General features: G+C 72.9%; 58 protein-coding genes, 1 tRNA gene, 1 pseudogene and 1 riboswitch (2 of these 61 cut by a window edge). Of the genes and pseudogenes, 25 read left to right on the top strand and 35 right to left on the bottom strand.

Annotated elements, in window-relative coordinates; genetic code table 11:
• Positions 1–89: the final stretch of a YqjF family protein gene (locus ASD18_RS04280; RefSeq protein WP_235522253.1), read on the top strand. Its footprint begins 628 nt before the window's first position; only the last 89 of its 717 coding nucleotides appear in the window; its start codon lies beyond the left edge, outside the window; the stop codon is at positions 87–89.
• On the opposite strand, the gene ASD18_RS21280 is transcribed toward ASD18_RS04280, so the two are convergent.
• Positions 86–259 (bottom strand): DNA-binding protein, encoded by a 174-nt coding sequence (locus tag ASD18_RS21280; protein ID WP_200938472.1) that lies wholly within the window; start codon positions 257–259, stop codon positions 86–88. The genes ASD18_RS04280 and ASD18_RS21280 overlap by 4 nt on opposite strands.
• A gap of 68 nt (positions 260–327) precedes the next feature.
• The gene (locus ASD18_RS04275; RefSeq protein ID WP_056087113.1) at positions 328–1083 is read right to left on the bottom strand and encodes a PadR family transcriptional regulator; all 756 of its coding nucleotides are present in this window, start codon (positions 1081–1083) and stop codon (positions 328–330) included.
• 214 nt (positions 1084–1297) lie between these two features.
• Between ASD18_RS04275 and ASD18_RS04270 the strand changes: the two genes are divergently transcribed.
• Positions 1298–1663, top strand: a complete 366-nt coding sequence (locus ASD18_RS04270) for a YciI family protein (protein WP_162251723.1) — start codon at positions 1298–1300, stop codon at positions 1661–1663.
• A 1-nt stretch (position 1664) separates the two neighbouring features.
• Here the strand turns inward: ASD18_RS04270 and ASD18_RS04265 are convergent, their stop codons facing one another.
• Together ASD18_RS04265 and ASD18_RS04260 are read right to left on the bottom strand one after the other, a co-directional pair.
• Entirely contained in the window at positions 1665–2063 is a 399-nt protein-coding gene (locus ASD18_RS04265; protein WP_369817247.1) for a VOC family protein, read from the bottom strand.
• On the bottom strand, positions 2060–2350 hold the full coding sequence (locus ASD18_RS04260) for a helix-turn-helix transcriptional regulator (RefSeq protein ID WP_056087105.1): 291 nt from the start codon (positions 2348–2350) through the stop codon (positions 2060–2062). Before ASD18_RS04260 ends, ASD18_RS04265 begins: the two co-directional genes overlap by 4 nt.
• Before the next feature lie 110 nt (positions 2351–2460).
• Here ASD18_RS04260 and ASD18_RS04255 point away from each other — a divergent pair, with 110 nt between their 5' ends.
• The 6 genes from ASD18_RS04255 to ASD18_RS04230 all read left to right on the top strand — a co-directional run bounded on the left by ASD18_RS04255 (position 2461) and on the right by ASD18_RS04230 (position 6348).
• The gene (locus ASD18_RS04255) at positions 2461–2823 is read left to right on the top strand and encodes a YciI family protein (protein WP_056087103.1); all 363 of its coding nucleotides are present in this window, start codon (positions 2461–2463) and stop codon (positions 2821–2823) included.
• Positions 2820–3170: a YciI family protein gene (locus ASD18_RS04250; RefSeq protein WP_056087099.1), complete on the top strand. Its 351-nt coding sequence runs from the start codon at positions 2820–2822 to the stop codon at positions 3168–3170. Before ASD18_RS04255 ends, ASD18_RS04250 begins: the two co-directional genes overlap by 4 nt.
• Before the next feature lie 80 nt (positions 3171–3250).
• Entirely contained in the window at positions 3251–3649 is a 399-nt protein-coding gene (locus ASD18_RS04245; protein WP_056087096.1) for a YciI family protein, read from the top strand.
• Positions 3646–3873 (top strand): hypothetical protein, encoded by a 228-nt coding sequence (locus ASD18_RS04240; RefSeq protein WP_056087093.1) that lies wholly within the window; start codon positions 3646–3648, stop codon positions 3871–3873. Before ASD18_RS04245 ends, ASD18_RS04240 begins: the two co-directional genes overlap by 4 nt.
• A complete protein-coding gene (locus ASD18_RS04235; RefSeq protein ID WP_369817246.1) occupies positions 3870–5237 on the top strand; it encodes an RNA polymerase sigma factor in 1368 nt (455 codons plus the stop codon). The genes ASD18_RS04240 and ASD18_RS04235 overlap by 4 nt, the downstream gene beginning before the upstream one ends.
• A gap of 166 nt (positions 5238–5403) precedes the next feature.
• Positions 5404–6348: a hypothetical protein gene (locus ASD18_RS04230; protein ID WP_056087085.1), complete on the top strand. Its 945-nt coding sequence runs from the start codon at positions 5404–5406 to the stop codon at positions 6346–6348.
• 113 nt (positions 6349–6461) lie between these two features.
• Here ASD18_RS04230 and ASD18_RS04225 read toward each other — a convergent pair whose 3' ends face one another.
• Positions 6462–7709 carry an Nramp family divalent metal transporter gene (locus ASD18_RS04225; RefSeq protein WP_056087082.1) on the bottom strand — a complete coding sequence of 416 codons (1248 nt, stop codon included), beginning with the start codon at positions 7707–7709 and terminating at the stop codon, positions 6462–6464.
• 84 nt (positions 7710–7793) lie between these two features.
• Positions 7794–8426 carry a YgjV family protein gene (locus ASD18_RS04220; RefSeq protein ID WP_056087078.1) on the bottom strand — a complete coding sequence of 211 codons (633 nt, stop codon included), beginning with the start codon at positions 8424–8426 and terminating at the stop codon, positions 7794–7796.
• A gap of 68 nt (positions 8427–8494) precedes the next feature.
• On the opposite strand from ASD18_RS04220, the gene ASD18_RS04215 reads away from it, so the two are divergent.
• A complete protein-coding gene (locus tag ASD18_RS04215) occupies positions 8495–9604 on the top strand; it encodes a GNAT family N-acetyltransferase (protein ID WP_056091533.1) in 1110 nt (369 codons plus the stop codon).
• On the opposite strand, the gene ASD18_RS04210 is transcribed toward ASD18_RS04215, so the two are convergent.
• The 4 genes from ASD18_RS04210 to ASD18_RS04195 form a co-directional block, all read right to left on the bottom strand.
• Positions 9591–10373, bottom strand: coding sequence for a hypothetical protein (locus ASD18_RS04210; RefSeq protein ID WP_056091530.1), 783 nt, complete (start codon positions 10371–10373; stop codon positions 9591–9593). The genes ASD18_RS04215 and ASD18_RS04210 overlap by 14 nt on opposite strands.
• 69 nt (positions 10374–10442) lie before the next feature.
• On the bottom strand, positions 10443–11420 hold the full coding sequence (locus tag ASD18_RS04205) for an ABC transporter ATP-binding protein (protein WP_082573893.1): 978 nt from the start codon (positions 11418–11420) through the stop codon (positions 10443–10445).
• Complete coding sequence (locus tag ASD18_RS04200) at positions 11417–13159, bottom strand: iron ABC transporter permease (protein WP_082573891.1); 1743 nt, start codon at positions 13157–13159, stop codon at positions 11417–11419. Before ASD18_RS04200 ends, ASD18_RS04205 begins: the two co-directional genes overlap by 4 nt.
• A gap of 5 nt (positions 13160–13164) precedes the next feature.
• Positions 13165–14202: a thiamine ABC transporter substrate binding subunit gene (locus ASD18_RS04195; protein WP_056087072.1), complete on the bottom strand. Its 1038-nt coding sequence runs from the start codon at positions 14200–14202 to the stop codon at positions 13165–13167.
• Positions 14203–14267: 65 nt separating this feature from the next.
• Positions 14268–14383: riboswitch (TPP riboswitch) on the bottom strand.
• 89 nt (positions 14384–14472) lie between these two features.
• Between ASD18_RS04195 and ASD18_RS04190 the strand changes: the two genes are divergently transcribed.
• Positions 14473–14760, top strand: a complete 288-nt coding sequence (locus tag ASD18_RS04190; protein WP_056087069.1) for a DUF4235 domain-containing protein — start codon at positions 14473–14475, stop codon at positions 14758–14760.
• Here ASD18_RS04190 and ASD18_RS04185 read toward each other — a convergent pair.
• Genes ASD18_RS04185 through ASD18_RS04155 form a run of 7 tightly spaced genes read right to left on the bottom strand, consistent with a single transcriptional unit; the run spans position 14714 to position 22695 of the window.
• Positions 14714–16213, bottom strand: a complete 1500-nt coding sequence (locus ASD18_RS04185) for an NAD(P)/FAD-dependent oxidoreductase (protein ID WP_056087065.1) — start codon at positions 16211–16213, stop codon at positions 14714–14716. The two genes, ASD18_RS04190 and ASD18_RS04185, sit on opposite strands and share 47 nt — an antisense overlap.
• Positions 16214–16229: 16 nt before the next feature.
• Positions 16230–16631: a monovalent cation/H(+) antiporter subunit G gene (mnhG, locus tag ASD18_RS04180; protein WP_056087063.1), complete on the bottom strand. Its 402-nt coding sequence runs from the start codon at positions 16629–16631 to the stop codon at positions 16230–16232.
• Positions 16628–17038, bottom strand: a complete 411-nt coding sequence (locus tag ASD18_RS04175) for a monovalent cation/H+ antiporter complex subunit F (RefSeq protein WP_056087058.1) — start codon at positions 17036–17038, stop codon at positions 16628–16630. The genes mnhG and ASD18_RS04175 overlap by 4 nt, the downstream gene beginning before the upstream one ends.
• The gene (locus ASD18_RS04170) at positions 17035–17586 is read right to left on the bottom strand and encodes a Na+/H+ antiporter subunit E (protein ID WP_056087054.1); all 552 of its coding nucleotides are present in this window, start codon (positions 17584–17586) and stop codon (positions 17035–17037) included. Before ASD18_RS04170 ends, ASD18_RS04175 begins: the two co-directional genes overlap by 4 nt.
• Complete coding sequence (locus ASD18_RS04165) at positions 17583–19127, bottom strand: Na+/H+ antiporter subunit D (RefSeq protein ID WP_056087051.1); 1545 nt, start codon at positions 19125–19127, stop codon at positions 17583–17585. The genes ASD18_RS04170 and ASD18_RS04165 overlap by 4 nt, the downstream gene beginning before the upstream one ends.
• Positions 19124–19603, bottom strand: a complete 480-nt coding sequence (locus ASD18_RS04160) for a Na(+)/H(+) antiporter subunit C (protein ID WP_056091525.1) — start codon at positions 19601–19603, stop codon at positions 19124–19126. Before ASD18_RS04160 ends, ASD18_RS04165 begins: the two co-directional genes overlap by 4 nt.
• A 5-nt stretch (positions 19604–19608) precedes the next feature.
• On the bottom strand, positions 19609–22695 hold the full coding sequence (locus ASD18_RS04155; RefSeq protein ID WP_056087047.1) for a Na+/H+ antiporter subunit A: 3087 nt from the start codon (positions 22693–22695) through the stop codon (positions 19609–19611).
• Between the two features lie 211 nt (positions 22696–22906).
• Here ASD18_RS04155 and ASD18_RS04150 point away from each other — a divergent pair, with 211 nt between their 5' ends.
• A complete protein-coding gene (locus tag ASD18_RS04150) occupies positions 22907–24970 on the top strand; it encodes a (Fe-S)-binding protein (protein ID WP_056087044.1) in 2064 nt (687 codons plus the stop codon).
• On the top strand, positions 24967–25413 hold the full coding sequence (locus tag ASD18_RS04145) for a pyridoxamine 5'-phosphate oxidase family protein (protein WP_056087041.1): 447 nt from the start codon (positions 24967–24969) through the stop codon (positions 25411–25413). Before ASD18_RS04150 ends, ASD18_RS04145 begins: the two co-directional genes overlap by 4 nt.
• 25 nt (positions 25414–25438) lie before the next feature.
• On the opposite strand, the gene ASD18_RS04140 is transcribed toward ASD18_RS04145, so the two are convergent.
• The 7 genes from ASD18_RS04140 to ASD18_RS04115 are packed head-to-tail and all read right to left on the bottom strand — an operon-like array spanning position 25439 to position 33694.
• Positions 25439–26215, bottom strand: a complete 777-nt coding sequence (locus tag ASD18_RS04140; protein ID WP_056087038.1) for a siderophore-interacting protein — start codon at positions 26213–26215, stop codon at positions 25439–25441.
• Positions 26212–26757: a GNAT family N-acetyltransferase gene (locus ASD18_RS04135; RefSeq protein WP_056087035.1), complete on the bottom strand. Its 546-nt coding sequence runs from the start codon at positions 26755–26757 to the stop codon at positions 26212–26214. The genes ASD18_RS04140 and ASD18_RS04135 overlap by 4 nt, the downstream gene beginning before the upstream one ends.
• A complete protein-coding gene (locus tag ASD18_RS04130) occupies positions 26754–28775 on the bottom strand; it encodes a penicillin acylase family protein (protein ID WP_056087032.1) in 2022 nt (673 codons plus the stop codon). The genes ASD18_RS04135 and ASD18_RS04130 overlap by 4 nt, the downstream gene beginning before the upstream one ends.
• Complete coding sequence (locus ASD18_RS04125; RefSeq protein ID WP_082573519.1) at positions 28772–30526, bottom strand: IucA/IucC family siderophore biosynthesis protein; 1755 nt, start codon at positions 30524–30526, stop codon at positions 28772–28774. Before ASD18_RS04125 ends, ASD18_RS04130 begins: the two co-directional genes overlap by 4 nt.
• Positions 30523–31053 (bottom strand): GNAT family N-acetyltransferase, encoded by a 531-nt coding sequence (locus tag ASD18_RS20670; RefSeq protein WP_082573517.1) that lies wholly within the window; start codon positions 31051–31053, stop codon positions 30523–30525. The genes ASD18_RS04125 and ASD18_RS20670 overlap by 4 nt, the downstream gene beginning before the upstream one ends.
• Positions 31050–32306: a lysine N(6)-hydroxylase/L-ornithine N(5)-oxygenase family protein gene (locus ASD18_RS04120; protein WP_056087029.1), complete on the bottom strand. Its 1257-nt coding sequence runs from the start codon at positions 32304–32306 to the stop codon at positions 31050–31052. The genes ASD18_RS20670 and ASD18_RS04120 overlap by 4 nt, the downstream gene beginning before the upstream one ends.
• Positions 32303–33694 (bottom strand): aminotransferase class V-fold PLP-dependent enzyme, encoded by a 1392-nt coding sequence (locus tag ASD18_RS04115; RefSeq protein WP_235522363.1) that lies wholly within the window; start codon positions 33692–33694, stop codon positions 32303–32305. Before ASD18_RS04115 ends, ASD18_RS04120 begins: the two co-directional genes overlap by 4 nt.
• A 223-nt stretch (positions 33695–33917) precedes the next feature.
• Here ASD18_RS04115 and ASD18_RS04110 point away from each other — a divergent pair, with 223 nt between their 5' ends.
• Positions 33918–35690 (top strand): ABC transporter ATP-binding protein, encoded by a 1773-nt coding sequence (locus ASD18_RS04110; protein ID WP_235522252.1) that lies wholly within the window; start codon positions 33918–33920, stop codon positions 35688–35690.
• Positions 35691–35708: 18 nt separating this feature from the next.
• Here ASD18_RS04110 and ASD18_RS04105 read toward each other — a convergent pair whose 3' ends face one another.
• From ASD18_RS04105 to ASD18_RS04090, 5 genes and pseudogenes are all read right to left on the bottom strand, one after another.
• Positions 35709–35900: a hypothetical protein gene (locus ASD18_RS04105; protein WP_056087018.1), complete on the bottom strand. Its 192-nt coding sequence runs from the start codon at positions 35898–35900 to the stop codon at positions 35709–35711.
• 125 nt (positions 35901–36025) lie between these two features.
• Positions 36026–37291, bottom strand: a complete 1266-nt coding sequence (locus tag ASD18_RS04100; protein ID WP_056087015.1) for a threonine/serine exporter ThrE family protein — start codon at positions 37289–37291, stop codon at positions 36026–36028.
• 85 nt (positions 37292–37376) lie between these two features.
• The gene (locus tag ASD18_RS21825) at positions 37377–37640 is read right to left on the bottom strand and encodes a hypothetical protein (RefSeq protein WP_162251722.1); all 264 of its coding nucleotides are present in this window, start codon (positions 37638–37640) and stop codon (positions 37377–37379) included.
• Between the two features lie 493 nt (positions 37641–38133).
• A pseudogene (locus ASD18_RS21820) lies at positions 38134–38898 on the bottom strand (DUF222 domain-containing protein); the annotation flags it as partial.
• 122 nt (positions 38899–39020) lie between these two features.
• Positions 39021–39434: a MarR family winged helix-turn-helix transcriptional regulator gene (locus ASD18_RS04090; protein WP_235522251.1), complete on the bottom strand. Its 414-nt coding sequence runs from the start codon at positions 39432–39434 to the stop codon at positions 39021–39023.
• Between the two features lie 153 nt (positions 39435–39587).
• On the opposite strand from ASD18_RS04090, the gene ASD18_RS04085 reads away from it, so the two are divergent.
• The 5 genes from ASD18_RS04085 to ASD18_RS04065 are packed head-to-tail and all read left to right on the top strand — an operon-like array spanning position 39588 to position 43788.
• Positions 39588–41486: an ABC transporter ATP-binding protein gene (locus ASD18_RS04085; RefSeq protein WP_056087007.1), complete on the top strand. Its 1899-nt coding sequence runs from the start codon at positions 39588–39590 to the stop codon at positions 41484–41486.
• Positions 41483–41830 carry a VOC family protein gene (locus tag ASD18_RS04080; protein WP_056087004.1) on the top strand — a complete coding sequence of 116 codons (348 nt, stop codon included), beginning with the start codon at positions 41483–41485 and terminating at the stop codon, positions 41828–41830. Before ASD18_RS04085 ends, ASD18_RS04080 begins: the two co-directional genes overlap by 4 nt.
• Positions 41827–42309, top strand: a complete 483-nt coding sequence (locus ASD18_RS04075) for a hypothetical protein (RefSeq protein WP_056087002.1) — start codon at positions 41827–41829, stop codon at positions 42307–42309. Before ASD18_RS04080 ends, ASD18_RS04075 begins: the two co-directional genes overlap by 4 nt.
• A gap of 41 nt (positions 42310–42350) precedes the next feature.
• Entirely contained in the window at positions 42351–42968 is a 618-nt protein-coding gene (locus ASD18_RS04070; RefSeq protein WP_056086999.1) for a DinB family protein, read from the top strand.
• A gap of 4 nt (positions 42969–42972) precedes the next feature.
• A complete protein-coding gene (locus ASD18_RS04065) occupies positions 42973–43788 on the top strand; it encodes an MBL fold metallo-hydrolase (protein ID WP_056086997.1) in 816 nt (271 codons plus the stop codon).
• Here ASD18_RS04065 and ASD18_RS04060 read toward each other — a convergent pair.
• Genes ASD18_RS04060 through ASD18_RS04035 form a run of 6 tightly spaced genes read right to left on the bottom strand, consistent with a single transcriptional unit; the run spans position 43781 to position 48283 of the window.
• Positions 43781–44242, bottom strand: coding sequence for an NUDIX domain-containing protein (locus ASD18_RS04060; RefSeq protein WP_056086993.1), 462 nt, complete (start codon positions 44240–44242; stop codon positions 43781–43783). The two genes, ASD18_RS04065 and ASD18_RS04060, sit on opposite strands and share 8 nt — an antisense overlap.
• The gene (locus ASD18_RS04055; protein WP_056086990.1) at positions 44239–44754 is read right to left on the bottom strand and encodes an AAA family ATPase; all 516 of its coding nucleotides are present in this window, start codon (positions 44752–44754) and stop codon (positions 44239–44241) included. The genes ASD18_RS04060 and ASD18_RS04055 overlap by 4 nt, the downstream gene beginning before the upstream one ends.
• Before the next feature lie 13 nt (positions 44755–44767).
• Positions 44768–45907, bottom strand: coding sequence for a hypothetical protein (locus tag ASD18_RS04050; protein ID WP_056086987.1), 1140 nt, complete (start codon positions 45905–45907; stop codon positions 44768–44770).
• A gap of 3 nt (positions 45908–45910) precedes the next feature.
• Positions 45911–46486, bottom strand: a complete 576-nt coding sequence (gene dcd, locus ASD18_RS04045; protein ID WP_056086984.1) for a dCTP deaminase — start codon at positions 46484–46486, stop codon at positions 45911–45913.
• Between the two features lie 43 nt (positions 46487–46529).
• The gene (locus tag ASD18_RS04040) at positions 46530–47177 is read right to left on the bottom strand and encodes a response regulator transcription factor (protein ID WP_255355435.1); all 648 of its coding nucleotides are present in this window, start codon (positions 47175–47177) and stop codon (positions 46530–46532) included.
• Complete coding sequence (locus ASD18_RS04035; RefSeq protein WP_235522250.1) at positions 47174–48283, bottom strand: sensor histidine kinase; 1110 nt, start codon at positions 48281–48283, stop codon at positions 47174–47176. The genes ASD18_RS04040 and ASD18_RS04035 overlap by 4 nt, the downstream gene beginning before the upstream one ends.
• 133 nt (positions 48284–48416) lie before the next feature.
• Between ASD18_RS04035 and ASD18_RS04030 the strand changes: the two genes are divergently transcribed.
• The 7 genes from ASD18_RS04030 to ASD18_RS04000 form a co-directional block, all read left to right on the top strand.
• Positions 48417–48806 (top strand): DUF6069 family protein, encoded by a 390-nt coding sequence (locus ASD18_RS04030; RefSeq protein WP_056086977.1) that lies wholly within the window; start codon positions 48417–48419, stop codon positions 48804–48806.
• 211 nt (positions 48807–49017) lie between these two features.
• On the top strand, positions 49018–51480 hold the full coding sequence (locus tag ASD18_RS04025) for a GH36-type glycosyl hydrolase domain-containing protein (RefSeq protein WP_056086974.1): 2463 nt from the start codon (positions 49018–49020) through the stop codon (positions 51478–51480).
• Positions 51481–51508: 28 nt separating this feature from the next.
• Positions 51509–52489 (top strand): aldose epimerase, encoded by a 981-nt coding sequence (locus ASD18_RS04020; RefSeq protein ID WP_056091519.1) that lies wholly within the window; start codon positions 51509–51511, stop codon positions 52487–52489.
• A gap of 58 nt (positions 52490–52547) precedes the next feature.
• A tRNA-Gly gene (locus tag ASD18_RS04015) sits at positions 52548–52621 on the top strand.
• An 82-nt stretch (positions 52622–52703) separates the two neighbouring features.
• Complete coding sequence (locus ASD18_RS04010; RefSeq protein WP_056091516.1) at positions 52704–53282, top strand: helix-turn-helix domain-containing protein; 579 nt, start codon at positions 52704–52706, stop codon at positions 53280–53282.
• Positions 53279–54070, top strand: a complete 792-nt coding sequence (locus ASD18_RS04005; RefSeq protein ID WP_056086970.1) for an SRPBCC domain-containing protein — start codon at positions 53279–53281, stop codon at positions 54068–54070. Before ASD18_RS04010 ends, ASD18_RS04005 begins: the two co-directional genes overlap by 4 nt.
• 330 nt (positions 54071–54400) lie before the next feature.
• Positions 54401–54799, top strand: partial view of a S8 family serine peptidase gene (locus tag ASD18_RS04000; protein ID WP_056086967.1) — the 5' portion only. It continues 3735 nt past the right edge of the window; only the first 399 of its 4134 coding nucleotides appear in the window; the start codon lies at positions 54401–54403; the stop codon falls past the right edge of the window.

Here is a 54799-nt window from a genome sequence, read left to right as displayed (position 1 = left end):
CCGGTGGGCTGCCGGGCGTCACCGACCGCGCACCGGACTCGGTGCTGTACTCGCCGGGCGTGCACGCCCGGTTCGCGATGCCGCTCTAGCTGCTCGCCGCGAGCGCCTCGCGCAGGATCCGGATCGCCTTCGGGCCGACGCCGTGCAGCTGCAGGAGGTCGTCGAGGTCCCTGTCGCGGACGTCGTCGAGCGTGGCGATCCTCGCTAGAGCGAGCGCGCGGGTCGCGGGCTTGCCGAGGCCCGGGGGCAGTGGGTCCATGGCCCGAGGCTCGCACAGACGAGGGCACCCCGCAGCAGTGCCGCGGGGTGCCCTCGGTGGGTGGTGGGTCAGTCCTGGGTCGTCGTCGGCGCCGCCTCGCCCGCCAGGATCAGGTACAGGTCCCGGCGCGCGCGGTCGATGACCTCGAGCGCCTTCGTCGCCTGCTCGTCCGTGCCGGTGCGGGCGACCTGGTGGGCCGCCGCGCCGAGCGCCTCGAGGGCACCGCGCAGCGCGCGACCCGGGGAGGCTGGCCGGTTCGCGGCGTCCTCCCAGGGGCTGCCGAGCTGCTCGGCGTTCTCGGTGACGTAGGTGCCGCCCGCCTCGGTGAGCGTGGCCATCTTGCGGCCGGACTCGGCGGTGATCGCCACCAGGCCCTCGTCCTCGAGCAGGTTGAGCGCCGGGTAGATGGCGCCCGGGCTGGGCCGCCACGTGCCTCCCGACCGCTCGCCGATCTGCTGGATCAGCTGGTAGCCGTGCATGGGCTCCTCGGCGAGGAGGAGCAGGATCGCGGCGCGGATGTCACCGCGACCGGCGCGACGGCCGGGGCCGCGGCCACCAGGACCGCCGAAGCCGCGCGGTCCGCCGGGGCCGAAGCCGGGACCGCCGAAGCCCGGGCCGCCGAAGCCGCGACCGCGGTGCTCGTGGTGCTCGTGCGGGAAGGCGCCGCGGGGTCCGCCGCGCCGGGGGTCGAAGCCCTCCTCGTAGGGGGCCTCGGGGAAGTCGCCGCGGCGGCGACGGTTGCGGCCGCGCTGGGCGGTCAGGTCGGAGGTGTCGAACGAGGGGCCGGCGAAGCGGCCGTCGGTGTGGGAGTGAGGGTGTCGCATGGGGATGTCTCCTTGAGGATGTGGTCCGCCGGGCCGGTGCGGCCCTGTCGCGGATCCGGGAGGTCTCTCGATCTCGACCGGATGACTCAAAGATATATCGTCGATAGATCTTTGACAACCCCTAGCGATACATCGGTCCCGAGCCTCCGTGGGACTCTGTCGATCGCACCCGCCGGCGCGCGTCATGCGTGCGACCGACGACGAGAGGACGACCATGACCACCGAGTACATCGTGGCGCTGTACGGCGACCAGACGGTCTGGCACGGCGACGACGCACCCGACCGCGTGCCGGGGTACCGGGTGCACGAGACCTTCGGGAAGGCCTGCGCGGAGGCCGGGCACGAGATCCGCGACAGCGCCGAGCTCCATCACTCCGTGTCGCGCGTCGTCCGACTCAGGGACGGCAGGGTGTCCGTGACCGACGGGCCGTTCGCCGAGCCGACCGAGGTTCTCGCGGGCCTCTACCGGATCGCGACGGACGACGTCGAGGGCCTGGCCGCGCTCGTCGGCGAGCTCGTCAGGGGGACGGGCGAGGTCGCCGAGATCCGCGAGTCGCTCGCTCCCCCGGACGGGTTCTGACTCAGCCGGCCGTCGTCTGCGCGAGCTGGACCAGGTTCCCGCAGGTGTCGTCGAGCGTCGCGACGATCACCGGGCCCATGTCCGTCGGCGGCTGCACGAACCGCACGCCGAGCGCAGTGAGCCGCTCGTACTCGGCGGCGAGGTCGTCGACCCCGAACGACGCGGCCGGGATCCCGTCCTCGACCAGCGCCGCCTTGTACGGGCCGACCGCGGGGTGGCTGCTGGGCTCGAGGAGGAGCTCCACACCGTCCGGGGCCGCCGGCGACACGACCGTCAGCCAGCGGTCGTCGCCGCCGAGCGGGATGTCGTTCTTCGGCACGAAGCCGAGCACGCCGGTGTAGAAGTCCAGTGCCTTGCTCTGGTCGTCGACGAACACGCTGGTCACGGTGAGGCGGATCATGAGGACTCTCCTGGGTCGGGGGCGGGCCAGCGCGCGGTGATCTCGCGCAGGGGTCGGGTGTCGAGGTGGTGGAACTTGTAGCGGCCCTCGCGGCGGACCGTGACGAGCCCGGCCTCCTGCAGCACGTCGAGGTGCTGCGAGACGGCCTGCCGCGTGGACCCGAGCCCGTGCCGCATGGTCAGCCGGGTGCACAGCTCGAACAGCGACTGCCCGTCACGGTCCTGGAGCTCGTCGAGGATCGCGCGGCGCGTGGCGTCGGCAAGGGCCTTGTAGATGTCGGCTGCCACCCCTCTTGTATAGGCAAGCATCAACTTGCCTGTCAAGACCTGTCGATTTCCGGAACCCTCGCGCGTCATCACCGCGACCGGCACAGTGGACGCATGAGGGAGATGACGACATGACCAACCGGTGGATCGTGCTGCTCTGGGGCGACGAGGACTTCTGGGAAGGCGCGTCGCCCGAGACCCAAGAGCGCATCATGAACGAGCACCAGGCGTACTCCGACGCGTGCGACGAGCGCGGCTACAAGATCCTCGGCGGCGAGGAGCTGGGCTTCTCCAAGAACGCTGTCACGGTGCGCGCCGACGGCGACACCCTGGCCATCACCGACGGCCCGTACGTGGAGCTGGCCGAGCACCTCGGCGGCTACTACGTCATCGAGACCGACGACGTGCAGGGCCTCGCCCGGCTGACCGGCGAGCTGCTTCTCACCGACGGCGGCGGAGCCGAGCTGCGTCCCGTCGTGGTGCACGACGCATGAGCGCGAAGACGTTCGTCCTCCTCATGTACGCCACCGAGGGCGACTGGGACGCGGCCGACGAGGCGACCAAGGCCGAGTACTACCGGCAGCACGGCGACTACGACGACCGTGCCGCCGACTTCGGTGTGACGTTCCTGGCCAGCGAGGCGCTCCAGTCGGTGACCACGGCCGTCACCCTGCGGCGGTCCGGCGACGACGCGGAGATCACCGAGGGCCCCTTCGCCGAGACCGTCGAACAGCTCGGCGGCTTCTACCTGGTCACCGCGCCCGACCGGGACGCCGTGCTGCGGCACGCGATGCTGCTGCCCGAGTACACGATCGAGGTCCGCCAGATCGCCCAGATGTGAGTGTGTCGATCCCGCTGCGGCCCGCGCGTCATCGGGGCAGCGGGACGCACCGGGCGTCCTCCCCCCTCCTAGGAGACGACATGGCCGAGTTCACCGTGGTGCTCCACCGCGACGACGCGCACGACGCGCAGCTGACCGACGAGGAGCGCGAGCGCGCGTGGGCGGCCCACCTCGGGTTCCAGCAGCACTGCGCCGAGCAGGGCTGGGAGATCGTGACGACGCGCGCCCTCGGCGCGGCCGCCCGGGGTCGGTCGCTGCGGTCCGACGGCCGCGCCGGGGTGGTCGTCACCGACGGCCCCTACGCCGAGACGGCCGAGCAGGTGGCGGGGTTCTACCTCGTGGCCCGCACCTCGCTCGACGCGCTCACCGAGGCGGTCAGCGCGCTGGTGCTCAACGGCGAGTCCGTCGAGATCAGGCCGACCGTGCGGTTCGTCGACGGCGTCCCCGTGGACGGCGTCGACGCGGTCTCGGCCTCGTGAGGTTCGTCGTCCTCGCGTTCGGCTCCGCCGAGCTGCCCGCCGGCATCACACTGGGGTCCGTGGACACGGCGACCTCGGTGCAGGACCGCGGCGTGCGGGACGGCACGTTCGAGGGACCGGCGTGGGCGCTCACCGGCATCCAGGTGGTCGAGGCGTCGGACCTCGACGCGGTGCTGGAGACCCTGCCCCCGACCGGCACGTTCGAGGTGCGACCCGCTTGGTGACCCCTTCCGACACCGCCCTCGCCGACGCCTGGCGCGACCACTGGTCCCGGCTGATCGGCCTGCTCATCGGCCAGTTCGCGCGCCCCGACCTGGCCGAGGACGCCGTCTCCGACGCGTTCGAGTCCGCCGCGCGGCACTGGCCGGAGGACGGGGTCCCGACGAACACCGGCGCGTGGCTGCTCACGGCCGCGCGCCGCCGAGTCCTCGACCGCCTGCGCTCGGAGGCGGTGCAGCGCCGGAAGGAGCCGTTGATGGTGGTCGACGACGAGATGCGTGCCGCCGCCGCGGCCGCCGTCGACCCCGGCGCCCACGTGGCCGACGAGCAGCTCCGGCTGATCTTCGCCTGCTGCCACCCCGCGATCGCGCCCGACGACCGCGTCGCCCTGACCCTGCGGTTCGTCGTCGGCCTCACCACCGCCGAGATCGGCCGGCTCCTGCTCGTCCAGGAGTCCACCATGGCCGCCCGGATGACCCGGGCGAAGAAGCGGCTGGCATCCTCCGGTATCCCCTTCGCGACGCCCGCTGCCGCCCGGCTGGACGAGCGCCTGGACGTCGTCGCGACCGTCGTCTACCTGGCCTTCACGTCCGGGTACCACCCGGGTGAGGGCGCGGTCCCGCTGCGCGTCGATCTGGGCGACGAGGCGATCCGGCTGCTCCGCGTGCTCGACGACCTGCTGCCGGACCGTGCCGTGATCCGCTCGCTGCTCGCCCTGCTGCTCCTGCAGCACTCCCGTCGCGACACCCGCCTCGACCCCGCAGGCGCCCTGGTCCTCCTGCCCGACCAGGACCGCTCCCGCTGGCACCGCGACGAGATTGCCGAGGGGGTCGCGCTGCTGGAGTCGCTGGCCGCTTCCGGTAGTGGCTCGACCGGGGCCACCGGCTCTGATGCCCGCTCGGCGCCTGACGGTCGTGGTGCGGCTAGCAGGCCCGCGTCGCCCCTCGCCGACGCACCGCGCGCGACCCCTACCTCCGGGCACCAGACCCGCCTCGCGACCGAGTACCGCCTCCAGGCCCTCATCGCCGCCGAGCACGCGACCGCCCCGACGTCCGCGGACACCCGCTGGTCCGTCATCGCCGACCTCTACGCCCAGCTCGAGGCGCTCACCGGCTCCCCGGTCGTCCGGCTGGCCCGCGCGGTGGCGGTGTCGGAGGCGTCGGGCCCGGAGGCAGGTCTGCAGCTGCTGGAGGGCCTCGACGACGCGCTCCCCCGTCACCACCGGGTCCCCGCCGTCCGCGCCGAGCTCCTCACCCGCGCCGGCCACCGCACAGCAGCCGCCGACGCCTACCGAGCAGCCCTGTCGCTGGTGACCAACCCGACGGAACGCACCCACCTGCAGGCCCGCCTGGCAGCCCTGGACGACTGACCCCGCCGAACTCGGTGACTGCGGCCGAGCTCGGTGTCTACATCGACCGAGTTCGGCTCGAGCCACCGAGTTCGAGGTCGCGGTGCACGGCGACGGGCGGGCGCGGTTGTCCACAGGCGCACCCGTGGCGCCCTGGCGTTCGCCGTGGACCGGCATCCTGCGTGTCATGCCCAGACGGCCGCACGACCGCTCCGGCGGAGAGCACGTCGGCCTGCCGCCGATCCAGCTGGCGCGGGACCACCCGCGGAACGTGCCGAGATCCCGATCACGCACCGGCGAGTGGGAGCGGATCTCCCGCGGTACCTACCTGCCCGCCGACGTCGCGCCGGCCCTCGACAGGCCCCGCCGAGTCGCCGTCGGCCGGATCCTCGGTGTGCACGACCGGCTACGTGCGCCGCACTGGTTCAGCCACGAGTCCGCGGCACTGCTGTGGGGGTTGCCCCTGTGGCGGACGCCGAGCCTGACGCATGTCGTCGCGGGGTACACCGCGGGCTCCGGACGTGACACGGACGTCGCGCACCACCCGGTCTCGCTCCCCGCCGACCAACGTGCGTCCGCACGGGGGCTGCCCGTCACCTCCCTGGAGCGCACCGCCGTCGACTGCGCGTCGACCATGCCCGCGATGGAAGGGTTGATCATCGCTGACGCAGCCCTGCGCGCCGGCGCCGACCGGGCGGTTCTCAGCGAGATCGTGGCCGGCCGCGCGCGCCGCCGAGGCATCGCCCGAGCACGGGCCGTCATCGAGCTCGCCGACGACGGCGCCGAGTCACCCGGGGAGTCGGCGGCTCGGTACGTGGTGCTGCGTGACGGACTCCCGCGACCGACGACACAGCTCGCCGTTGCCACGCGTCTCGGGACGTTCTGGGCGGACATGGGATGGGAGGAGTGGCGCCTGCTGCTCGAGTACGACGGTCGGCCCAAGTACGACGGTCGATCGACCGAGGCGTTCATCCAGGAGAAGCGCCGCCACGACGCCATCCTCGAAGCAGGTTGGCGCGCAGTACGAGCGACCAAGGAGGATCTGGCGGGCCGGACCCTGGCAACCCGTCTGGCGAGGCTCATCCCCCCGGGCCATCCGCCACTCCACCAGCGTCGCGACCTGGTCAGCTGACACCCGTCGCCGGAGCGCGAACTCGGTGGCTCCGGCCGAACTCGGTGTCTCCAGTCACCGAGCTCGACGCTGAGCACCGAGTTGGACGGCGGCGGGCGGCGGGGCGGGGGCGGTCAGCCCAGTAGCAGGAGGGCCAGGAGGGTCACGTTCAGGGCCACCACCAGCGCCACCACCAGCACCAGGGTCGCGTGGAGCCAGGGGCCGTTGCGGTGGGGGCCCATGACCGTGCGGGAGCGGGTCAGGGCGACCAGGGGGATGACCGCGAACGGGATGCCGAAGCTGAGCACCACCTGCGAGAGGACCAGGGTCCAGGTGGCGTCGGCGCCGACGGCCAGGAGCACGATCGCGGGGATCAGGGTGACCACGCGGCGGACCAGCAGGGGGATCCGGCGGTGGATCAGCCCCTCCATGATCGTGGCGCCCGCGTAGGCACCGACCGAGGTGGAGGCCAGGCCGGACGCCAGCAGGCCGATGGCGAACGCGATGCCGATGCCGATGCCCAGCGCGGCGACGATGGCGTCGTAGGCGCCGGGGATCGAGTCGGTGCCGGGGACCCCGCGCAGGCCGGACGCGGCCAGGAGCAGCAGTCCGATGTTCACGATGCCGGCGACCACCAGCGCGGCCCCGACGTCCCAGCGGGTGGAGCGCAGCAGGTGGGTGAGCGCGGGCCCGGAGTGGCGTCCGTGGCGGTCCCGGACCAGCGCCGAGTGCACGTAGATGGCGTGCGGCATGACCGTCGCGCCGAGCATCGAGGCGGCGAGCAGGACCGAGTCGGTGCCGTCGAACCGCGGGACCAGGCCGGACAGGACGCCGCGCGCGTCGGGCGGCGACACGAACAGCCCGGCCAGGAACCCGATGCTGATGACGGCGAGCAGCGCGACGATCACGTACTCGAAGCGCCGCTGCCCGTACCGGTTCTGCGTGGCCAGCAGGAGCATGGACACGACGCCGACGATCAGCCCACCGATCGGCAGCGGGACGCCGAACAGGAGGTTCAGCGCGATCGCGCCGCCGACCACCTCGGCGATGTCGGTGGCCGCCGCGACCACCTCGGCCTGCGCCCAGAACGCCAGGCGCGGCCCGCGCCGCATCCGCTGCCCGAGCACCCCCGGCAGCGACTCGCCGGTGACGAGCCCGAGCTTGGCGGACTGGTACTGGACCAGCACGGCCATCGCGTTCGCCGCGACGAGCACCCACAGGAGGAGGTAGCCGTAGCGGGCGCCGGCGGTGAGGTTGGCGGCGACGTTGCCGGGGTCGACGTACGCGATCGCGGCGACGAACGCCGGTCCGAGCAGCAGCGGGGCACGACGACGCCGTGGCGTCCCGACCTGGACGGCGTCGTCCGTCGCACTGCTGACCATGGCCCACCTCGGAAAGTTCGGTCTACCGAACTCATGCTAGCGGACGTGCGGAATCTCCCGCGCAACGGCATCGCGGGGTGGCCGTCACGCAGCAGTCGGGACCTCACGCTCCCAGCCGTCCGCGGTGGGCCGGAACCCGACACGCTCCAGGTACGCGCGCGCCTCGGTCGCGGGCGAGCCGCCCACCACCAGCCGCCGGAACCCGTGCGAGGCGAACACCCCGCTGTCCCGGTACACGAACTCCCCGGGCGTGAAGTCCCGGTACCGCGGCGTCACGTAGTCGAGGTCCACGCGCCCGACCCCGTCACCGGCGGACCGGACCACGACCGCACCGACCAGCTCGTCGCCGCGGACCACGACGAACGACGCCGACGGCGCGGGGTCGACGGCGCTGAACCCCGGGTGGAAGCGGGCGATGTCGGGGGCGTGCGACTCCAGCAGGTGCTGCAGGACGGCGTCGTCGGACGGCACCTCGAGGACCCCGTACACCAGGGCGTCGTGGCGCTCGCGCTGGAGCCGGACCAGCCAGTAGACGTCGATGATCGCGATGACGCCGTTCATCACGGCGAACGGCCAGATCTCGATCACCACGTTGTACGCCGTGGCGATCACCGCCCCCAGGAGGTTGATCACGCGGAAGCGCAGCACCCTGGCCTGCGTGAGCGAGATGATGACCAGCAACGAGCCGATCCAGCCGACGATCTCCCACCACACCATCCGGCGAGCGTAGCGACGTCGAGGAAAAGGTCTCGCCACACCGTGCCGACAGGCGGATCGTGGACGACATGACGACGTGGTCGATCCGCGAGGTACCGGTGTCCGAGACGGCGGACGCGCCCGAGGCGTGGCTGCTGCACGGCTACACGGGGGCGATGAACGACGCTCTGCTGCACGCGTGGGGCAACCGGGACTTCGAGCGCACCGCCACCGAGATCCTCGGGTCGATGCACGACCAGAAGTACGACCGGAAGCCGCGGCTGGTCGCGGTGGCCGACGACGCGCACGACACCCCGGACCCGGACCGCGTCCTGGGCTACGCGATGATCAACCTCCCGCAGCAGGACAACACCCACACGGGTCACGTGGAGGTCGGCGTCCGCCCGGCCCACCGCGGCCAGGGCGTCGGGTCGTCGCTCTTCGACGCGTCCCTCGCGCTGGTCCGCGACGCCGGCCGGACCCAGGTCACGGCCTCCACCGACCAGCAGGTCGAGCCGCCCGAGGGTCCGGGCACGCTCGCCGCGACGACCGGCGCCGGCCGGGTGGCGATCGATGCCGACGGCCCCCGGTTCCTGCGCAAGCGCGGGTTCGCCCTCGAGCAGGTCGAGCGGTACTCGGTGTTCGACCTGCCCTTCGACCCGGAGCTCATGGCGAAGCAGCGCGCGGAGGCGGAGGCGCACGCCGGCCCCGACTACCGCCTGGTGACGTGGCAGAGTCACGTGCCGGACGAGTGGATCGACTCGTACGCGCTGCTGAACACCCGGATGAGCACGGACGCGCCGCTGGGCGGGCTCGACCTCGAGGAGGACGTCTGGGACGCCGAGCGGATCCGCACCTACGAGAAGCAGTACGACGAGCGCGGGCTGGAGCTGCTGGTGCTCGCCGCCGAGCACGTCCCCACGCACTCGCTCGCGGCGTTCACCTGCTTCATGGCGGTCCCCAACAGAGACGAGTTCGTGCACCAGGACGACACCCTCGTGCTCAGGGAGCACCGCGGGAAGCGCCTCGGGATGCTCGTCAAGACGGCCAACCTGCAGCGGCTCGCGGCGGAGCGGCCGACGGTCCGGCGCGTCGGCACGTGGAACGCGGAGGAGAACTCCTACATGCTCGGCATCAACGTGGCGCTCGGGTTCCGGCCGGCCGGCGGCTCCGGGGAGTGGCAGCTCAAGCTGAGCTGACGTGGGCGGTGCTGGTCCGAGAATGCGGCACCGACTGCTGCCACCAGCCGGACCAGCGGTGCTCCACCTCGGCGATCGTGGCGTCGTCGAGCCCGTAGGTGGACAGGATCGCGTCGACCGTTCCGTGCGGCGGCGAGGTGCCCGCGGGCGTCTCCATGACCACCAGGAACGACTCGGTGATCCCGTGCAGCCGCAGGCCGAACTGCAGGGGCGTCCGGTAGATCAGGGTGCCGCCGAGCAGGGTGCCGTCGGGGCGGCGGGCCTGCACGTGGCCGCCGACGGGCACGCCGTGGATCCCCCTCAGGCCGGCCCGGTCGAGGAGCCGGTTGCCCCGCTCGCCGGCGTCGAGACCGAAGATGCTCAGCGTCCGGCGGTCCTGGTCGGGGTGGATGCTGAGCGCGAACTGCAGCTGGTGCGCGAACGCGATCCAGCCCTCGTCGATCTCGTCCCGGACCCCGTCGAAGAGTGCGAGGCCCTGGTGGCTGCGCCGCGTCACGGTCAGGTGCGTGCGGTGCGGCTGGTGCGCGGCGGACCGCAGGGTGAGCCTGTCGTGGGTGGGCAAGGTCAGCGTGTGGATGGTCTCGTCGCCGATGACGTCCTGGGACTCGACGGCGCCGTCGACGAACAGACGCCGGACCTCGGCGTCGAGTCCCGGGTGGTCCCAGCCGTACCAGCGGCGCACCAGCGCGGGATCCCGCAGGTACGGCCAGACCTTCCCCAGCGACAGGGGGATGTCGACCGACACGACCTCACGGAGCTCCAGCGTCATCGCCATCACCTCGGTGCTCGCCAACCACTCGGACACTCCGACCGTAGCCCGACGCGACCACAACCGCGATCAGTCGTCGAGGACCGCCATCGCGTCCGGCTCGACGCCGAGCTCCACGACGTCACCCGCCGACCACCGACCGCCGACGGGCCCCAGCGCCGTGACCACGCCGATGCCGTCGACCTCGACCCGGACCTCGGACCGGCCGCGCCGCGACGAGACCCCGCGGACCGTCCCCTTGGCCACGCCGGACCGTCCGACGACGAACGCGCCCTCGGCCAGCGCCAGCGTCGCGGGCGACGGCTCGGCACCGATGGCCTCGCGCAGTGGGGCGGCGGCGGGGCTGTCCAGCGGGACGAACGCCTCGTAGCCCAGGAACGACGCCACCTCGCGCGACGCGGGCCGGCTCCAGAGGTCGGCGGGTGCGTCGACCTGGAGGAGCTTCCCTGCCGCCATGACCGCGACCCGGTCGGCGACCGCGAAGGCCTCGTCCTGGTCGTGCGTGACGAACACGGCGGTGGTGCCGGTGGCGACGAGGGCCGCGCGCAGGTCGACGGCGAGGCGCTCGCGCAGGGCGCGGTCGAGGGCGGACAGCGGCTCGTCGAGCAGGAGCAGCCTCGGGGCGGGTGCGAGCGCACGGGCCAGGGCGACGCGCTGCCGCTCGCCGCCGGACAGCGTCGCCACCGAGCGGTCCTCGTAGCCGCCCAGCCCCACCAGCTCGAGCAGCGCCAAGACGGCGGACCCGCGCGGGAGGCCGTACGCGACGTTCCCCCCGACGGTCCGGTGGGCGAAGAGCTGCCCGTCCTGGAACATCAGCCCGAACCCGCGCCGGTGCACGGGCACCCCGGCCACGGAGACGCCGTCCCACGCGACGGTGCCCTCGACGGGTTCGAGCCCGGCGACCGCCCGCAGCAGCGACGACTTCCCGCAGCCGGACGGCCCGAGCAGGGCGACGACCGATCCCGTGGGGACGTCGAGGGACACCCCGTCGACGGCGGCCACCGGGCCGTACCGGACGACGACGTCCCGCAGGGTCAGACCGTTCACCACCACTCACCTCCCGCGCCGGGCGCGCGCAGCCGTTCGCAGAGTGCCACGATCCCCGCCGTGAGCAGCGCGAGCACCACGGACGCGGCGAGCGCCATGCCGTAGGACTCCGGACCGGGCCGCCCGATCAGCCGGAAGATCACCACCGGCAGCGTCGGCCTGTCCGGTCGGGCGAGGAAGGACGTGGCACCGAACTCCCCCAGCGAGGCGGCGAACGCGAACCCGATCGCGAGGCCGAGGGACCGGGTGGCGATCGACAGGTCGACCGTCCGCAGCACCCGGCCGGGCGCGGCACCGAGCGTGGCGGCCGCCTCGCGCAGCCGCGGGTCGATGGCCCGGAGGACGGGCAGGACCGTCCGTACGACGAGAGGCACGGCGACGACCGCCTGCGCGATCGGCACCAGCACCGGGCTGGTCCGCAGGTCCACCGGCAGCCCGAACGGGTGGTGCATGGACAGCAGGAACCCGAACCCGACGGTCACCGCGGACACGCCGAGCGGGAGCATGAACAGCGCGTCCAGGCCGACGACCGCGCGCCGACCGATCGCGCGGCGGGGTCGTCGGGACACCACGAGCGCCACCAGCCCGCCGACCACGAGGGCGATCACCGTGGCGTCCAGCGCGACCCGCAGGGAGTTGAGCGTGGCCTGCCACACCGTCACGGTCAGCGCCCCGCCGGTGGTGCCGAGCGCGGTGTAGTGGTCGAGCCCCCAGCCGGCGTCGGTGCGCAGCGACCGGACCACGAGGTTGACCAGCGGGAGGGCGAGCAGCAGGACGACGGCCGCCGTGACCGCCGTGGCGACGAGGGTCAGCGCGTGCCCGTCGCCGGCCGGCATGCCCACCGGCCGGCGCAGCCGCAGCGGACGCACCGACGTCTCCGGGAGGGTGAGCGCCAGCGCCCGCTCGCGCCGCGACCGCGCCCGGCCGGCGAGCGTGAGCGCGGCGGCGACGACCACCAGCTGCACCACCGACAGCACGGCCGCGGCCCGCAGGTCGAGGAACTGGGTCGTCTGCACCCAGATCTCGGTCTCGATGGTGCCGAACTGCAGCCCGCCGAGCACCAGCACCGTGCCGAACGCGGTCGCGCAGTAGAGGAAGGTCAGGGACGCCGCGGACGCGATCGCCGGGGTGAGCGCGGGGAGCGTCACCGTCCGGAACGCCCGCCACGGCGAGGCTCCCAGGGCGCGCGCCGCCTGCTCGGCCCGCGGGTCCAGGCGCTCCCACAGCCCGCCGACCGCGCGCACCACGACGGCGTAGTTGAAGAACACGAGCGCCGCGACGATCGCGACGAACGTGCCGTCCAGGTGCAGGAACCCGAGCGGCCCGCCGCTGACCAGCAGCGACCGGAACGCGACACCGACCACGACGGTCGGCAGGACGAACGGCACCGTGACGAAGGCCCGCACCAGCGCGCGGCCGCGGAACGTGTGCCGGTAGAGGACGTACGCACCGGGTACCCCGAGCGCGACGGAGAGCAGGGTCCCCAACGTCGCCTGCGCGAGCGTCAGCCCGATGATCCGCCAGGTGCGCGGGCGAGAGAACACGTCGGCGAACCCGCCCAGGTCCAGGCGCCCGTCGACGACGAACCCCTTCGCGATCATCTCGACCACGGGCCACGCGAAGAACAGCCCGAGGAACACCAGCGGCACCGCGACCGCCAGCGCCCAGAACGCGACGACGCGCGACCGTCCCGACGCCACCGCGGAGGGGGCGTCGGGACGGTCGAGCGTGAGGGTCATCGCGGTCAGCCGATCACCGTGTCCGACCACTCGGTCAGCCACGCCTCACGGTTCTCGGTGATGTCCGCGGGGTCCACCTCGAACGGGTCGGTGGCCAGCGGGGCGAACGCCGCCCACTCCGCGGGGAGCGTCGCGGTCTCGCTCGCGGGGTACATGTACATGGACAGCGGGATGTCGTTCTGCACCTCGTCGGTGCGCAGGAAGTCGAGCAGCTGCTGCGCGCCCGTCGGGTTGGCAGCGCCGGCCAGCACGCCCGCGTACTCGGTCTGCCGGAAGCAGGTGTCCAGGAGCGCGCCGGTGGTCGGCGCGGTGCCGCCCTCCGGCACCGTGTACGGCGGCGACGACGCGTAGGACAGGACGATCGGGCGCGGGCCGTCGGCGCCCCCGCCGGAGAAGTCGGTGTAGTAGGCGTCGGACCAGCCGTCGGCCACCTTGACCCCGTTGTCCCGCAGCGCCGACCAGTAGTCCTGCCAGCCGTCGGCACCGAACGCCCCGACGGTCGCCAGCAGGAAGGACAGCCCCGGCGACGACGTCACCGCGTTGGGGACCACGAGCAGGTCCTTGTACTCCGGCTTGGTCAGGTCCTCGAGGGTCACGGGCTCGGCCAGGCTCTTCGCGGCGAACCACGTGTGGTCCACGTTGATGCAGACGTCGCCGTAGTCGATCGGGACCAGCGCGTCCTCGAACACGCCGTCGACGTCGGTGGTCGTCGGCGCGACGACGCCCTCGTCGACCGCGCGGGACGCGAACGTGTTGTCGATGCCGAACACCAGGTCGCCCAGCGGCGCGTCCTTGGTGAGCACCAGCTGGTTGACCAGCGTGCCGCCGTCACCCGGCTGGACGACGTCGACGGTCAGCCCGGTCTGCTCCTCGAAGTCCGCGAGGATGCCCTCGGAGAGCGCGAACGAGTCGTGCGTGACCAGGGTGACGGTGTCGCTGGACGCGCTGGGGCTCGGCTCGTCGGAACCGATGGCCGAGCAGCCGGCCAGGGCAGCGACGCCGACGACGGCTGCGGCAAGACGAAGCGAGTGTTTCCTCGCCATGGGTGATGCTCCTCCTCGATAGCTAAGGAGGGGGTCGTCGCGATCAGCCCGGTGGCCGATCACGAGGACTGAGAAGCCCGACTCCCTACGCCGGTATCAACCGGATCAGGTTCGAGGGTCTGCGGTTCTCCGCACTCTCAGCGTCCAGACCGTTGGGTCCGACGCTCCCCTGTCGTTCGACGCAGATCCTACGCCGCTCTGGAGCAGCGCGGACGCTCGCGTCCGACTACGGTCGTCACCAGACCCATCGACCACCCCGGAGGCTCACTCGTGGACGACAAGCAGACCCAGTCCCTCGTCGCCAAGCTCATCGGCACCGGCGCAGCGCTGGCCGCCGCGTTCGTGGTCCAGCAGGTGCTCGCGCAGGCGTGGAAGGCCAAGACCGGTCACAAGCCGCCGAAGGCCGACGACCAGGGCGACGCCGGGCTGTCCGAGGTCGTCGCCGCTGCCGCGCTCACCGGCGCCCTCGTCGCGATGGCCCGCGTGCTGGCCACCCGCGGGACCGCCCGGTTCACCGCGCGCGTGGACTCGAAGCCGGACCTGAACCCGCTCGACTGAGCACCTCCGGTGCCACGCTCGGCAGCGTGGTGATCCCGAACTCCCGGAGCACCCGCTTCGCGGCGTACCGGCCGCCGAGCCCGTGCACCCCCGGTCCGGGCGGCGTCGACGCCGAGCACAGGTAGACGCCGTCGCGGCCGGAGAAGTACGGGTCCCACCGCCCGGTCGGCCGCGCGAACAGCTGGCCGATGCTGGCCGCCCCGGCGGAGATGTCGCCGTCCACGTAGTTCTGGTTGTGCTCGCTCATCCGTGACGCGGGGGTGCACCGGGACGTGACGACGACGTCGCGGAACCCCGGCGCGTACCGCTCGATGTGCCGGGTCACCGCCTCCGTCACGTCCACGTCCGACCCCGCGGGCACGTGCGCGTAGGTCCACAGCGGCCGCCTGCCGCCCACCAGCCTGGTCCCGTCCACCACGGTCGGGTCGCTGACCAGCGTCATCGGCAGGTCGGCGTGCTCGCCGTGGACGACCGCGCCCTCCGCCCGGGCCATCTCCGCCCGCGTGCCCCCCACGTGCACGGTCCCGGCCAGCCCGACCTCCGGCACGGCCCACGGCACGGGACCGTCAAGGACGAAGTCGACCTTGGCCGCCGCGTTGCCGTGCCGGAACCCGTCCAGGGCCGCGCGGGCGCGGGCGGGCAGCCGGTCGCCCAGCACCTCGACGAGCGTCCGCGGGGTGGTGTCGAAGACGTAGCAGTGCGCGGGCGGCAGGTCGGAGAACCGGCGCACGCGGTGGTCGGTGCGGATGACGCCGTCGTGGGCCTCGAGGTCCTCGCGCAGCGCCGCGACGAGCGCACCCGACCCACCGCGCGGGATCGGCCAGCCACCCTCGGCGTGCGCCAGCGTGGCCAGCAGGAGGGCCGTGCCGGCGGCGGCGAACGACGGCAGCGGCGAGATGGCGTGCGCCGCGACGCCGGTGAGCAGCGCCGGGGCCACCTCGTCGACGAACCGCCGGTCCCACGCCCGCGTGCCCTGCTCGAGCACCCCGAGCCCGAAGCGCAGCGCGGCACGCGGGTCGACCACCGGGATCGACCGCTTGTCCCCGAGGGCCACGCGCACCGTCGGGTCCGCGGCCCCGCCGACCAGCGACCGCCACGTCGACCCGTCGACCCCGAGGGACTCGACCGTGCGCTCCAGGTCCCGGAACGCGATCCCGGCCCGGCCGCCCGGCAGCGGCTGCGCGTACGACACCTCGGGCACCAGCAGCTCGACACCGCGCGCGGCCAGGTCGAACTCCTGGAAGAACGGCGACGCCCACGCCATCGGGTGCACCGCGGAGCAGACGTCGTGGGTGATCCCGTCCGCCAGCCCGAGGTCCAGCGTGCGCGAGCCCCCGCCGACGGTCGGCTCCGCCTCCAGGACCAGGACGCCCAGACCCGCGCGCGCCAGGGTGACCGCCGCGGCGAGGCCGTTGGGGCCCGAGCCGACGACCACCACGTCTCGTCGCATCATGCGTGCCTCCTGAGCCTCAGTCTCGGGGGTCGTCGTCCTCCGCGCGACCATGGTCCCGCGCCCGCGCGAGCTCCTGGTCGCTGGTCAGCTCGTCGACCACCAGCAGGTCGCTGCGCACCTTGCCGGTCCGGTACCCGGCGCGACCGACCATGTGCGCCGCGACGGGCGCGGTGAGCATCTGGAACACCGCCACCAGGACGAGCGCCCACACCGCTCCGCCCGACCGCAGCCGCAGAGCCAGACCGATGAGCACGAGGATCAGCCCGAGCACCTGCGGCTTGGTGCCGGCGTGCATGCGGGCAAGCAGGTCGGGGAACCGCAGCACCCCGACGCCCGCCGCGAACGCGAGGAACGCGCCGCCGAGCAGGCACACCGCCGAGGCCACGTCGGCGACCGTCGTCCACTGGTCGGTGGTCATCGGACCTCCCCCTCGGCGCCGCCGCCATGGTGCTCGTCGGTCTCCTCGCGGCGCCCGGACCGGCGGCTCTCCTCGGCGTAGTCCTCGTTGTCGATGCGCTCGGCCTCCTGCGCCGCGATCTCCTCGCGCGTGCGCACGCGGCCCTCACCCTCGGGCTCCACGGACGCGAACCGCGCGATGGTCACCGACCCCACGAACCCGACGAGCGAGAGGACCACGAGGATCGGCACCACGTCCGCACGCCGGTTGACCGCCGCGTACAGGGCCACCGCGGCGATCATCGTGGTGACGACGATGTCGAGCGCGATGGTCCTGTCGAGCATCGACGGACCCTTCTCGGCCCGGATCACGGCCAGGAAGGCGCCGGCGGTGAGCAGCACCCCGCAGACCACGACGACGACGGTCATGCGCGCACCCCCAGGCCGGCCGCGTCGAGCTCCTCGTCGGACGCGAACGCCCGCATGACCCGCTCCTCCTGGTCCAGCACGGCCTGCCGCGCCGCCTCGATGCCACCGCTCTGCTGCACGTCGAGCACGTGCAGGTAGAGCATCCCGGTCAGCCGGTGCGCCTCGACGACCAGCGAGCCCGGCACCAGCGACGCCAGCTCCGCGGTCAGGGTGAGGTACAGGTCCGAGTGGCTGCGCAGCTGCACGCCGATCACCGCGCCGCGCGGCACGTACCGCGGGCGGAGCGCGATGATGCTGACCTCGAACGACGCCCGGATCAGGTCAGCCGCGAACCGCACGACGAGCCGCAGGACGCCGAGCGGTCGGAACCGGCCGTGGAAGTCGATGGGGGCCATCCGCAGCCCGGTGGTGACGGCCAGCGCGATGACCAGCCCGGCCAGGATGTTGCCGATCGTGAGGTCCCCCCACAGGAAGACCCAGACCACGGTCAGCCAGACGATCGTGGCCCACTGGGTGCGCCAGCGGTGCCGGCGTGGGTGCAGGCTCACGGGCCCTCCTCCGCCACGTCGTCCGACACGCCCTGCCCACGCTCACCGTCGGGCAGCACGGCGTCGACGTACGGGCTGCGCTCGGCCAGGTCCACCGCGGCGCGCTCGGTGTAGGCGTACAGGGGGCCGGCGGCCACGGTGAGCAGCAGCCCGACGGCGACCAGCGCGGCCGTCGGCGCGACCATCCCGAACGGCAGCCGGACCGGCGGGCGGGGCTCCGAGGGGGTCTGCCAGAACGCCTTGTTCCACGCCTTCACCAGCGCGTAGAGCGTGAGCAGCGACGTCACGACGCTGCCGACGACCAGCACGTACGCCAAGGGGGTGCCCACTTGTACACCGGCCTCGAGCAGCCCCACCTTGCCCAGGAACCCGGACAGCGGCGGGATGCCTGCCAGGTTCATGGCGGGCACGAAGAAGAGGATCGCCAGCACCGGCGTGAGCTTGGCCAGCCCGCCCAGCTTGGTCAGGGACGTCGAGCCGCCCGCGCGTTCCACCAGGCCCACCACCAGGAACAACGCGGTCTGCACGGTGATGTGGTGCGCCACGTAGTAGATGGCGGCGGTGTACCCCAGGTCGGTGGCCAGCGCGATGCCGAACACCATGAACCCGATGTGGCTGACCAGCGTGAACGACAGGAGTCGCTTGATGTCGTCCTGTGCCACCGCGCCGAGGATGCCGATCACCATCGTCGCCAGCGCGGCCCACAGCAGGGCGTCGTCCAGCCGGCCGTCGGGGAAGAGCAGGGTCTGCGCGCGGATGATCGCGTACACGCCGACCTTGGTGAGCAGGCCCGCGAACACCGCCGTGACCGGTGCGGGGGCGGTCGGGTAGGAGTCGGGCAGCCAGGCGGACAGCGGGAAGATCGCCGCCTTGATGGCGAACGCGAGCAGGAGCAGCACCTGGAGCACCAGCCGGACGCCGGGGTCGATCTCGGGCAGCCGGAGAGCCAGCTGCGCCAGGTTCACGGTGCCGGTGGCGGCGTAGATCATGGCGATCGCCACCAGGAACAGCACGGAGCTGAGCAGCGCGACGACGATGTAGATGGTCCCCGCCCGGATCCGCTCGCCGGTGCCACCGAGCGTGATGAGCACGTAGCTGGCGGCCAGCAGGATCTCGAACCCGACGTAGAGGTTGAACAGGTCGCCGGACAGGAACGCGTTGGCCACGCCCGCCGTCAGCACGAGGTACGTCGGGTGGTAGATGGAGACGGGCGCGGACTCCTCGTCGTCCTCGCCACCCTGCGCCAGCGAGTACAGGAGCACGCAGAGGGTGACCGCGCTGGAGATGGTGAGCATGAGCGCGGACAGCCGGTCGGCCACCAGGTCGATGCCCACGGGCGCGGCCCACCCGCCGACGTCGACCACCAGGGGGGCGCCGTCGGCGAGCACGAGGAGCATCACGCTGGCGACGAGAACCAGGCTGAGCGCGGTCACCGAGACGAGCCGCTGGACGTTCGGGCGGCGGTAGAGGGCCAGGGCGAGGCCCGCCGCGGACAGCGGGATGACGACGGGCAGCGGCACCAGCCAGGTGACGTCGGTCATGAGTGCACCTCGCGCGCAGGTGCGCCCTCGTCCGTCTCGTCGCGGGCCTCCGCGGCCTCCTCGTCCAGCGACTCCGCGGCGACCTCGGTGTCCGCGTCGGTGACGGCACGCTCGTCGGTGGCGGCCAGCCGCGCGATGCGGCGGTCCTCGACGTCGTCCTGCACCTCGTCGTGCCGGTGCAGCTGCCAGGAGCGGTACGCCATGGCGAGCAGGAACGCGGTCATGCCGAGCGTGATCACGATCGCGGTGAGCACCATGGCCTGCGGCAGGGGGTCGCTCATCTGGCCCTCGGGCGTCGCGCCCACGATCGGCGGCCTCCCGGCGGCGCCGCCCGCCACCAGGAACAGCAGGTTGGCGCCGTTGCCGATGAGGATGACGCCGATGAGCACGCGCGACAGGCTCCGCTCCAGCATCAGGTAGACCCCCGCGGCGAACAGCACGCCGATGGTGACGACCAGGACGATGTTCGGGCTCATGTCGATCACGGCACACCCCCGTCCCAGCCGGCGGGCTTGGCGCCGGCGGCCACCCGCTCGGGCAGGTCCGGGTCGCCCGCGACGGGGTCCTCGCCCGTCTCCGCACGGCGGTCGATCTCCGCCCCGAGGCTGCGCAGGATGTCGAGCACCAGGCCGACGACCACCAGGTACACGCCGATGTCGAAGAAGAGCGAGGTCACCAGGTGGAGGTCACCGATCACCGGCAGGTGGATGTCGATGATCCAGGACTGCAGCACCTCACCCCCGGCGAGCAGGGCGAGCAGCCCGACGCCGGCCGACAGGAACAGCCCGAGCCCGAGCAGCAGACCGGGCTGCACCGGCGCCGCCTCGCCCAGCTCGTACCGGCCGCCCGCGAGGTACCGGACGATGAGCGCGATGCCCGTGACCAGCCCCGCCGCGAACCCGCCGCCGGGGGCGTTGTGGCCGCTGAACAGCAGGTACACCGAGTAGACGATCATCGTGTGGAAGAGCAGCCGGACCACGACCTCGAACACCACGGACCGCCGTTGCGGCGCCAGCGTCCGGCCGGCCTGCAGCCACTCGCGGCCGCGGGACGCGCTCGACGGCACCGCGGACTCGTCGCGGTCGGCCACCATCCCGCCGGCGTCGACCGCGGCCGAGTCGCCCCCGGGCCGGCGCAGCGCCGCCATGGGGTCCGCGCTCCCGCCCCAGACGGAGCGGTCGGTGCGAGCCTCGTCGGCTCGGTAGATCGCTCCGCCGCGGCGCGAGAGGAAGACGAGCGACGCGACACCCGTCGCGGCCACCAGGAGGACCGAGATCTCGCCCATCGTGTCCCACGCGCGGATGTCGACCAGCGTGACGTTGACGATGTTCTTGCCGCCGCCGAAGGTGACGGCCTCCTCCGCGAAGTCCTTGGAGACCGGGAGGTGGATCCGGGCGCCGGGCGCGACGAGCGCGATTCCTGCCACCGTCAGCCCGACCGCGACCCCCAGGCCCAGCCGCACCCACCGGCTGGCGGCCAGCGGTCGGTCGGAGAAGTACGGGGGGAGCCGGCGCAGGACCAGCACGAAGACCACGAGCGTGACCGTCTCGACGAGCACCTGCGTGAGCGCCAGGTCCGGGGCCCCGTGCAGCAGGTACAGGCCGGCCACCGAGTACCCGCCGATGCCCAGCAGGATGACGGCCTTGAGCCGCCGCCGCGCGCGGGTGACCAGCAGGGCGGACACGATGGTGCCGGCCGCGAACACCACCTGCGCGGGGTTGTCCCAGACCGTGAACTGCGACGGGAACACCGTGCTGCCCAGCGCCGTCCCACCGACCGCCACGACGAACACGATGAGGATCAGGCCGAGGTACAGCGGCAGCGAACCGCGCTGGGTGACCGCGGTGACGTCGGCCGCCACGTCGTCGAGCCGCCGCATGAACCGTCGGTACACCCGGTCCGCCTCGGGACCGTGGTACGCCGCGGTCTGCCACCGCTCCACGCGGTCGCGCACCAGGAAGAGCAGGGCGCCGGCCAGCAGGATCCCGAGCGTGAGGACGAACGTCGGGGTCAGTCCGGCCCAGAGCACGAGGTGCCCGGGCTCGCCCTCGGGGTAGGTGGCGGCGTACGGCTCGAGCAGGTGCTCCCCCAGCTGCGGCAGCAGGGCGACGGCCAGGCCGAGGACCGCGAGGATCATCGCCGGCCACACCAGCAGCAGCGACGGGTGCGTGATGCGGGCCGGCTCGGCCTCGTCGTGCGCGGCCTCGTGGATCGACGTCCCGGGAGCCGTGGACTCGGCGGACTCGACCACGGCCTCCGGCACCACGGCGGGCTTCGTCGAGAACGCCCCCCACCAGAGGCGCAGGCCGTACGCGACCGTGAGCACCGAGCCGACGGCCACCGCGACCAGCACGATCGTCCCGACCGGTGCGTCGAGGTGGCCGACCGCCTCGAGCCCGGCCTCCTTGGCCACGTACCCCGCGAACGGCGGCAGCCCGATCATCGAGGCGGTGGCCAGGGCGCCCGCGAGCGCGGTCAGCTTGAGCTCGCGCCCGACCCCCGACAGCCGCCGCAGGTCACGCGTGCCGGTGGCGGCGTCGACCACGCCGACCACGAGGAACAGCGCCGCCTTGAACATCGCGTGCGCGCCCAGCATCGCCAGCCCCGCCAGGGCGGTCGCGCGGGTGCCCAGCCCGACCAGGAGCACGATCAGGCCCAGCTGGCTGACCGTGCCGAACGCGAGGATGAGCTTGAGGTCGTGCTGGCGCAGCGCGCGGTAGCCCCCGAGCAGGAGGGTGCTGCAGCCGAGGACGACGATGATCCACTGCCACACGGCGGTCGTGGAGTACGCCGGCGCGAACCGGGCGACCAGGTAGACACCGGCCTTCACCATCGCCGCGGCGTGCAGGTAGGCGCTCACGGGCGTCGGGGCGGCCATCGCGGCCGGCAGCCAGAAGTGGAACGGGACCAGCGCGGACTTGGTGACCGCCCCGGCCAGCAGGCAGACGATCGCCACCGTCACGGCGGTGGTGCCCTGCGGCGGGTCGGCGATCACCTCGGACAGCCGGTACGTCCCGGCCGCCTCGCCCAGCAGGACGACGCCGACGAGCATGGCCAGCCCGCCCGCCGTCGTGATGACGATGGCCTGCATGGCTGCGCGGCGGCTCGCCTTGCGGTCGGCGTAGTGCCCGATGAGCACGTACGACGTCACCGTCGTCAGCTCCCAGAACACGAACATCAGCAGCATGTCGTCGGACGTGACCAGGCCGAGCATCGAGCCCGAGAACGCGACGAACACGCCGCCGAACCGGCCCAGCCCGGACGCGCTGGACTTGAAGTACGCCGCGCAGTAGACGAGCACCAGGGCGCCGACGCCGCCGACCACCAGGGTCATCAGCCACGACAGCGTGTCCAGCCGGAACGTCAGCTCGAGCCCGAGCACGGGGATCCACTCGAGCTGCTCGACCGGCCCGTTCCCGGCCTGCACCTGCGACGTCCACGTCAGCGCCCAGGCCGCCGCGGACGCCGGGGCGAGGGCGAGGATCCAGAACGCCTTGCGGCCCATCCAGTGCAGGAGAGCGGGCGCGACGATGGCTGCGGCCAGGTGAACGGCGAGCAGCAGCAGCACGTCCGGCTCCGTCCTGTAGGGCGGGTGGTCGGTCGGTCAGGTCGTTCGTTGTCGAGTGTCAGGCGCAGGTACCAGCACGCGTCGAGAGCCGGCTAGCGCCCCCGCGATGCACTGAAGATTTGGTCAAGACTCTACCAACCGGATTCCCATGCCTCCTCCCACGGGTGGTCGGTCCCACGGTCGGCAGGCCCGACGCCGCTAGCGTGGCGGCGTGAATGCGCTGCAGGTGGTGTGCCTGGTCCTGGTGATCGTCGCGACCGTCGTCGGGGTCGCGGTGTTCGCACGCGGGATCGGCGCGATCGTGCGGACCGTGCGGGTCGGGGGGCCGGCGTCCGGGCGGTGGACCCCCGTGGGTCCGCGGCTGGCGACGCTGGCGCGCGAGGTGCTCGGGCACGGGCGGTTCCAGCACAAGCCGGTGGTCAAGGTGGCGCACTGGGTGGTGATGGTGTCGTTCCCGGTGCTGTTCCTCACACTGGTCACCGGGTACGGACAGGTGGTCGATCCCGGGTTCGCCCTGCCGCTGATCGGGCACTTCGCACCCCTGGAGTGGGCGATCGAGGCGATCGCGTGGGCGTCGCTGCTCGGGATCCTGGCGTTGATCGTGCTGCGGATCCGGCTGGGCTCCCGCCGGAAGGACTCGCGGTTCTTCGGGTCGAACCAGGCGCAGGCGTTCTTCGTCGAGGCGACGGTCCTGGCGGTGGTCCTGGCGGTGCTCGTCCTGCGCGGGCTGGAGTACGCGCTGGGCGCCGGCGCCGCGTGGCACTTCCCGCTGACCGCGTGGTTCGGGTCGGCGTGGGCCGGGCTGCCGACGGCGACGCTGGAGAACGCGGTCGTCATCGTCGCGACCATCAAGATCGCCGTGTCGATGTCGTGGTTCGTCGTCGTCGGCCTGCAGCCCACGATGGGCGTCGCGTGGCACCGGTTCCTCGCGGTCGTCAACGTCTACGCGCGCCGCGAGGCCACCGGTGGACCGGCCCTCGGTCCGCTCCAGCCCCTGCCGGTCGACGTGCTCGGCGACCTGCCCGACGACGTGCGTCTCGGCGTCGGCGCCATCGAGGACTTCACCTGGAAGGGCCTGCTCGACTTCTCCACCTGCACCGAGTGCGGCCGCTGCCAGGACCAGTGCCCGGCGTGGGCCACCGGCAAGCCGCTCAGCCCGAAGCTGGTCACGCTGGCGCTGCGGGACCACGCGGCGGCCACGGCCCCCTACCTGCAGGCGGGCTCCGCCGACCACGCAGGCCTCGACCTGCTCGGCACCGGCGTCATCGACCCGGACGCCCTCTGGGCCTGCACGATGTGCGGCGCGTGCGTGCAGCAGTGCCCGGTGGACATCGAGCACGTGGACGCGATCGTCGACATGCGGCGCTACCAGGTGCTCATGGAGTCGGCGTTCCCCAAGGAGCTGGGCGGCACGTTCAGCAAGCTGGAGCGGCAGGGCAACCCGTGGGGTCTGCCGGCGCGCAACCGCCTCGCCTGGGCGAAGGGCCTGGACTTCGAGGTGCCGGTGGTCGGGGTGGACGTGGAGTCGGCGAGCGAGGTGGAGTACCTGTTCTGGGTGGGCTGCGCCGGCGCGTACGAGGACCGGGCCATCCGCACGACGAAGGCCGTCGCCGAGCTGCTGCACACCGCCGGCGTCAGCTTCGCGGTGCTGGGCGACGGCGAGTCCTGCACGGGCGACCCGGCCCGCCGGGCGGGCAACGAGCTCCTCTTCCAGATGCTCGCGAGCGCCAACGTCGAGATGCTCAACGAGGTCGGTGCGCAGCGGATCGTCGTCACCTGCGCGCACTGCTTCAACACGATCGCCCGCGAGTACCCGCAGCTGGGCGGCCGCTACGAGGTGATCCACCACACCGAGCTGCTGAACACGCTGGTCGCGGACGGGCGGCTGACCCCGCTCCCGTCGACCGACGAGCGGACCGTCACCTACCACGACCCCTGCTACCTCGGCCGGCACAACCAGGTCTACGCCCCGCCGCGCGAGCTGCTGGGCGCGATCCCCGGCGTCCAGCTGGCCGAGATGCCGCGCAACCGCGAGCAGGCGTTCTGCTGCGGCGGCGGTGGAGCACGCGTGTGGATGGAGGAGTCGATCGGCACCCGCATCGGCACCGCTCGCGCCGAGGAGGCCATCGCGACGGGAGCGTCCGTCGTCGCCACCGCCTGCCCGTTCTGCACGGTGATGCTCTCCGACGGCGTCGCGGCCGCGCCAGGCGTCGGCGTCCCCGAGGTCACCGACATCGCCCTCCTGCTCCTCGACCGCGTGAAGGAGGCACCGTGATCGGTCCCCGCAGCACCGAGCAGCGCCGCAAGGACGCCCTATACCGGCTCGGGCACGACGTCGACGCCTGGGTGGCGACGACCGACACCGGCACCGGCGCACCCCGCCTGACCCCGCTGTCGTTCCTGTGGCACGACGAGACGCTGCTGTTCGCCACGTCCGCGTCCGGCGCCACCGGCCGGAACCTCGCCGCCAACCCGTCGGTGCAGGCGGGCATCGGGCTGACCCGGGACGTGGTGCTCGTGCACGGGACGGTCGAGGTGGTGCCGACCGTCCCGGAGGCGCTCGGGGACGCGTTCGCGACGAAGACCGGGTTCGACCCGCGCACGATCACGACCCCGTTCCCGTACGTCCGGCTCACGCCGCGCACGATCCAGGTGTGGCGCGAGGAGGACGAGCTGGCCGGGCGCTGGGTGATGCGCGACGGGGTCTGGCTCGCGTGACGACGTCGTCACCCGTGCATCGCTCCTACCGCGGCGCCTTCCAGTAGCCGCAGAACGTGACGTTGGCCTTGGGGACGCCGCGCTCGCCGACGAGGTACCGGCGCGCGCCCGTCGCGATCGTCGACTCCCCGACCGCGAACGCGTACGGCGTGCCCGCGGGCCAGTCGAGCTCCCGGAGCCGGCCCAGCGCGGTCCCGCCGTCGGCGCGGGACACCCAGTGCACGGTCATCCCCGCCGGGGCGTCGACCTCCTGGGCGTCCTCGGCGTCGATGAGCTCGACGATCGCGTGGCCCACGGCGTCGCGCGGCAGGTCCCGGAGGATCCCCGCGACGGCCGGGAGCCCGGACTCGTCGGCGACCAGGAGCGTCCAGTCCGCCGCCACGGGCGCCCAGCCGCACCCCTGGTCGATGAACGCGACCTCCGCGCCGGGCTCGACGGACTCGGCCCACGGACCGGCCACACCCGCGGCGCCGTGGCAGACGAAGTCGATGTCGAGCTCGGGCAGCTCCGGCCGGAACGCGCGGACGGTGTAGCTGCGGATCACCGGCCGGGTCGACTTCGGGAGCACCAGGTAGCGCAGGTAGGCACGGGTGTCGAAGCGGTCCGGCAGGTTGTCGAACCGCGCGTGGTCGTCGACCGGCACCGCGAGCCGGAACCACTGGTCGAACCCGCGGTACTCGAACCGGCGCAGGTCGTCGCCGGCCAGGGTCACGCGGACCATGTGCGGGGTGACGCGCTCGGTCCGCGCGACGTGCGCGTGCACCAGCCCGCTCGGCGCGTGCGTCACGGTGATGCTGCTCATCGGCTCTCCAGGGTGAGGAACGCGAGCTGCGCACGCTTGTGCGGCAGCTCGATCACGGGTCCGGCGACGAAGCCGGTGCGGGTCATGCGCGCGAGGGCGCGCTCGTTGCGGACGTCGGGCTCGGCGACGATGCGACGTGCCCCCGGCCGGCTGAGCAGGAACGCGACGAGCGCGCCGAGGAGCCGGGTGGTGGCACCGGGACGGCCGCCCGCGCCGATGAGCAGGTGGACCCCGACGTCGCCGGGCTGCACCTCGTAGCACTCGCCCACCGGGTCGTCGGCCGGGTCGTAGGCCTGCAGGAGCGCGACGGGCTCGTCGTCGCGGTGGACCAGGAACGCGTGGTGCGTGGGCAGCGAGTCGACGAACGCGTACGTGTCCCGCAGCTCCTCGCGCGTCAGCGACCCGAGGCCCCAGAACTCCGTGCCGGGCGCGGTGACCCACGCGTGGATCGTGTCGAGGTCGGCGTCCGGGTCGAGGACGCGCGTGGTGACCCGGCCCAGGCCCTCGACCGTGCGCTCGTCGACCACCTCCCCGCGCCTCACGACCCCTCCTCGCGCAGCAGCGTCCAGTCGGTGACGACCTGCACCGTCCGCGCCGCCGCCCACGTGGTCAGCTGGTCGGTCGCGTGCGGGCTGGCCGGGTCGCCCGAGGCACCGAACGGGACGCCCCAGCGGCTGCGGTCGCGGTCGCCGAGGTCCCACACCCACCGCGCGACCGAGCCGCGCCACGACACGTCGCTCACGCCCGGCACGCTCGCGGTGCAGCGGACGCAGTCGGTGTCGCCGGAGAGAGGGACCGGCTCGACGACGGGGCCGGGGAAGCCGAGCAGGGTGGGGACGGGGTGGAGACGGTGGCGATGGCCCCACGGCTCGCCCGTCTCCGGGGCGGCGGCCGCCCGTTCCAGCGCCTCGCGGGCCACCGCGTCGCCGTCGAGCCCGAGCGCGGTCGCGCCCAGCAGCCGGGACAGCGAGTCGGCCACGCGCGGTCCGACGCCCAGCCAGGGGTCGACCAGCACGCCGCGACCGTGCGGGGCGTGCAGCGGCGCGAGCGCGGGGTGGGCGGTGAGCAGCTCCGCGACCTCGGTGCGCCAGGCGGCGAACGCCCCCGCGTCCGTGCTCTCGGCGCCCATGTGCCGGTCCCACGCGAGCAGCCGGTCGCGCAGCGCCGCGGCGGCCGGGGACAGCCCGTCGGCCCGCCTCACCCAGCGCAGCAGCTCGTCGGCGCTGCCCTGCATGGTGTCGCCGTGGATCGCGGCTAGGTCGGCGGGCGCGAACGGTCCGCCTCCGTCGAGCAGCTGCCTGATCCGCCGCGCGCGGTGAGGTGCCACGTACGCGCGGCCGAGGTCGCGCTGCCCGTCGGCAGGCCGCTCGTTGGCGTCGACCGCGATGTCCGCGACACGGGTCGGCTCCGCCAGCACGTGCCACGGGGCCGGTCGCGCCGCCTCCGACCAGGCGTCGTGCGGCAGGCGTCGGTCCGTCGCTGCCCGGGTCACGACGAGGCCCGCGTCGAGGCTGAGCACCGTGCCGTCGGCGTCGGCCGTGAGCACGCGGTTGACCGGGTCGACCCAGCCGCGCAGCGCCTCGACCACGTCGCCGGCCGTCCGCGCGCGCAGCAGGGGCAGCAGGCAGGAGAAGCCGACGTCGGACGCGACGCGTGCGGGGAACCGGATGCTCAGCCCGTCGAGCACCATCGGCCCGCGGTCCGTCTCGACCACGTCCACCTCGACGTCGGCGCCACCGCGCACGCGGATCGTCTCCTCGTGCCGACTGACCGGGGCCCACCCGTCCGGGCCGAGCGCCGACCGCCCGTCGTCGGAGAGCCGCTCCCGGAACACCTCCACGTGGTGCGCGATCGCGTTGGTGATCCCCCACGCGGCCGTCCCGGTGTGCCCGAAGTGCTGCACGCCCGGCACCCCCGGGAACGCGAGCCCGAGCACGTCGAACTCCGGGCACGCGAGCCTGACCTGCTGGTACACACCCGGCAGCTCGATCATCCGGTGCGGGTCGCCCGCGAGCAGCGGCTTCCCGGACGCGGTCCGGGACCCGTGCAGCGCCCACGCGTTGGAGCCGGAGCTCTCGGGCTCGGCGGAGTCGAACAGGTCGATCGCGTCCTCGCCCAGCGTCACGCGCACGTGCTCGTTCCAGAGCAGCCGCGGGAACATCGAGAACAGCGCGTGGTTCACGAGCATGATCCCGAGCGGGACCCAGGTGGGCCACGGTTCGTGGGGCACGGCGGAGCGGAGCTGCGCGTCGAGGGCGGCCGGGTCGCGGCCGGCGTTCACGCCCTCCACGTACGCGTCCACGAAGGCCCGGTCCTCGTCCGCGAGCGCGCCGTAGGCCCGCTGCGCGGTGTCGGCCAGCCGCGCCCGACGGGCGAACCGGTCCCACTCGAGGCCGTCGGCGCCGATCCGCTCGGCCAGCCGCCCCTCGGCCCGCCACCGGTCCACCTCGATCTGCCACCCGCGGTCCCGCGCGGTGACGAGCCCCTGCTCACGGGCCAGCGTCAGGGCGTCGGCCGCCCGGACGTGGGGCACGCCGAAGGCGTCACGGAAGACGGTCATGCGATCGGGTTGGCGAGGGTGCCGGCGTAGATGAGCGACGACGACTGGTCGGTCAGGTCCACCATCTGCAGGGTGTTCCGCAGCTGCAGCCGGTTGAGGCACGAGTGCGCGAACCGCTCGGCACCCAGGTCGACGCCGGTCTCCAGGCCGGGGTGGTCCGCGGCGTGCTGGTCGACGCACTCGCGCACCAGAGCCCAGAACGCCTCCTGCGGCAGCACGCCGTCCGTGTCGAGGATCGCCGCGAGGTGCCGGAACACGCCGTCGAACACGTCGGTGAAGATCGCGAGCGCCTTCTCGTCGTCGTCGACCACCTGCCGCACGCGCGCGACGCTCTCGGGCAGCGGCCGGTCCCCGAGCACGGCGACCTCCTCCCCGATGTCCTTCATGAACACGCGGGCGGGCGCGTGCCCGTCGAGCACGAGGATGAGGTTCTCGCCGTGCGGCATGAACGCGAGGTCGTGCACCAGCAGACAGTGCACCAGCGGGCGCAGGTAGGCACGCAGATAACGCCGGACCCAGTCCTGCGCGGTCAGTCCCGACGCCCGGACGGAGGCCGTGACGAACGCGCGGCCGTCGGCGTCCCGGTGCAGCAGCGCGGCCATCGTCGCCAGCTGCTCGGTCGGCCCGACCAGAGGCACCGGGCTCTCGCGCCAGAGCGCGGCGAGCATCTTGCGGTGCGGGTTCGACGCGGGCGTCCGGTGGTACACGTCGCCGGTGTAGCCGATCGAGACGCGCTCGCGCAGCACCTCGAACCCGCACTCCGCGAGCGTCGGGTCGTCGCCGACCAGGTCGAACACCCAGTCGTTGATCGCGGGGGTGTGCCGCATGTACGCCGGTGACAGGCCGCGGAGGAACCCCATGTTCTGGATCGCGAGCGCGACCTTCACGTAGTGCCGGTCGGGCCTCGTGGTGTTGAAAAGCGTCCGGATGGACTGCTGCGCCACGTACTCGTCGTCCCCGTGGCCCAGCGGCACCAGGTCGCGGCGGGCCACGTCGGGGGCGAACGTCACGGCCACCCGGTGCTCCCACTGCCACGGGTGCACCGGCAGGTAGCGGTAGTCGGCCGGGTCCGCGCCTTCCGCCCGCAGCACGGACTCGAACCGGTCGAGCGTCCGCGCCCCCAGCTCGTCCAGGTAGAACGCGTCCTCGTCCAGCCCGGTCCCGAGCGCCAGGTGGCTCGACGCCTTGCGCACCGCGAGCCACAGCGGCCTGATCGGGGCACCGGCCTCGGGCGCGTACCTGGCGTGCTCCTCGACCCCGAAGCCGATGCGGCCGTTGTTGGCGACGAACGACGGGTGCCCCTCGGTCATCGCGCGCTCGATGGTCGGCAGGTCGGCGTGCAGCAGGTCGGTCGACGACGGTCCGCCGTGGTACGCCTTGAACGCAGCGCCGGCCAGCGTGGAGGACAGCTCCTCCAGGTACACCGCGAGCAGCGCGTCCGGGATCTGGAGCAGCGGCTGGAGCTCGAGGACCAGGGCGAGGGCGTCGAGCTCGGCATCCGTCCCGTCGACGGTGCGCGTGACGGTCTCCTTGTCGATCGCCCAGTGCTCGAGCGCCAGCCGGCGGGCGCGGAAGCGGTAGACCACGTCCCCCAACGTGACCCGGAAGCCCGTCGGATCCGCGGTGGGCGCGAGCAACCGCTCGTGCGCGAACTCGGACAGCGCCTTGGTCACCAGGTGCCGGTGCGCGACGGCCATGGCCACCGGGTTGAGGTGCGGCGCGAGGGTCGGTCGGGTGAGCAGCTCGGTCATCGTCGGCTCCCCACAGCCGCGAACGTGTGCCGCGTGCACACCGCCAGCGATGCGCGCTTGCCCGGCAGCTCGATCTCGCGCAGCACCCGGAACCCGACCTCGGCGTTCTTCGCCGCGATCCGCGCGTTGCGCACGTCGGGCTCGACGACCACCCGCTCCGCCCCCAGCTCGTCGAAGCAGAACGCGACGGTCGCCTCCATGACGGCCGAGGTGAGGCCGTGCACCGGCACCCCGGCCGGCGGGGAGACCAGCAGGTGCATGCCGAGGTCCCCGGCACGCACCTCGGGCGCGTCGGCGAGCAGCAGGACCGTCGGGTCGTAGGTCTCGACGAGGAACGTCGGCTCGTCGTCGACGAACCCGAGCCACGCGTCCTGCCGGGGGTCGGCCGCGACGCCGGCCAGGTAGTCGCGCACGTCGTCGAGAGACAGGTTGCCCATCTGCCAGAACGCCGACGCGGGGTGTGCCAGCCACGACTGCACCAGGGGCGCGTACCGGTGCCGGTCGAGCGGGAGGATGCGGATGCTCATCGCGCCACCACCGCGTCCGCCGGCACGCCGAACTCCTGGAACGCGATCCGCCGCTCGACCGGGTAGACCTCCCGGCCGGTGACCGACGCGAGGATCGACGAGTTGCGCCACGCCCCGAACCCCAGGTCCGGCGCGGTCAGGCCATGGGTGTGCTCCTCGGCGTTCTGCACGAACACCTGCCCGCGGCCGCCGTCGACCGAGTAGTCGCGCGCGACCGCGAACCGACCTGTGTCGTCCCAGTCGAGCAGGTGCCGGATGCCGAGCACGAAGTCGGGGACCTGCGCGGCGTACCCGGTGGCCAGCACCAGCGCGTCCGTGCGGCGCTCGTAGACCTCGCCCAGCTGGGCGTGCCGCAGGGTCAGGGTGAACGCGCCGGCGTCCCACGTCGCGCCGAGCAGCTCGGTGTCGGTGAGCAGGGTCGTCGGCACCGGGCCGTCGAGGCTCAGCCGGTAGAGGGTGTCGTAGATGTCGTCGACCAGGTCCCCGCTGATGCCCTTGTAGAGCGACCGCTGCTCGCGACCGAGCCGTGCGCGCAGGTCCGCCGGCAGCGCGTGGAAGTGGTCGGTGTACTCCGGGGAGGTCAGCTCCAGCGTGAGCTTCGTGTACTCCATCGGGAAGAACCGCGGCGACCGCGTCACCCAGTCCAGCCGGTGCGTGGTGCCCAGCAGGTCCCGGTAGATCTCCGCCGCCGACTGCCCGCTGCCGACCACCGTGACGGACCCCGCGGTGCGCAACGCGTCCCGGTGGGTCAGGTAGTCGGCGCTGTGCACCACCGGACCCCGCACGGTCTCCGGCAGCACCGGCTGGGTCCCGACGCCGAGCACGACGTGCCGGCCCCGGTACGTCTCGCCGCGGTCGGTGGTGACGACGTAGTGGTCGCCCTCCTGCTCGAGCCCGACCACGCGCCGACCCCACCGCAGCGAGGGCAGCTGCGCGGCCACCCACCGGCAGTAGGCGTCGTACTCCGCACGCAGCGGGTAGAAGCTCTCGCGGATGTAGAACGGGTAGAGCCGCCCGGTCGCCTTGAGGTGGTTGAGGAACGAGTACGGCGAGGTCGGGTCCGCCATCGAGACGAGGTCCGCGAGGAACGGGACCTGGATCGTGGCGCCCTCGATCATCATCCCGGGGTGCCAGCGGAACTCGTCCGCCGCGTCCAGGAACACCGCGTCCAGCCCTTCGACCGGCGCGCTCAGCGCGGCGAGGCCCAGGTTGAACGGCCCGATGCCGATGCCGACGACGTCGTGGACCCTCATCGGGCACCCACCTCGGCCGCGCCCACCAGGTCGTCGCGCTCGACCAGCGCGGAGGCCGCTCCGCGGACCAGCTCCAGCACCGCGCGCACGTCGTCCAGCGTGGTGTCGGGGTTGAGCAGGGTGAGCTTGAGGCACGGACGCCCGTCCACCACGGTCTTGGCGACGACAGCCCGTCCCGACTCGAACAGCACGCGCCGCACCAGTGGCACCAACCGGTCCGCCTGCGCGTCCGTGACGTCGACCGGCTGGTACCGGAACAGGACCGTGCTCAGCTGGGTGCGGCCGATCAGCTCGAAGTCGACGTCCCGCTCCAGCTCGTCGTGCACCCGCGCGGCCAGGTCCAGCACCGCGTCGAACATCGACCCGATGCCGTCCGCGCCGAGCGCCCGCAGCGTGGTCCAGAGCTTGAGCGCGTCGAACCGGCGGGTCGTCTGCAGCGACTTGTCCACCTGGTTCGGCTCCTCGGCGTCGGCCGGGTTGAGGTAGTCCGCGTGCCAGGTGACGTGCCGCAGGTCCGCCGGCTCGCGCACCAGCACCGCGCTGGACGACACCGGCTGGAAGAAGCTCTTGTGGAAGTCGACGGTCACCGACCGGGCCCGCTCGATCCCGTCGAGCAGGTGCCGGCGCGTGGGCGAGACCAGCAGCCCGCACCCGTACGCGGCGTCCACGTGCAGCCACACGCCGGCCCGGTCGCACTCGTCGGCGATCGCCTGGAGAGGATCGATCCGGCCCCGGTCGGTGGTGCCCGCGGTCGCGACGACACACATGGGCACCCGGTCGATCGCCGCCAGGGTGTCGAGCGCGCCGGCGAGCGCCGCGGGGTCCATGCGGCCGTGAGCGTCGGTACGGACCAGGAGCACCGACTCGTCGCCGAGCCCGAGCAGGCGCGCGGCCTTCTGGACGCTGAAGTGGCTGGACGCGGTGGCGAGGATGACCAGCCCGTTCCCCTGCGCGCCGGCCGCGTCCCGCGCCATGAGCAGGGCCTGCAGGTTCGACTGCGTGCCGCCCGAGGTGAACACCCCGTCCCCGGCGGCGAACCCGATCCGCCCGCACGTCCAGTCGACGAGCTTGCGCTCCATCAGCGTGCCGACCGTCGACTGGTCGTACGTGTCCAGCGACGGGTTCACCGCCGCGATGATCGCCTCCGCGGCCACCGCCGGCACTGCGACCGGGCAGTTGAGGTGCGCCGCGTAGGCGGGGTGGTGGAACCAGACCGCGTGCTCGCCGACGAGGTCGTCGGCCTCCCGCAGGGCCGTCGCGGTTCCCAGCCCGTCCGCATCCAGGTCCACCGCGTCCACCAGGTCCTGCAGCTGCTCACGGCTGGCGCCGGAGAACGGTTGCGGGGTGTCGCGCAGGCGGCCGGCGATCCGGTCGACGGTCTCCCGCATCTGCTCGACGTAGCGGTCGGCGGACGTGGCGGACAACAGCTCGTGCACGCGGAGAGCCCCTTCTCGGCGAAACTTCTTAGGTGATCCTAAGTAAGCCTTGCCTAAGGTAGCGGAATCCGGACACGCGTCAACCCACCGTCCACGCGGCCCGTCGTCGAATCGATGCGATCTCATCTCGGAAGGCGCTATCCCCCGAGCGGTCGCGGATGTCACGATGGAACCCGTGACAGCCGGCCCCCACCCGCACCTCGCCGTGATCGACATCGACGGCAACCACCCGGTCCGGTCCGTCGTCCGGCTGCTCGGCGCACACCGCCGGCGGGTGCTGACCGCCGTCGCGTTCTTCACCATGAAGGACGTCCCGCTCTGGCTCATGCCGGTGATCACCGGGAAGGTCATCGACGTCGTCGTCGCCGGTGGCCCGACCAGCGAACTGTGGCTATGGGCCGCCATCGCGGTGGCGGCGCTGCTGCAGAACTACCCCAACCACGTGCAGTGGACCAAGCTGTTCATGGGCGCGGTCCGGCAGATCGGCGCCGACCTGCGCAACGGCCTGACCGCGCGGCTGCAGAGCCTGTCCATCGGCTTCCACTCGCGGGTGAGCGCGTCGATCGTGCAGACCAAGGTGGTCCGCGACGTCGAGAACGTCGAGGTGATGCTCCAGCAGATCGCCCACCCGCTGCTGTCCGCGACCATGGTGATGCTCGGAGCGATCGTCATGACGGCCCTGGCCGTCCCCGAGTTCCTGCCCGTCTACGCGCTGACCATCCCGCTCGCCGTCCTGCTGCGGTTCGTGCTGGCGCGCCGCTCGCGCGAGCGCAACGAGTCGTTCCGCCGCGAGGTCGAGCACTTCTCCGCCCGCGTCGGCGAGATGGCCACGCTCATGCCGATCACCCGCGCGCACGGCCTCGAGGCCACCGCCGAGGAGCGCGTCGCGGTCGGCGCCGAGGGTGTGCGGTCCGCCGGCTACCGGCTCGACGTGCTCAACGGGCGGTTCGCGTCGCTGAGCTGGGTCAGCCTGCAGCTGCTCGGCGTCCTGTGCCTCGTACTCGCCGCCTGGGTGTCGATCACCGGGTTCCTCACGATCACCCCCGGGCAGGTAGTCCTGCTCAGCTCGTACTTCGCGCTCATCACCGGGTCCGTGACCGGCCTGCTCATGCTCCTGCCCATCGGCGCCAAGGGCCTCGAGTCCGTGCGGTCCATCGCGGAGGTCATGCAGGAGCCCGACCTCGAGGAGAACGCCGGCAAGCCCCGCGTCGACCACGTGGAGGGCCGGCTGACCCTCGAGCACGTGCACTTCCGGTACCCCGACGCCGACACCGACGCGCTCGACGGCATCGACCTCGACATCGAGGCCGGGCAGACCGTCGCGTTCGTCGGCCCGTCCGGCTCCGGCAAGTCCACCGTGCTCAACCTCGCGCTCGGGTTCCTGCGCCCCACCGGCGGACGGCTGCTCCTCGACGGCGTCGACACCGCCCACCTCGACCTGCGCTCCGTCCGCCGGCACGTGTCCGTCGTGCCCCAGGAGTCGGTGCTGTTCGAGGGGTCCATCCGCGACAACGTGGCCTACGGCATGCCGAAGGCCACCGACGCGCGCGTCCGCCAGGCGCTCGTCGACGCCAACGCCGCGGAGATCGTCGACGCCCTCCCCGACGGCTGGGACACCGTGGTGGGTGAGCGCGGTGCCCGGCTGTCCGGCGGCCAGCGCCAACGGATCGCCATCGCCCGCGCCCTGGTCCGCGACCCCCGCATCCTGCTCCTGGACGAGGCCACGTCCGCGCTCGACCCGGAGTCGGAGGCCGCCGTCAAGGAGGCCCTGGCCCGGCTGATGCGCGGGCGGACCACGCTCGTGGTCGCGCACCGGTTGTCGACTATCCGCTCCGCCGACCGGATCGTCGTCCTCGACGACGCCCGCGTCGTGGAGGTCGGCACCCACGAGGACCTGCTCGCCGCCGACGGCCGCTACGCCCGGTTGCAGCGCGCGCAGCAGGTCTGACCGCTCAGCGGCGGGTGGTCACCGGTCGCACCCGCACACGAGGTTCTGCTCCAGCACCTGCTCGCCCTCCTCGGGCCGCGCCCACGCCTCCGCCTCCGCGCGGTCGGCGAACGACCGACCGGCCAGCCGACCGTTCGCGAGGAGCACCACGACCTCGACCTGGTCGCGCGGGTCCACCCAGTCGACGTCGACCGCGGGTCCTGTCGTCATGTGCACACTCCTCGCTCCGGTTCCCTCCCACCTTCAACCACGGACGGCCACCGCTTGTTTCGCCGATGCCCAGGGCGGCTCCGCGGAGGTGAGACGCGGTGAGTGGCTCGCCCGCGTCCGCCGGCTCAGCGCTCGTACGCCCAGGTGCGGTCGGTGAGCATCCGGGCGATCGCCAGCCCGATCGCCAGCGCGGCGACCACCAGCGCGGCCTGCACCCCGTACGACAGGGCCTCCGCCGTCTCGCCGTTGGAGATGTGGAACACCGCGCGGTAGGCCAGCACGCCCGGCACCATGATCGTCACGGCGGGGACGTAGACCGTGATCCGCGGGACGTCGAGCCGCGGCGCGATGACGGCCGCGAGCAGCCCGACCACCAGCGCGGCGATCGCGGCGGCGGCCTGCGGCGGGACCGTGCCCTCGACCAGCGCGATGCGCAGCACGTTGGCGACCATGCCGACGCCCGCCGCGGCGAGCGCGATCCGCCACGGGCTGTTGAACATGAGCGCGAAGCCGAGGACGCCCAGGAAGCTCGCGACGAACCGCAGGGTCAGCAGGAGGCCGGTGTCCAGGTCGGCCGGCGCGGGCGGATCGGGGGTGAGCCCCACGACCAGCGACAACGCCCAGACCGCGAGCGCCGCGGACGTCAGGATCATCAGCGCGTACGTCAGCCGGGCGACCCCCGCGGAGAAGTCCAGCTTCGCCAGGTCGAGGAAGCCGGTGACCAGCGGGAACCCCGGGATCAGGAACAGCACGGCGGACACGTAGCCGGCGTCGTGACCGGCAGCCGTCGCGCCGGTCGCGTCCAGCAGCCCGACGAACGCGAGGTAGCCGAAGCACGCGAGCGTCGCGCAGAGCATGGTGACGCCGAACTGGTTGAACCCGCGGTGGAGCAGCGTGCGGCGCAGCGCCTGACCGAGGAACGCGCCGACGAACACCCCGAGCACCTCGACGACCCCGCCGCTGTTCAGGAACGAGAAGGCGGCGCAGGCGATCGCGGCCCACAGCGCGTTGAGCGCGACCGGGTAGAGCGGCGGCTTGCCGGCGATGCGGTCCAGCTCGGCGGTGACCTCCTCCACCGTCGCGCGACCAGCAGTCTCGAGGCGGCCCGCCAGGTGTTCCAGGCTGGTCAGCCGGTCGACGTTGACGCCGATCGTGCGGACCTCGACGACCTCGGTCCGGAAGCTCGGCCCGCGGTGCGACGTCGTCGTGATCTCGGTGAGCGTCACGTGCGCCTCATGCCGGTCGATGCCGAGCGCACGGGCGACCCGAGCCATCGAGGCCTTGACCCGGTACGACCCCGTCCCGGCCGACAGGCTCAGCCGACCGACCCGCAGCACGGCGCCGGAGCGACGGATCAGCTCGAGCTCGGCGTCGTCCGGCGCGGTGGGCATGAACCCATGATGGTGTGCCGACGCGGCAGCCGATGGGTCGATCGTCCCGCGGGTCGCCGGTGCAGATGCGCGCCCCGCAAGCACCTCACTCCCGACGGACCGCGTCCGGAGCGTTCACCGTTCGACCATCGCGCCGGCGGCGGAAGGAATAACGCATCGGCGAAAACGCAGGCTGGTTATCGGGGGGCCTCCCGGACAGCCTCTGACGGATGTGGCCGGGCGGCTTGGAGTGGCGCTCGATCGTCAGATCGAGCCGGTGCACCTCGTGGTGGTGGTAGTCGCACAGGAGCACACCGTTCTCGATCGACGTCGAGCCTCCGTCCCGGTCCCACCAGCGGATGTGGTGCACCTGCGACCACCGGGCCGACGTGTGGCACCCGTTCCAGGCGCACTGCCGGTCCCGCGCGACCACCGCCCGCCGGTGCACCCCCGCGTACGTCCGCTTGGTCCGCCCCGAGGTCGAGCGGCACTCCCTCGGCGCTCACGACGATTCGCGTGATCTCGCAGTCGCACAGCGCCTGCGCCAGCTCCGACATGGCGACGGGCGTCCCGTCCTCCAAAGTCGCGGGGACCACCGGCGACCACGGGCGAGAGACTTCGTCGCGGACCGTCGTCGCCGGCCGCCGCCCCCGCTCCGTCGCCGAGAGGTCGTCGTCGTCGAGCACGTCGAAGCTCGCCGGTCGCACATCGGCGCCGCTCGCGGCACGCTCACGATGGTGCTCGCGGAGAGCGGCGAACGTATCGGCCGGAACGATGAGAGAGAGGTGAGGTCGACTGCTGGCACCCTGCTCCCGCTCGACCGCCTCGGCCGACGTCCCGTCAGGCCCGGGCGCGTCATGCTGCCGCGGAGCGAGCCCGGCGCACGCGCGTCGCGCCACTGCCACGAGGGCGTCCGCGTTCGCCTGGGCCGGGGACCGCGTCTCGTCGGGCGCCTGCCCGGCGGAGTCGAGCGCCGCCTGCAGCGCCTCGCCGGCGACCCGGTCGAGGAACCCTTTCAGGTACGTCCCCCGCGCCTGGTGCGAGAGCACCAACGACCGCTCGCGTCGGGCCGCCTGGTGCGAGTCCTCCAGCGCCTGCGGATCCCGCGCGGCCGCCAGCTGCGCGATCGAGCGTGCGAAGTCGGGCACCGACTGCCGCTCCGCCATGGACACGACGGTCGCCTGCAGCTCAGCCGACCGCAGCGCCTGCGCGACCTCCGGTGATGCGGTCGCGGCGACACGGGCCAGGACGTCGAGGTGACCGAGCGGGACGCGCCCCTCGCCGACCGCGTCCGCTACCGCCGGCATCGACACCAGCGCATCCGCCTGCCGCACCTCCCGAGTCGCCTCCGCGGCGCCCGTGCGGGTGAGCCGCGCCCGCGCCGCCTCGAACGACCGGTCCCCGGGTCGCTGCGACGTCCCGGCATCCCGCTCCGCCACGAGCAACCGCGCGCGTGCGCAGGACAGCTGCGCCGCCACGAGGTCGAGCGAGCTCAGCGCCGCCGACCGCTCGGAGCCTGACCAGTCCGCGCAGGTGGCGACCCTCTCGACCAGCACCGACGCCGACGCACGCAGGTGCGCGAGGGGCTCAGCTGCCCTCGTCGCCCTTGGATGCGTGGCTTCGAACATACGTTCGATCCTACACGCACGGCGTCCCGGAAACAACCTCTGACCTGCGAAAACATATCCACAGGCGAGCCGATCGAGCCGCCCACAGGGCCCGAGCCGTGGACAGCCGCCAGACCAACCCGTCAGTCCCCCACCACTCGCAGCAGGCGCAGCAGCTCCGCCTGGTCCTCCGGCGACAACCGCCCCAGCCGCTCCGCCGCCCCCTCGTGCCGCTGCGCGGAGATGGCCGCCAACAACGACCGCCCCGCCGGCGTGAGCTCCAGCAGCGTCGCGCGCCGGTCGGTCGGGTCGGGCATCCGCTGGACCAGCCCGTCCGCCTCGGCGGCGTCCACCTTCGACGTCACCGACCGCGGCGCCACGTCGAGCGCCGCGGCGAGCTCGCCCAGCCGGCACGGCCCGTCGCACCGGTCGAGGGTGCGCAGCATCCGCAGCTGTCCCGGCGTCGTGCCCTGCACCTCGAGCTGGGCAGCGGCGTCCCGCCGCACGCCACGGAGCACGCCGTGCAGAAGCTCGAGCAGCTCACCGGACTCGTTCACGGGCAGAGACTATCTCAACTTGTGAATCAGGCACATAGTGAGTTAACCTCAGCATCGAGCGGCCCACGAGGCCGCGACTCCCCGGAATGAGCCGACGCGACATCCAGTTCCGGCAAGGGGACGTACCAGAACCAAGGAGGTGGGCCCGTGTCCATGACGACCGGAAGCCCCAACATGCGCAGCTTCGCCAAGGACCGCACCGTCGCGGACCACAAGCTGACCCGCGACACCCTGCGGCGGATCCTCCAGTTCGCGCGCCCCTACAAGGCCAAGCTCGCGGTCTTCGTCGGCCTCATCGCCCTCGAGGCGGCCGCGGGCGCGGTCACCCCTCTGCTGTTCAAGCACCTCATCGACGACGGCATCACGGCCGGCAACACCCGGGTGGTCCTCGTCATCGCGGCGATCGTCGCCGTCCTGGCGATCGTCAGCGCCGGCCTGTCCGTCGCCGACCGCTGGGTGTCGTCGCAGGTGGGCGAGGGCCTGATCCTCGACCTGCGCACCGCGGTGTTCGACCACGTGCAGCGCATGCCGCTCGCGTTCTTCAGCCGCGCCAAGACCGGCGCGCTGGTCCAGCGGCTCAACGGCGACGTGCTCGGCGCGCAGCAGGCGTTCACATCGACGCTCCAGAACGTGGTGAGCAACTCGCTGACCATCGTGTTCGTGCTCGCGGCGATGCTCAGCATGTCCTGGCAGCTGACCCTGCTGAGCCTGGTCCTGCTGCCGGCGTTCGTCCTGCCCGCGCGCTGGTTCGGCAAGAAGATCGCGGCGATCACCCGGGAGAGCTACGCCCTCAACGCCGACGCCGCGCAGATCATGAACGAGCGGTTCAACGTCGCCGGCGCCCACCTGGTGAAGATCTTCGGGGACCCGGAGCGCGAGTCCCGCAACTACGCCGACCAGGTCGGCCGCGTCCGGGACATCGGCGTCACGCGCGCCCTGTACTCCACGTGGTTCCGCGTCGGGCTGACCACGCTGGCCAGCGTCGCGGTAGCGATCGTCTACGGCCTCGGCGGGGTGATGGCGATCCGGGGCCAGCTGACCGTCGGTGTCGTCGTCGCGCTCACCGCCTACCTCGCCCGGCTGTACGGGCCCCTCACCGCCATGTCGAACGTCCAGGTGGACGTCATGACCGCGCTGGTCAGCTTCGAGCGCGTGCTCGAGGTCCTCGACCTGGAGCCGACGGTGACCGAGAAGCCCGACGCGATCGACCTGCGCGCCCGGAAGGCGGTGCACGGCGCGACCGTCGAGCTCGACGCGGTCGGCTTCCGCTATCCGGGGGCCGACGAGGTCTCGCTGGCCTCCTTGGAGTCCGTCGCGACCCTGCGCAACGAGCCGATCGACGACACCCTGCGCGACGTCAGCTTCACCGTCCCGGCGGGTCACATGGTCGCGCTCGTAGGCCACTCCGGCGCCGGCAAGACGACGATCTCCCAGCTGGTCACCCGCATGTACGACCCGACGCGCGGCTCCGTCCGGATCGCCGGCGCGGATCTGCGGGACGTCACGCACGAGTCCCTTCGCGCCACGGTGGGCGTGGTCAGCCAGGAGGCGCACCTGTTCCACGACTCCATCGCGGAGAACCTGCGCTACGCCCGCCCGGAGGCCACGGACGCGGACATCGAGCGCGCCCTGCAGCAGGCGCACATCGCGGACCTCGTCGCGACCCTGCCCGACGGCATCCACACCGTGGTCGGCGACCGCGGCTACCGCCTCTCCGGCGGCGAGCGCCAGCGGCTCGCGATCGCCCGCATGCTGCTCAAGGCGCCCGACGTCGTCATCCTCGACGAGGCCACCGCGCACCTCGACTCCGGCTCGGAGGCCGCCGTGCAGGCGGCGCTCGACGAGGCCCTGTCCGGCCGCACGAGCATCGTCATCGCCCACCGCCTCTCCACCATCCGGCAGGCCGACGCCATCGTGGTCCTCGACCACGGCCGGGTCGTCGACCAGGGCACGCACACCGAGCTGCTGGCCCGAGGTGGCGTGTACGCGGAGCTGTACCGGACGCAGTTCGCCAGCACCGACGGGGCGGAGCCCGCTACCGTCGCCGCATGATCGGACGGATCGACGAGGTCGTCGTCGACTGCGCGGACCCGGGGGCGCTGGCGCGCTTCTGGGCCGACGTGCTGGGCGGCACCCCGCAGGCTCGCGACGACGACTGGCACTACGTCGACCCGCCCGGCTGGACGCGCCTCGCGTTCCAGCGGGTGCCCGAGGGCAAGGCGGTGAAGAACCGGCTGCACCTCGACGTCGAGGTCGCCGACATCGCGGCGGCCACCGAGCAGGCCGAGGCGCTGGGCGCGACGAGGTTCGGTGAGGTCCACGTCGACACCGCCGGCTCGTTCCAGGTGCTGCTCGACCCGGAGGGCAACGAGTGGTGCGTCGTCAGGCCCGCATGAGGCGCGCCACCGCCCTGCTCGTCACCGTGGCCCTCGTCCCCGGTCTCGCCTCGTGCGTGACGGGCGCGTCCGGTGCGTCGTGCCAGGCCGACTACCCGTCCTACGGCACGACCGCGGAGCTCGAGGACAGCGCCGACCTCATCGTGCGAGGCACGTTCACCGCGCTGGAGCACGACGACACCGAGGGCTACCCGCGCACGGTCGCGACCGTCGACGTCGTGGCGACCGCGAAGGGGGACGCGACCCCGGGGTCGCCCCTCGAGATCGCCTACACCCGGTGCGACGACGCCGTGCAGCTGGGCCTGGAGGTCGGCGACGAGTACGTGATCCTGCTCTCCGACCCCGCGGACGACGCGCTGCCGACGCCGGTGAACATCTCCCAGGCCTTCCACGCCGTCGAGGACGGTCACGCCGTCACCACCCCGGGCAACCCGGTCGAGCTCGACCCCGCGACGCTCCGAGCCCTCGGCCTGTCCTGAATCCTGTTGCGTCCGACGAGCCCGACGACCACTGTCGACCCGTGACCATCCCCCCACGCCTCGCGCCCCTGCTCGCCGAGTACGACTTCGCCAGCGAGCGCCTCCTGCACCGCCTGACCGGACCGACCGTCGACAGCGGCGACGGCCTGCAGGTGGAGGTCCCGCAGCTCACCGACGCCGAGCTCCTGTGGGAGCCGGTCCCGGGCGCCTGGACGATCCGTCGGCAGGCGGACGGACCGGGAGGCCTGGGCGCCACGCGGCTGGTCGGGTCGGGCGAGTGGGGTCACGACGGCGGCCGCCCGCACCCCTGGCCGCCGCCGGTCACCTCCATCGGCTGGCGGGTCAACCACGTGACCAAGACGCTGGCCGGCCGGGCGGACCACACCGACGGCACCCACACCCACACGGAGCAGGGCGACGAGCCGCAGGGCACCGCCGCGGGCGCGATCGAGCACCTGACCGCGGCCCTCGCCTCGTGGCGCGCGACGCTCGTCAGGGCCGACGACGCCGCCCTCGACACGATCGGCTACAGCACCTACCCGAACGGGTCGGACGCCGAGGAGGCCTTCCTCGACGTCGTCTGGTGGATGAACCAGGAGGTCGTCCACCACGGCGCCGAGATCGCCCTCCTCAGGGATCTGTACCTGCGGCTAGCGTGATCGCATGAGCTTCTGGATCTGCGAGACGTGCGCGGTCGAGAGCGCCGAACCGACCGCGGTGTGTGCCGTCTGCGCCGACGAGCGCCAGTGGGTCCCCGCGACCGGGCAGCGCTGGATCACCCTCCAGGACCTGCGCGAGCTGGGCTACCGCAGCCAGCTCGCGGAGCTCGAGAAGGACCTGTACGCGGTGACCAGCACGCCCGGGGCCGGCATCGCGCAGCAGTCCAAGCTGCTCCGTACGCCGGAGGGCAGCCTCCTGTGGGACCCGGTCGGGTTCTTCGACGAGGAGGTCGTCGCCAGGATCCTGCGCCTCGGGCCCGTCCGGGCGATCGCGGCGAGCCACCCGCACATGTTCGGCATCCAGGTGGAGTGGAGCCGCGCGCTCGGCGGCCCGCCGGTCCTCGTGGCCGAGGCGGACGCGCGGTGGGTCGCCCGCCCGGACCCGGTCATCGAGACGTGGTCGGGCGAGCGCGAGGTCCTGCCCGGCGTCACCCTGTCGCAGCCCGGCGGCCACTTCCCCGGCAGCGCGATCGTGCACTGGGCCGCAGGCGCGGGCGGCAAGGGTGTCGTGCTCAGCGGCGACACGGTCTTCGCCAACCCGGACCGGAAGTCGGTCGCGTTCATGCGCAGCTACCCGAACCACCTGCCGCTGTCCGGTGCCGTCGCGCGCCGGGTCGCCGACCACCTCGACCGCCTCGAGTTCGACCGCCTCTACGGCAACTTCGCGAACGTCATCGCGTCCGACGCGAAGGAGGTCGTCCGCCGCTCCGCGGACCGCCACGTCGGCTGGGTCAACGGGGACTTCGACCACCTCACCTGAGGGCCTGCTCCAGCCGGCCGACGAACGCCGCCTGCGCCTTCACCACGAGCCGACGCGCGTCGTCCGGCGCGAACCATCCCGCCCGGTCCAGCTCGGGCACCAGGAGCGTCTTCCCCGACCGCGGCGGCCAGGCGATCTCGACCAGGTTGCTGGCGATCGAGGACGCGTCCAGGTCCCCTTCGAGCGCCCACGCGGTCACCACCTTGCCGCCGCTCTGCGTCACGTCCCCGAGCGGGAGGGGGTCCGACGAGGGCGCCGGCACCCCGAGCTCCTCCCCGAACTCCCGCAGGGCGGTCTCGAACGGGTCCTCGCCCGGCGAGGGCTCCCCCTTCGGGATCGTCCACGCGCCCTCGTCCTTGCGCGCCCAGAACGGCCCACCCATGTGCCCGAGCAGCACCTCGAGCCCGGCCGTGCGCCGGAACAGGAGGATCCCCGCGCTCGTCCGCGCGCTCACAACGTCAGCCCCGCCAGGATCGCGTCGACGGTCTCGACCGGTGTCTGCTCGGACGTGTCCAGCCACAGCCCTGTCCGCGGCGTCCCGTCGCGCAGTCCGGCGTCGAGCTCCTCGACGGTCCACACCCCGTAACCGGTCTTGCCCCGCCCCGCCTCGCGCGCCGCCACCGTCGACACGGACGGCGCCAGCACGACCACCTGCGGCGGGTTCCGGAACATCGCCACCCACGAGGGCAGGTCGTCCCCGAGCGCGATGTCCTGGACGACCGCGGTGAACCCGGCGTCGGCATACTCGTCGGCCACCATCGCGGCCAACCGGTAGCGCAGCCGCAGCTGCGCGAGCGACTCCGCCGACAGGTCGGTCCCGACCTCGGCACGTCCCGAGACGACCATCCGCCGGAACACGTCGCCCCGCACGTGCACGGACCGCGGCAGCCGCTCGGCCAGCAGCTGCGCCACGGTCGACTTCCCGGCGGCCATGATCCCGGTGATCAGGACCACGGTGCCGGTCATGTGGCCGCCACGGTCAGACGTCCTCGGGGTCGACCAGGAAGTCGGCCTCGTCGGCGATCTCCCCGCCGATCGCTCCGTGGACCGCGCGGGCGACCGCCTGCACCAGCGGGGCGGCCCGGGACCGCGCGACGCGGTGCTCGAACGACGGCCGCTCGGCCTCGAGCTCCTCGATGAACGGAGGCTCCCAGTGCACGCGGTACGCGACGATGCCGTTCTGGGTCCAGGGCAGGTCCCGCATCAGCGGCGGCAGGGTGGTCTCCACGCCGGCCTCGACCGAGAGCATCCCGTCGTGCCCCAGGTCGACGAGCACCCCGAACGCCTCGGGCACGGGTGGCACCGCGAGCATCAGCTCGTCGAACGCCGAGGCCTCGTCCATCAGGCGCTGCCGCTCGGCCTCGTCGTCGACCCCGTACCGCTCCAGCGCGGCGGACAGCCCGCGCCCACCGGCCTCGGCCACCCAGCCGGGCCGCCCGGTGGCGTCGCGGCCGACCCCGGGCAGCGGTCCGTTCCAGGTCCCGGTCGCCTCGCTCAGCCGCGCCCGCGCCTGCACCGACTGGACCACGGCGAGCGCCTCGGCGGGCTCCAGCCAGGAGTCGGACAGGACGGTGAGGTCGATCGCGCTGTCCACGTCGGGCGTGAGGATCGTGCCGTGCTCGCCGATCCGGACCGAGCCGCCGAGCCGTCGCGCGGCGGCCACGAGCCACTGCAGGACGCGCTCCTCCTCGCGGATCGGCATGCCCTCGGGGAACGCGCGCTTGAGCCCGTCGCGGTCACCGCCGGGGTACGGCTTCTCGCCGCGCTCCCGCGGTGCCACCAGCACGTACGCGAGCGTCGAGGTGGTCGGCAGCCCGAGGCTGACGGCGTCCTCGGCCTCGACGCGGTACGGACCGGTCAGGGTGGACAGCCGGGCCAGCCGGAGCGTGCGGGCGGGAGTGGTCGACGAGCCGACGGCGCGGATGCCGAGCGCCGCGGTCATCGGGCCCATGATCCCGCGGGGCTGCGGGACGACGTCCGTGTCCTCCCAGTGCGCCTGCGCGAACCGGCTGATCGCGAGCACCTCGACCTCGTCGGCACCCACGTCCTCCGGGAGTCCGAGGAGGTGCCGGCTGCGCAGCTCGGGGTCACCGGCCTGGATGCGAGGCGGGCTCGCCATGGCTCAGACGTCCGTCCGGTGGAAGTTCTGCCACGACCGCGACGCCGTCGGGCCGCGCTGGCCCTGGTACCGCGAGCCGTACTCCGAGGAGCCATACGGGTGCTCGGACGCCGACGACAGCCGGAAGAAGCACATCTGGCCGATCTTCATGCCGGGCCAGAGCAGGATCGGCAGCGTGGCCACGTTGGACAGCTCGAGGGTCACGTGCCCGGAGAAGCCCGGGTCGATGAACCCCGCGGTCGAGTGCGTCAGCAGGCCGAGGCGACCCAGCGAGGACTTCCCCTCGAGCCGGGCGGCGATGTCGTCGGGCAGCGTCACGGCCTCGTACGTGGACCCGAGGACGAACTCGCCGGGGTGCAGGACGAACGACTCGCCCGCACCGACCTCGACCAGCCGCGTGAGCTCCGGCTGGTCCGCCGCGGGGTCGATGAACGGGTACTTGTGGTTGTCGAACAGCCGGAAGTACCGGTCCAGGCGCACGTCGATGCTCGAGGGCTGGAGCATGGCGGGCTCGTAGGGGTCGAGGGCCACGCGGCCCGACTCGAGCTCGGCCTTGATGTCGCGGTCGGAGAGCAGCACGGAGACACGGTAGTCCGATCGGCCGTGCGGTCAGGGCAGGCGTTCACCGCTGGGCTGCGTCCCGGACCAGCAGGGCCACCTGCGTGCGGTTCTCCAGGCCGAGCTTGAGCAGGATGCTCGACACGTGCGCCTTGACGGTGGCGAGCGAGAGGTACAGCTCCCGGCAGATGTCCGCGTTGCTCGCCCCGCGACCGATCGCTGCCACGACGTCCCGTTCGCGCTCGGTCAGCAGGTCGAGCGCGGCCCGCGCCGCGGCGCGTGAGCCGCCCGCCCGGGCGGTGGAGTCCATGAGCCGACGAGCCACCCGCGGCGAGAGCACCGGCTCGCCCGCCGCCGCCGCGAGCACCGCCTCGACGATGCGCTGCGGCTCGGTGTCCTTGAGCAGGTAGCCGCTGGCGCCCGCGTGCATCGCGGCCTCGACCTCGTCGGCGGTGTCGAACGTGGTGAGGACGACGACCGCCGGGGGGTCGAACCGGCGGCGGAGCGTGCGGGTGGCCGCGATGCCGTCGACCCCCGGCATCCGCAGGTCCATGAGCACGACGTCGACGGGGTGCGCGTCCAGCGCCGCGGGCACGCCGGACCCGTCGGCCACCTGCGCCACCACCGAGATGCCCTGCGCGCCGTCCAGCATGAGCGTGAGCCCGGCGCGCACCAGGGCGTCGTCGTCGACGACGAGCACCCGGACGGTCACGGCTTCCACGGTAGCCACGCGTCGAGCTCGAAACCGTCCGGCCGGGGCGTCGCGGTCAGGGTGCCGCCCAGCAGCTCGACCCGCTCGGTCAGCCCGACCAGGCCCGTCCCCGTCCCCGTCCCGAGGCCGACACCGCCCCGCCCGTTCACCACGCGCACGCGCAGCCCCTCGTCGGCCGCCACCACGACCTCCACCGACGCACCGGGAGCGTGGCGCCGCGCATTGGTCAGCCCTTCCTGGCACACCCGGTAGACCGCGAGGCCCAGCTGCGCGGGGAGGTCGAGGTCCGGCGCCTCCAGCGAGACCACCGCCCCGGCCGCCCGCTCCTGCGCCACCAGCGCGGGAAGGTTCGCGAGCCCGGGCACCGGTCGCAGCTCGTCGGGCCGCTCGCGGAGCACCCCGATGACCGTGCGCAGGTCCTCGAGGGCCGCCCCGGCGCTGGCCCGCACCACGCCCGCCGCGGCCGCGACCTGCGCGGGCGGCAGGTCCGTCCGGTACTCCAGGGCGCCCGCGGTGGTTGCCAGCAGGGTCAGCCGGTGCGCGAGGGTGTCGTGCATCTCCCGCGCGATCCGGGTCCGCTCCGCGCGGCGCGCCTCGTCGACCTTCCGCTCCTGGTCCCGCTCCGCCCGCCGCGCCCGCGCCCGCCACTCATCGACCAGCGCGTCCCGCGTCCGCCCGTACGCACCCCACCCGAGCAGGGCCGCGTGGACCGCGACGTCCGACAGCAGCCACCACCCCAGCGGAAGCCCGACCGGTCGCCACAGCGCCTGCAGACCGTGGCCGACGATGCTCGCGCACGCCACCGGGACGGCGGTGCGCAGCGGCTCGCGGCGCGCGACCACGTACGTGCCGGCGGTGGCCGACGGCGTCGCGGCCGGGCTCAGGGCGGCGAGCGCCCCCAGCAGCAGCCCTCCGAGCAGCGGCCGGCTCTGCAGGAACGGCAGGATCGCCATGGCGGACGCGCCGAGCACGAGGTCGATCCCGAGCGGTACGCCGGCGTCCTGGGCCGACCAGGCGCCGAGGAACGTCAGCACCGCCATCCCGGACAGCAGGCCGAGCAGCACGGGAGCTCCGGGTCGGTCCCGACGCGAGGCGGAGGGCGTCATGCGGCGAGCCTAGGAACCCGGTCCGCGGCCGACCACCGACCAAAGCAGGGGGCGCCGGGCACCTCCGGCCGACGACGACGGCGGCCGGACCGGCGAGCGTCGAGGCGTCCACCTCCACCGTCAGGAGAAGCCCATGTCCCGTCCCCTCCCCGTCTGGCTCGTCGCCACCGCCGCCCTCGCCGTCGCCCTCGCCATCTGGGTGATCGCCGTCCCGGTCGCCGGCATCGAGCTGCGAGCCGGCACCCCGCCGCAGACGATCGGCGTCGCCTCGGTCGCCGTCACGACCCTCGTGGTCACCCTGGCCGCCTGGGCGGTGCGTGCCCTGCTCCGTCGCCGGACGCCCGTCGCCTGGTGGCTGACCTGCGCGATCGTCCTGCTCATCTCGCTGCTCGGACCGCTCGGCGCGTCGTCACGGGCCGCGGTCGGCACGCTGCTGGCCCTGCACCTCGCCGTCGGTGCCGTCCTCGCGCTGGGCCTGGATCCACGGCGCTCCCGGCAGCGGTTGCCCGCACGGGTGCCCTGATCGGGCGGGGGGTCGATGAGGGATTTCTCGTCGTCGACCCCCTGGCCCGTTCCCCCATGGGATCCGGGCGGCTATGCTCTCGTCCGGGAGATGCGTGGGAGCGCTCTCGCACACTGATATCGCGCCGGAAGCACGACGCACCACCCGCACTGGTGCGGGGGGAGGTCGGGGAGCCGCAGGCGCCACTGCCGAGCACTCGAGGGGCAAGTCCATGCGGTACGGCCATTTTGACGACGAGGCACGCGAGTACGTCATCGAGACGCCTCACACGCCCTATCCGTGGATCAACTACCTGGGCTCGGAGCAGTTCTTCTCGCTCATCTCGCACCAGTCCGGCGGGTACTCGTTCTACCGCGACGCCAAGATGCGCCGCCTGACGCGGTACCGCTACAACAACATCCCCGCGGACGCGGGCGGCCGCTACTTCTACGTGAACGACGGCGGCGACGTGTGGACCCCGTCGTGGCTGCCGGTCAAGGCGGACCTGGACCACTTCGAGACGCGCCACGGCCTCGGCTACACGCGCATCACCGGTGAGCGCCGCGGCATCTCGGTGGAGACCCTCTTCTTCGTGCCCATCGGCGAGACCGCCGAGATCCAGAAGGTCACGGTCACCAACACGTCCGACGCGAGCAAGACGATCTCGCTGTTCTCGTTCGTCGAGTTCTGCCTGTGGAACGCGCAGGACGACCAGACCAACTACCAGCGCAACCTGTCGATCGGCGAGGTCGAGGTCGAGCAGGACGGCCCGCACGGGTCCGCCGTGTTCCACAAGACCGAGTACCGCGAGCGCCGCGACCATTACGCCGTCTACGGCGTGAACACGCGGGCCGACGGCTTCGACACCGACCGCGACACGTTCGTCGGCGCCTACAACGGCCTCGGCGAGGCGACGGTCCCGCGCTCCGGGAAGTCCACCGGTTCGGTGGCATCCGGTTGGTACCCGATCGGCTCGCACCAGGTGGACGTCACCCTGGCTCCGGGCGAGTCCCGCGCTCTGACCTACGTGCTCGGCTACGTCGAGAACCCCGACGAGGAGAAGTGGGCCGACGACGCCCACCAGGTCATCAACAAGGAGCGCGCGCACGCGCTGCTGGGCCGGTTCGCCACGACCGAGCAGACCGACGCCGCCTTCGAGCAGCTGCGCGCCCACTGGACCGGCCTGCTGAGCACCTACTCGGTGAAGAGCGACGACGAGAAGCTGGACCGGATGGTCAACATCTGGAACCAGTACCAGTGCATGGTCACGTTCAACATGTCGCGCTCGGCGTCGTTCTTCGAGACCGGGATCGGCCGCGGGATGGGCTTCCGCGACTCCAACCAGGACCTGCTGGGCTTCGTGCACCTCATCCCCGAGCGGGCCCGCGAGCGGATCATCGACATCGCGTCCACGCAGTTCGAGGACGGGTCGGCGTACCACCAGTACCAGCCGCTGACGAAGCGCGGGAACAACGACATCGGCTCCGGCTTCAACGACGACCCGCTGTGGCTCATCGCCGGCGTGGCCGCGTACGTCAAGGAGACCGGCGACGTCGGCATCCTCGACGAGCCCGTGCCGTTCGACAACGCACCCGGCTCCGAGGTCCCGCTGTTCGAGCACCTGGTCCGCTCGTTCCAGTTCACGGTCGACAACCGCGGCCCGCACGGCCTGCCGCTCATCGGCCGCGCCGACTGGAACGACTGCCTCAACCTCAACTGCTTCTCGACGACCCCCGGCGAGTCGTTCCAGACCACGGAGAACCAGGCCGGCGGGCACGCCGAGTCGGTGTTCATCGCCGCGCAGTTCGTCCTCTACGGCGCCGAGTTCGCCGAGCTGGCGTCGCGCCGCGGCCTCCCGGAGGTCGCCTCGCAGGCGCGCAAGGTGGTCGACGAGGTCCGCGAGGCCGTCCTCGAGCACGGCTGGGACGGCGAGTGGTTCCTGCGCGCGTACGACTTCTACGGCAACCCCGTGGGCACGGACGCCAAGCCCGAGGGCAAGATCTGGATCGAGCCGCAGGGCTTCGCCGTGATGGCGGGCATCGGCGTGGACGGCACATCGACCAACTCCCCGGCCATCAAGGCGCTCGACTCCGTCGGCGAGATGCTGGGCACCCCGCACGGCCTGGTGCTCCAGTACCCCGCGTACACGACGTACCAGATCGAGCTCGGCGAGGTCTCCACCTACCCGCCCGGCTACAAGGAGAACGGTGGCATCTTCTGCCACAACAACCCCTGGGTGATCATCGGCGAGACGGTGGTCGGCCGCGGCGCCAAGGCGTTCGACTACTACAAGCGGATCACCCCGGCGTACCGCGAGGACATCTCCGACGTCCACAAGCTCGAGCCCTACGTGTACGCGCAGATGATCGCGGGCAAGCAGGCGTCCCGCGCCGGCGAGGCCAAGAACTCGTGGCTGACCGGCACGGCGGCGTGGAACTTCGTCGCGGTGTCCCAGTACCTGCTCGGGGTCCGCCCGGACTACGACGGCCTCGTCGTCGACCCGCAGATCGGCCCGGACGTCCCGTCGTTCACCGTCACGCGCGTCGCCCGCGGTGCCACGTACGAGATCCACGTGACCAACTCCGGCGTCGAGGGTGCTCGCGGCACCCTGACGGTCGACGGCACCCCGGTCGAGGGCAACCTCGTCCCGTACGCCGCCGAGGGCTCGGTCGTCCGCGTCGAGGTCACCGTCTGACCCCGCGGGGGGCTGACGGGATGCTGTGATGACGGCTGTCCAGGAGATCGAAGCGCTTCCGTCCGTCGTCGCCGAGCGGATGGTCACGCTCCGCAACGAGTCGTGGGAGCTCGACGTGCTGCCGGCGACGGGTGCGTCCCTCGCCGGCGGACGGATCCGCACCGCGGACGGGCTCTGGCGCGACCTGCTGCGCCCGACCCGGCGGACGGTGCTGGGCGAGCCGGAGAAGTGCTCGAGCTTCCCGATGGTCCCGTGGTCCAACCGCATCCGCGACGGCGTGCTCCCGTTCGGAGACCGCACCTGGCAGCTCCAGCGCAACGGGGCCGACGGCACGGCCATCCACGGCGCCGCCCGGCACTCCGCCTGGGCGGTGACCGACCGCACCGAGACGCGCGTGGTCCTCGAGCTCGACACCACCGGCCTGGTCGGCGTGAACTTCCCGTGGCAGTTCCGCGCGCAGATCACGTACGCGCTGGCCGGCGACAAGCTCGTCGTCGCCACGTCGGTGCGCAACGTGGACCGCGAGCCGTTCCCCGCCGGGTTCGGGCACCACCCGTACTTCCAGCGCACGCTGTCGCCGGTGGGCACCTCGGCGCCCCCGACGCCCGGGCAGCCCGTCCTCGAGGTGCCGGCGCAGAAGGGGTACTCGCTGGTCAACGCCCTCGCGTCCGGCCCTGCCGGCGCCGTGCCCCAGCGCGCCGACTTCCGCGTGGCGCGCCCGTTGACCTCGACGTTCGTCGACGACGTGCTCACCGCGTGGGAGCCCGGCGCGCCCGTGCGGATCAGCTACGAGGACCTCGGCGTCAGCGTCGACCTGCACGCCGACCCCGTCTACGCCCACCTGGTCCTGTACGCGCCCCGCAAGCGGCCGTACTTCGCGGTGGAGCCGGTGACCAACGTGAACAACGGGTTCTCGCTGCACGCCGCGGGCGTCCCGGGCACCGGCGTCTTCGTCCTGGAGCCCGGCGAGGAGCGCTGCGGGGCGTTCACCATGACGCTGCGGACCTGAGTTCGCCGTCGCGATCGGTCCGGGTATGATTCCTGGCGGACCGATCGCACCGGTCCACGCGGGTGTAGTTCAGTGGCAGAACTTCAGCTTCCCAAGCTGATAGCGCGAGTTCGATTCTCGTCACCCGCTCCAGCAGTGCACACCTCCCCCTCCTCTCCGAGCGGGACGACCGCGACCCTTGACAAGTTTTTTCGTCAAGAGCATCGTGGTGCTCATGCAGGACGTCGAGGTCATCGAGAGCGCGGAGGCAGCCGCCGCCGCGCTGGATCCGGTCCGGGCCCGGCTGCTCAGCGAGCTGGCCGTCCCGGCCTCCGCCGCCGGGCTCGCCGCCCGGGTCGGCATCACGCGCCAGAAGGTCAACTACTACCTCAAGACGCTCGAGGCGCACGGCCTGGTGGAGCTGTCCGAGGAGCGCCGGCACGGCGGCATCACCGAGCGGGTGCTGCAGGCGTCGGCGGCGTCGTACGTCGTCTCGCCGGCGGCCGTGAGCGCGTCCGCGGCCGACCCGAGCGCCAACGCCGACCACCTGTCGGCGGGCTACCTCGTCGCGCTGGCCGGCCGGCTGGTGCGCGAGGTCGGCGCCCTGGCACGCCGAGCCGGCGCGTCCGGCACACGTCTGCCGACGCTCACCATCGACACGCAGATCGGGTTCCGGTCGGCGGCCGACCGGGCTGCCTTCGCGGACGACCTGACCGCCGCGGTGCTCGACCTGGCCGCGCGATACCACCACGACGACGGGCGCCCGCACCGGCTCGTCGTCGCCGCCCACCCCGTTCCTGAGGAGGAGACATGAGCACGATCACGAACGTCCCGTACCGCCTGGAGTTCAGCGTCGAGGTCCCGGGCACCCCGGAGCAGGTCTGGGAGGCCATCGCCACCGCCAAGGGCATGAGCGCGTGGTTCGGGCCGACCGAGCTGGAGGAGCGTGAGGGCGGCTCCCTGCGCTTCGTCATGGGTCCCGACATGGACTCGACCGGCCAGGTCACCGGCTGGGACCCCCCGCGGCGCATCGTCTACGAGGAGGACTGGGCCGCCCTCATGGGCAAGGACCCGGACACGCTCAGCCCGCTGACGTCCGAGTTCCTCGTCGAGGCGCAGTCCGGCGGCACCTGCGTCGTGCGCGTGACCAGCAGCGGCTTCGGGATCGGTGCCGACTGGGAGCAGGAGTGGTGGGACACCCTCGGCCCCGGCTGGATGCCGTTCTTCGACAACCTACGCCTGTACCTGGCGCATTTCCCCGGCCAGGAGGCCACGCACCTGGAGGCCTCCGTCACCCACCCCGGCGATCCGGAAGCGCTCTGGTCGACGCTGCGCACGGAGCTGGGGCTGGGCGACGAGGGCGCGACGGTCGACGTGCGCGGCGCCACCGGCACGGTCGAGCGTGTCGGCGAGCGGCAGGCGCTGGTCCGTCTCACGGCGCCGGTGCCCGGGATGCTGAACGTCTACACGTGGGGCATGGGCGACGGGACGGCGACGGCGGGTGTGCGGGCGTACCTGTTCTCCGCCGACGCTCCCGAGCACGCGCGGCGCGAGGAGCCGGCCTGGCGGGCCTGGCTGGAGGGGCTCACCGTCACGGCGTGATTGTCAGCGGGCGACGAACCCGGCCACGTCCACCTCGAGGTCGACGTCGGCGGACGCGGAGGACGACGAGACCGCGCCCGCGACGCCGACGGGGCCGCGAGGTTCGCCTCGTCGCGGCCAGGTACCCGGAGCGACGACTCCGAGTGCGCCGATCGACCTCGGCGGTCCTCCGGAGGTCGTTCCCCCGTTCGGGTGAGCATCGGCACCCGTCGCTCGGACCCCGGCCGAATCGCCACGCCGCCCACGGCGCTCTGCCATGCTTCCGGCACCCGGCTCGAGCCGCTCCGCGCGCCGGCCGAGGCGTCAGCATCAGCCACTGCTTGGAGCACCGTGAAGACCGCTCGCGCCCTCGTCGTCGCCACCGTGTCCGCCGCCCTGCTGTGCGCGGGCACCTCCGCCGTCGGGGCCTCCACGGCTGTCCCCACCGCCGTGGACGCCCCGGACCCGCGGACGGACGAGCGGCCGACGGATCGCGGCGACCTCGCCCCGCTCGCCGCGCCGGCCCTGTCGACCGGCCAGGAGTTCGCGCCGGACCGGGTCCTCGTCAGCTGGGCGCCCCGCACGTCCGGGACGCAGAAGCGGTCCGCGCTCGACGCCGCCGGCGTGACGGCGGCGGACGCCATCCCGGGGACGTCGTACACGGAGGTCGCGGTCGGCGACGAGGACCCCGAGACGGTCGTCGCGCGACTGGCCGAGGACCCGCGGGTCGCCGACGTCCAGCTCGACCAC

The sequence above is a fragment of the Cellulomonas sp. Root137 genome (assembly GCF_001426725.1).
In the GTDB taxonomy this organism is placed as follows: Bacteria; Actinomycetota; Actinomycetes; order Actinomycetales; family Cellulomonadaceae; genus Cellulomonas.
The sequence above is the reverse complement of the archived record's forward strand: the minus strand, read 5'-3'. Positions and strand labels throughout refer to the sequence as shown.

What these genes read in the sequence shown, in the direction of transcription:
- ASD18_RS04220 (WP_056087078.1), bottom strand. Translation starts at nt 8,426, where the DNA reads ATGGTGTGGTGGGAGATCGTCGGCTGGATCGGCTCGTTGCTGGTCATC.
- ASD18_RS04100 (WP_056087015.1), bottom strand. Translation starts at nt 37,291, where the DNA reads ATGCCCACCGCGCCGGACGACGCCGAGCTCGAGCTGATCCGTCGCTCC.
- ASD18_RS04115 (WP_235522363.1), bottom strand. Translation starts at nt 33,694, where the DNA reads ATGCGGGAGACCGTCGACCGGATCGCCGGCCGCCTGCGCGACACCCCG.
- ASD18_RS04245 (WP_056087096.1), top strand. Translation starts at nt 3,251, where the DNA reads ATGGCCGAGTTCACCGTGGTGCTCCACCGCGACGACGCGCACGACGCG.
- ASD18_RS04165 (WP_056087051.1), bottom strand. Translation starts at nt 19,127, where the DNA reads ATGACCGACGTCACCTGGCTGGTGCCGCTGCCCGTCGTCATCCCGCTG.
- ASD18_RS04055 (WP_056086990.1), bottom strand. Translation starts at nt 44,754, where the DNA reads ATGACCGGCACCGTGGTCCTGATCACCGGGATCATGGCCGCCGGGAAG.
- ASD18_RS04200 (WP_082573891.1), bottom strand. Translation starts at nt 13,159, where the DNA reads ATGACCCTCACGCTCGACCGTCCCGACGCCCCCTCCGCGGTGGCGTCG.
- ASD18_RS04215 (WP_056091533.1), top strand. Translation starts at nt 8,495, where the DNA reads ATGACGACGTGGTCGATCCGCGAGGTACCGGTGTCCGAGACGGCGGAC.
- ASD18_RS04210 (WP_056091530.1), bottom strand. Translation starts at nt 10,373, where the DNA reads ATGACGCTGGAGCTCCGTGAGGTCGTGTCGGTCGACATCCCCCTGTCG.
- ASD18_RS04075 (WP_056087002.1), top strand. Translation starts at nt 41,827, where the DNA reads ATGAGGCGCGCCACCGCCCTGCTCGTCACCGTGGCCCTCGTCCCCGGT.
- ASD18_RS04275 (WP_056087113.1), bottom strand. Translation starts at nt 1,083, where the DNA reads ATGCGACACCCTCACTCCCACACCGACGGCCGCTTCGCCGGCCCCTCG.
- ASD18_RS04120 (WP_056087029.1), bottom strand. Translation starts at nt 32,306, where the DNA reads ATGAGGGTCCACGACGTCGTCGGCATCGGCATCGGGCCGTTCAACCTG.
- ASD18_RS04010 (WP_056091516.1), top strand. Translation starts at nt 52,704, where the DNA reads ATGCAGGACGTCGAGGTCATCGAGAGCGCGGAGGCAGCCGCCGCCGCG.
- ASD18_RS04265 (WP_369817247.1), bottom strand. Translation starts at nt 2,063, where the DNA reads ATGATCCGCCTCACCGTGACCAGCGTGTTCGTCGACGACCAGAGCAAG.
- ASD18_RS04125 (WP_082573519.1), bottom strand. Translation starts at nt 30,526, where the DNA reads ATGACCGAGCTGCTCACCCGACCGACCCTCGCGCCGCACCTCAACCCG.
- ASD18_RS04025 (WP_056086974.1), top strand. Translation starts at nt 49,018, where the DNA reads ATGCGGTACGGCCATTTTGACGACGAGGCACGCGAGTACGTCATCGAG.
- ASD18_RS04225 (WP_056087082.1), bottom strand. Translation starts at nt 7,709, where the DNA reads ATGGTCAGCAGTGCGACGGACGACGCCGTCCAGGTCGGGACGCCACGG.
- ASD18_RS04250 (WP_056087099.1), top strand. Translation starts at nt 2,820, where the DNA reads ATGAGCGCGAAGACGTTCGTCCTCCTCATGTACGCCACCGAGGGCGAC.
- ASD18_RS04035 (WP_235522250.1), bottom strand. Translation starts at nt 48,283, where the DNA reads ATGACGCCCTCCGCCTCGCGTCGGGACCGACCCGGAGCTCCCGTGCTG.
- ASD18_RS04105 (WP_056087018.1), bottom strand. Translation starts at nt 35,900, where the DNA reads ATGACGACAGGACCCGCGGTCGACGTCGACTGGGTGGACCCGCGCGAC.
- ASD18_RS20670 (WP_082573517.1), bottom strand. Translation starts at nt 31,053, where the DNA reads ATGAGCATCCGCATCCTCCCGCTCGACCGGCACCGGTACGCGCCCCTG.
- ASD18_RS04020 (WP_056091519.1), top strand. Translation starts at nt 51,509, where the DNA reads ATGACGGCTGTCCAGGAGATCGAAGCGCTTCCGTCCGTCGTCGCCGAG.
- ASD18_RS04185 (WP_056087065.1), bottom strand. Translation starts at nt 16,213, where the DNA reads ATGATGCGACGAGACGTGGTGGTCGTCGGCTCGGGCCCCAACGGCCTC.
- ASD18_RS04230 (WP_056087085.1), top strand. Translation starts at nt 5,404, where the DNA reads ATGCCCAGACGGCCGCACGACCGCTCCGGCGGAGAGCACGTCGGCCTG.
- ASD18_RS04050 (WP_056086987.1), bottom strand. Translation starts at nt 45,907, where the DNA reads ATGGCGAGCCCGCCTCGCATCCAGGCCGGTGACCCCGAGCTGCGCAGC.
- ASD18_RS04005 (WP_056086970.1), top strand. Translation starts at nt 53,279, where the DNA reads ATGAGCACGATCACGAACGTCCCGTACCGCCTGGAGTTCAGCGTCGAG.
- ASD18_RS04140 (WP_056087038.1), bottom strand. Translation starts at nt 26,215, where the DNA reads ATGAGCAGCATCACCGTGACGCACGCGCCGAGCGGGCTGGTGCACGCG.
- ASD18_RS04255 (WP_056087103.1), top strand. Translation starts at nt 2,461, where the DNA reads ATGACCAACCGGTGGATCGTGCTGCTCTGGGGCGACGAGGACTTCTGG.
- ASD18_RS04080 (WP_056087004.1), top strand. Translation starts at nt 41,483, where the DNA reads ATGATCGGACGGATCGACGAGGTCGTCGTCGACTGCGCGGACCCGGGG.
- ASD18_RS04130 (WP_056087032.1), bottom strand. Translation starts at nt 28,775, where the DNA reads ATGACCGTCTTCCGTGACGCCTTCGGCGTGCCCCACGTCCGGGCGGCC.
- ASD18_RS04030 (WP_056086977.1), top strand. Translation starts at nt 48,417, where the DNA reads ATGTCCCGTCCCCTCCCCGTCTGGCTCGTCGCCACCGCCGCCCTCGCC.
- ASD18_RS04270 (WP_162251723.1), top strand. Translation starts at nt 1,298, where the DNA reads ATGACCACCGAGTACATCGTGGCGCTGTACGGCGACCAGACGGTCTGG.
- ASD18_RS04065 (WP_056086997.1), top strand. Translation starts at nt 42,973, where the DNA reads ATGAGCTTCTGGATCTGCGAGACGTGCGCGGTCGAGAGCGCCGAACCG.
- ASD18_RS04160 (WP_056091525.1), bottom strand. Translation starts at nt 19,603, where the DNA reads ATGAGCCCGAACATCGTCCTGGTCGTCACCATCGGCGTGCTGTTCGCC.
- ASD18_RS04195 (WP_056087072.1), bottom strand. Translation starts at nt 14,202, where the DNA reads ATGGCGAGGAAACACTCGCTTCGTCTTGCCGCAGCCGTCGTCGGCGTC.
- ASD18_RS04175 (WP_056087058.1), bottom strand. Translation starts at nt 17,038, where the DNA reads ATGACCGTCGTCGTCGTGGTCTGCGGGGTGCTGCTCACCGCCGGCGCC.
- ASD18_RS21280 (WP_200938472.1), bottom strand. Translation starts at nt 259, where the DNA reads ATGGACCCACTGCCCCCGGGCCTCGGCAAGCCCGCGACCCGCGCGCTC.
- ASD18_RS04085 (WP_056087007.1), top strand. Translation starts at nt 39,588, where the DNA reads ATGACGACCGGAAGCCCCAACATGCGCAGCTTCGCCAAGGACCGCACC.
- mnhG (WP_056087063.1), bottom strand. Translation starts at nt 16,631, where the DNA reads ATGACCACCGACCAGTGGACGACGGTCGCCGACGTGGCCTCGGCGGTG.